Origin of the sequence: Polynucleobacter sp. TSB-Sco08W16, assembly GCF_018687455.1 — a bacterium.
GTDB lineage: Bacteria > Pseudomonadota > Gammaproteobacteria > Burkholderiales > Burkholderiaceae > Polynucleobacter.
This window is the reverse complement of record NZ_CP061291.1, coordinates 630,827-688,497: the sequence shown is the minus strand read 5'-3', so window position 1 is coordinate 688,497 and position 57,671 is coordinate 630,827. Positions and strand designations below refer to the sequence as shown.

The 57,671-nt window shown below is 46.6% G+C and carries 48 protein-coding genes (2 of these 48 running past the window's edge); 21 read left to right on the top strand and 27 right to left on the bottom strand.

Translation table 11 applies throughout. The features are described from left to right. The 3 genes in view from FD961_RS03540 to FD961_RS03530 are tightly spaced (at most 12 nt apart) and all read left to right on the top strand, a layout consistent with a single transcriptional unit that may run on beyond the window. Positions 1-2,579, top strand: the 3' portion of a protein-coding gene (locus tag FD961_RS03540; protein WP_215394136.1) for a DUF2126 domain-containing protein. 856 nt of this gene lie to the left of the window's left edge; 2,579 of the gene's 3,435 nt are visible here — the last part of the coding sequence; the start codon falls outside the window, past its left edge; it ends in the stop codon at positions 2,577-2,579. A gap of 11 nt (positions 2,580-2,590) precedes the next feature. Beyond that, positions 2,591-5,203 (top strand): circularly permuted type 2 ATP-grasp protein, encoded by a 2,613-nt coding sequence (locus FD961_RS03535; protein ID WP_215394135.1) that lies wholly within the window; start codon positions 2,591-2,593, stop codon positions 5,201-5,203. Between the two features lie 12 nt (positions 5,204-5,215). Further along, entirely contained in the window at positions 5,216-6,136 is a 921-nt protein-coding gene (locus tag FD961_RS03530; protein WP_215394134.1) for a transglutaminase family protein, read from the top strand. A gap of 9 nt (positions 6,137-6,145) precedes the next feature. Here the strand turns inward: FD961_RS03530 and FD961_RS03525 are convergent, their stop codons facing one another. Both FD961_RS03525 and FD961_RS03520 read right to left on the bottom strand, forming a co-directional pair. After that, positions 6,146-6,973, bottom strand: a complete 828-nt coding sequence (locus FD961_RS03525) for a sterol desaturase family protein (protein WP_215394133.1) — start codon at positions 6,971-6,973, stop codon at positions 6,146-6,148. Between the two features lie 29 nt (positions 6,974-7,002). Beyond that, on the bottom strand, positions 7,003-9,360 hold the full coding sequence (locus FD961_RS03520; RefSeq protein WP_215394132.1) for a Tex family protein: 2,358 nt from the start codon (positions 9,358-9,360) through the stop codon (positions 7,003-7,005). A gap of 66 nt (positions 9,361-9,426) precedes the next feature. On the opposite strand from FD961_RS03520, the gene FD961_RS03515 reads away from it, so the two are divergent. Beyond that, the gene (locus tag FD961_RS03515; protein WP_215394131.1) at positions 9,427-10,605 is read left to right on the top strand and encodes an MFS transporter; all 1,179 of its coding nucleotides are present in this window, start codon (positions 9,427-9,429) and stop codon (positions 10,603-10,605) included. Between the two features lie 50 nt (positions 10,606-10,655). Here the strand turns inward: FD961_RS03515 and typA are convergent, their stop codons facing one another. From typA to scpB, 8 genes are all read right to left on the bottom strand, one after another. Next, the gene (typA, locus tag FD961_RS03510; protein WP_215394130.1) at positions 10,656-12,473 is read right to left on the bottom strand and encodes a translational GTPase TypA; all 1,818 of its coding nucleotides are present in this window, start codon (positions 12,471-12,473) and stop codon (positions 10,656-10,658) included. Positions 12,474-12,533: 60 nt separating this feature from the next. Then, complete coding sequence (gene truB, locus FD961_RS03505) at positions 12,534-13,445, bottom strand: tRNA pseudouridine(55) synthase TruB (protein WP_215394129.1); 912 nt, start codon at positions 13,443-13,445, stop codon at positions 12,534-12,536. A 2-nt stretch (positions 13,446-13,447) separates the two neighbouring features. Next, complete coding sequence (rbfA, locus tag FD961_RS03500) at positions 13,448-13,825, bottom strand: 30S ribosome-binding factor RbfA (RefSeq protein ID WP_215394128.1); 378 nt, start codon at positions 13,823-13,825, stop codon at positions 13,448-13,450. A 10-nt stretch (positions 13,826-13,835) separates the two neighbouring features. Further along, positions 13,836-16,592 (bottom strand): translation initiation factor IF-2, encoded by a 2,757-nt coding sequence (gene infB, locus FD961_RS03495; RefSeq protein WP_215394127.1) that lies wholly within the window; start codon positions 16,590-16,592, stop codon positions 13,836-13,838. A 13-nt stretch (positions 16,593-16,605) separates the two neighbouring features. After that, positions 16,606-18,087, bottom strand: coding sequence for a transcription termination factor NusA (gene nusA / locus FD961_RS03490; protein ID WP_071465019.1), 1,482 nt, complete (start codon positions 18,085-18,087; stop codon positions 16,606-16,608). After that, positions 18,084-18,575 (bottom strand): ribosome maturation factor RimP, encoded by a 492-nt coding sequence (rimP, locus tag FD961_RS03485; RefSeq protein ID WP_215394336.1) that lies wholly within the window; start codon positions 18,573-18,575, stop codon positions 18,084-18,086. Before rimP ends, nusA begins: the two co-directional genes overlap by 4 nt. Positions 18,576-18,747: 172 nt before the next feature. Next, on the bottom strand, positions 18,748-20,511 hold the full coding sequence (locus tag FD961_RS03480) for a pseudouridine synthase (RefSeq protein ID WP_215394126.1): 1,764 nt from the start codon (positions 20,509-20,511) through the stop codon (positions 18,748-18,750). Between the two features lie 6 nt (positions 20,512-20,517). Beyond that, positions 20,518-21,249 carry an SMC-Scp complex subunit ScpB gene (scpB, locus tag FD961_RS03475; RefSeq protein WP_215394125.1) on the bottom strand — a complete coding sequence of 244 codons (732 nt, stop codon included), beginning with the start codon at positions 21,247-21,249 and terminating at the stop codon, positions 20,518-20,520. 191 nt (positions 21,250-21,440) lie between these two features. On the opposite strand from scpB, the gene FD961_RS03470 reads away from it, so the two are divergent. Next, the gene (locus FD961_RS03470; RefSeq protein ID WP_215394124.1) at positions 21,441-22,343 is read left to right on the top strand and encodes a patatin-like phospholipase family protein; all 903 of its coding nucleotides are present in this window, start codon (positions 21,441-21,443) and stop codon (positions 22,341-22,343) included. 23 nt (positions 22,344-22,366) lie between these two features. Here the strand turns inward: FD961_RS03470 and FD961_RS03465 are convergent, their stop codons facing one another. From FD961_RS03465 to FD961_RS03445, 5 genes are all read right to left on the bottom strand, one after another. Continuing rightward, positions 22,367-23,029: a C40 family peptidase gene (locus FD961_RS03465; protein ID WP_215394123.1), complete on the bottom strand. Its 663-nt coding sequence runs from the start codon at positions 23,027-23,029 to the stop codon at positions 22,367-22,369. A 137-nt stretch (positions 23,030-23,166) separates the two neighbouring features. Beyond that, the gene (locus FD961_RS03460; RefSeq protein ID WP_215394122.1) at positions 23,167-24,804 is read right to left on the bottom strand and encodes an ABC transporter ATP-binding protein; all 1,638 of its coding nucleotides are present in this window, start codon (positions 24,802-24,804) and stop codon (positions 23,167-23,169) included. Then, on the bottom strand, positions 24,801-25,826 hold the full coding sequence (locus FD961_RS03455; protein ID WP_215394121.1) for an ABC transporter permease: 1,026 nt from the start codon (positions 25,824-25,826) through the stop codon (positions 24,801-24,803). Before FD961_RS03455 ends, FD961_RS03460 begins: the two co-directional genes overlap by 4 nt. Continuing rightward, positions 25,823-26,887 (bottom strand): microcin C ABC transporter permease YejB, encoded by a 1,065-nt coding sequence (locus tag FD961_RS03450; RefSeq protein WP_201721753.1) that lies wholly within the window; start codon positions 26,885-26,887, stop codon positions 25,823-25,825. The genes FD961_RS03455 and FD961_RS03450 overlap by 4 nt, the downstream gene beginning before the upstream one ends. Before the next feature lie 11 nt (positions 26,888-26,898). Beyond that, positions 26,899-28,767, bottom strand: coding sequence for an extracellular solute-binding protein (locus tag FD961_RS03445; RefSeq protein ID WP_215394120.1), 1,869 nt, complete (start codon positions 28,765-28,767; stop codon positions 26,899-26,901). Positions 28,768-28,817: 50 nt separating this feature from the next. Between FD961_RS03445 and fabI the strand changes: the two genes are divergently transcribed. The 6 genes from fabI (at position 28,818) to FD961_RS03415 (ending at position 35,221) form a co-directional block, all read left to right on the top strand. Next, entirely contained in the window at positions 28,818-29,603 is a 786-nt protein-coding gene (gene fabI / locus FD961_RS03440) for an enoyl-ACP reductase FabI (protein WP_071465010.1), read from the top strand. Further along, the gene (gene chrA / locus FD961_RS03435) at positions 29,600-30,928 is read left to right on the top strand and encodes a chromate efflux transporter (RefSeq protein ID WP_215394119.1); all 1,329 of its coding nucleotides are present in this window, start codon (positions 29,600-29,602) and stop codon (positions 30,926-30,928) included. The genes fabI and chrA overlap by 4 nt, the downstream gene beginning before the upstream one ends. Positions 30,929-30,964: 36 nt before the next feature. Beyond that, positions 30,965-31,849, top strand: coding sequence for a MaoC family dehydratase N-terminal domain-containing protein (locus FD961_RS03430; protein WP_215394118.1), 885 nt, complete (start codon positions 30,965-30,967; stop codon positions 31,847-31,849). A 40-nt stretch (positions 31,850-31,889) separates the two neighbouring features. Further along, a complete protein-coding gene (locus FD961_RS03425; RefSeq protein ID WP_215394117.1) occupies positions 31,890-33,266 on the top strand; it encodes an MmgE/PrpD family protein in 1,377 nt (458 codons plus the stop codon). Positions 33,267-33,289: 23 nt separating this feature from the next. After that, positions 33,290-34,135: a CoA ester lyase gene (locus tag FD961_RS03420; protein ID WP_215394116.1), complete on the top strand. Its 846-nt coding sequence runs from the start codon at positions 33,290-33,292 to the stop codon at positions 34,133-34,135. A gap of 96 nt (positions 34,136-34,231) precedes the next feature. Next, entirely contained in the window at positions 34,232-35,221 is a 990-nt protein-coding gene (locus FD961_RS03415) for a tripartite tricarboxylate transporter substrate-binding protein (RefSeq protein WP_215394115.1), read from the top strand. A gap of 60 nt (positions 35,222-35,281) precedes the next feature. On the opposite strand, the gene FD961_RS03410 is transcribed toward FD961_RS03415, so the two are convergent. The 5 genes from FD961_RS03410 to FD961_RS03390 form a co-directional block, all read right to left on the bottom strand. Further along, complete coding sequence (locus FD961_RS03410) at positions 35,282-35,650, bottom strand: Rap1a/Tai family immunity protein (protein WP_215394114.1); 369 nt, start codon at positions 35,648-35,650, stop codon at positions 35,282-35,284. A 22-nt stretch (positions 35,651-35,672) separates the two neighbouring features. Beyond that, positions 35,673-36,839 carry a DUF3300 domain-containing protein gene (locus FD961_RS03405; protein ID WP_215394113.1) on the bottom strand — a complete coding sequence of 389 codons (1,167 nt, stop codon included), beginning with the start codon at positions 36,837-36,839 and terminating at the stop codon, positions 35,673-35,675. Positions 36,840-37,013: 174 nt separating this feature from the next. After that, on the bottom strand, positions 37,014-37,637 hold the full coding sequence (locus tag FD961_RS03400) for a hypothetical protein (RefSeq protein ID WP_251371319.1): 624 nt from the start codon (positions 37,635-37,637) through the stop codon (positions 37,014-37,016). Continuing rightward, positions 37,634-38,893: an exo-alpha-sialidase gene (locus FD961_RS03395; protein ID WP_215394112.1), complete on the bottom strand. Its 1,260-nt coding sequence runs from the start codon at positions 38,891-38,893 to the stop codon at positions 37,634-37,636. The genes FD961_RS03400 and FD961_RS03395 overlap by 4 nt, the downstream gene beginning before the upstream one ends. Further along, positions 38,890-40,611 (bottom strand): glycosyltransferase family 39 protein, encoded by a 1,722-nt coding sequence (locus FD961_RS03390; RefSeq protein WP_215394111.1) that lies wholly within the window; start codon positions 40,609-40,611, stop codon positions 38,890-38,892. The genes FD961_RS03395 and FD961_RS03390 overlap by 4 nt, the downstream gene beginning before the upstream one ends. Before the next feature lie 191 nt (positions 40,612-40,802). On the opposite strand from FD961_RS03390, the gene FD961_RS03385 reads away from it, so the two are divergent. The 3 genes from FD961_RS03385 (at position 40,803) to FD961_RS03375 (ending at position 42,994) form a co-directional block, all read left to right on the top strand. Continuing rightward, positions 40,803-41,141, top strand: a complete 339-nt coding sequence (locus tag FD961_RS03385; protein WP_215394110.1) for a c-type cytochrome — start codon at positions 40,803-40,805, stop codon at positions 41,139-41,141. Between the two features lie 13 nt (positions 41,142-41,154). After that, positions 41,155-42,429 (top strand): NAD(P)/FAD-dependent oxidoreductase, encoded by a 1,275-nt coding sequence (locus tag FD961_RS03380; protein ID WP_215394109.1) that lies wholly within the window; start codon positions 41,155-41,157, stop codon positions 42,427-42,429. Between the two features lie 106 nt (positions 42,430-42,535). Further along, positions 42,536-42,994 (top strand): phosphate-starvation-inducible protein PsiE, encoded by a 459-nt coding sequence (locus FD961_RS03375; protein ID WP_215394108.1) that lies wholly within the window; start codon positions 42,536-42,538, stop codon positions 42,992-42,994. A gap of 11 nt (positions 42,995-43,005) precedes the next feature. On the opposite strand, the gene FD961_RS03370 is transcribed toward FD961_RS03375, so the two are convergent. Beyond that, positions 43,006-44,445, bottom strand: a complete 1,440-nt coding sequence (locus FD961_RS03370) for a TAXI family TRAP transporter solute-binding subunit (protein WP_215394107.1) — start codon at positions 44,443-44,445, stop codon at positions 43,006-43,008. An 81-nt stretch (positions 44,446-44,526) separates the two neighbouring features. Here FD961_RS03370 and FD961_RS03365 point away from each other — a divergent pair, with 81 nt between their 5' ends. Beyond that, positions 44,527-45,228, top strand: coding sequence for a pirin family protein (locus tag FD961_RS03365; RefSeq protein ID WP_215394106.1), 702 nt, complete (start codon positions 44,527-44,529; stop codon positions 45,226-45,228). 25 nt (positions 45,229-45,253) lie between these two features. Here the strand turns inward: FD961_RS03365 and FD961_RS03360 are convergent, their stop codons facing one another. Genes FD961_RS03360 through FD961_RS03345 form a run of 4 tightly spaced genes read right to left on the bottom strand, consistent with a single transcriptional unit; the run spans position 45,254 to position 48,969 of the window. Further along, the gene (locus FD961_RS03360; protein WP_215394105.1) at positions 45,254-46,225 is read right to left on the bottom strand and encodes a tripartite tricarboxylate transporter substrate binding protein; all 972 of its coding nucleotides are present in this window, start codon (positions 46,223-46,225) and stop codon (positions 45,254-45,256) included. 19 nt (positions 46,226-46,244) lie between these two features. Then, positions 46,245-47,294, bottom strand: a complete 1,050-nt coding sequence (locus FD961_RS03355; protein WP_215394104.1) for an Ldh family oxidoreductase — start codon at positions 47,292-47,294, stop codon at positions 46,245-46,247. Between the two features lie 6 nt (positions 47,295-47,300). After that, complete coding sequence (locus FD961_RS03350; protein ID WP_215394103.1) at positions 47,301-48,023, bottom strand: GntR family transcriptional regulator; 723 nt, start codon at positions 48,021-48,023, stop codon at positions 47,301-47,303. A gap of 13 nt (positions 48,024-48,036) precedes the next feature. Further along, positions 48,037-48,969: an SMP-30/gluconolactonase/LRE family protein gene (locus FD961_RS03345; protein ID WP_251371317.1), complete on the bottom strand. Its 933-nt coding sequence runs from the start codon at positions 48,967-48,969 to the stop codon at positions 48,037-48,039. Between the two features lie 142 nt (positions 48,970-49,111). On the opposite strand from FD961_RS03345, the gene FD961_RS03340 reads away from it, so the two are divergent. Beyond that, positions 49,112-50,047, top strand: coding sequence for a 3-hydroxyacyl-CoA dehydrogenase family protein (locus FD961_RS03340; RefSeq protein WP_215394102.1), 936 nt, complete (start codon positions 49,112-49,114; stop codon positions 50,045-50,047). Here the strand turns inward: FD961_RS03340 and FD961_RS03335 are convergent. Further along, positions 50,034-51,179 carry a mandelate racemase/muconate lactonizing enzyme family protein gene (locus tag FD961_RS03335; protein WP_215394101.1) on the bottom strand — a complete coding sequence of 382 codons (1,146 nt, stop codon included), beginning with the start codon at positions 51,177-51,179 and terminating at the stop codon, positions 50,034-50,036. The genes FD961_RS03340 and FD961_RS03335 overlap by 14 nt on opposite strands. Positions 51,180-51,242: 63 nt before the next feature. Between FD961_RS03335 and FD961_RS03330 the strand changes: the two genes are divergently transcribed. Genes FD961_RS03330 through FD961_RS03315 form a run of 4 tightly spaced genes read left to right on the top strand, consistent with a single transcriptional unit; the run spans position 51,243 to position 55,142 of the window. After that, entirely contained in the window at positions 51,243-52,205 is a 963-nt protein-coding gene (locus FD961_RS03330) for a tripartite tricarboxylate transporter substrate binding protein (RefSeq protein ID WP_215394100.1), read from the top strand. A gap of 26 nt (positions 52,206-52,231) precedes the next feature. Continuing rightward, positions 52,232-53,779: a UxaA family hydrolase gene (locus tag FD961_RS03325; RefSeq protein ID WP_215394099.1), complete on the top strand. Its 1,548-nt coding sequence runs from the start codon at positions 52,232-52,234 to the stop codon at positions 53,777-53,779. A 48-nt stretch (positions 53,780-53,827) separates the two neighbouring features. Continuing rightward, entirely contained in the window at positions 53,828-54,817 is a 990-nt protein-coding gene (locus tag FD961_RS03320) for a DnaJ C-terminal domain-containing protein (RefSeq protein ID WP_215394098.1), read from the top strand. A gap of 4 nt (positions 54,818-54,821) precedes the next feature. After that, the gene (locus FD961_RS03315; RefSeq protein ID WP_215394097.1) at positions 54,822-55,142 is read left to right on the top strand and encodes a chaperone modulator CbpM; all 321 of its coding nucleotides are present in this window, start codon (positions 54,822-54,824) and stop codon (positions 55,140-55,142) included. 12 nt (positions 55,143-55,154) lie between these two features. On the opposite strand, the gene FD961_RS03310 is transcribed toward FD961_RS03315, so the two are convergent. Continuing rightward, positions 55,155-57,083: an ATP-binding cassette domain-containing protein gene (locus FD961_RS03310; RefSeq protein ID WP_215394096.1), complete on the bottom strand. Its 1,929-nt coding sequence runs from the start codon at positions 57,081-57,083 to the stop codon at positions 55,155-55,157. 67 nt (positions 57,084-57,150) lie between these two features. Between FD961_RS03310 and FD961_RS03305 the strand changes: the two genes are divergently transcribed. Next, positions 57,151-57,671: the 5' portion of an AAA family ATPase gene (locus FD961_RS03305; protein ID WP_215394095.1), read on the top strand. The gene runs 82 nt beyond the window's last position; 521 of the gene's 603 nt are visible here — the first part of the coding sequence; its start codon is at positions 57,151-57,153; its stop codon lies off the right edge, out of view.

The following is a 57,671-nucleotide window of genomic DNA, read 5'->3' as shown; positions in this document are numbered from 1 at the left end:
AAGTCACTCGCATTTACGAGTCTCCGCGAGTTACTAAACCATATACAGAAGATCAATGGCAAGCAATTGTCGATTTAGGTCACAAGGTTGATAAGAAATTAGAGGCTGGTGATGTACGCCTCACCATGGGTGGTGAACCTACATTTGTTTCGATCAATGGTCGTGATGAGCGCGAATGGAATGTCGATGCACTTGGACCCACTAAGCGAGGTTATGCAACCGAGCTAGTGGAGCGCCTACGTAAAGAATACGGCGATGGCGGCTTCTTGCACTTTGGCCAAGGCAAATGGTACCCAGGGGAACAATTACCTCGCTGGGCTCTTTCCATTTACTGGAGAGCGGACGGCCATCCCATTTGGAAGAATCCTAAACTCTTTGCCGATGAACGTGATCCCATCATGTATACCAGCAAAGATGCCGATAAATTTGTACGTACCCTTTCTAAAAATTTAGGACTAGCAGATCAGTTTATTGAACCTGCTTATGAAGATGTCTTTTATTACCTCTGGCGTGAATCAAAACTACCAGTCAATGTTGATCCATTTAAGTCCAACTTAGATGATGAGATGGAGCGCACTCGTCTCAAGCGTGTGTTTACTCAAAAACTCGATTCTGTGATTGGCTATGTTCTTCCAATCGAGGCAGATCAAGGTCAAAATTACTTTGATACCCAATGGAAAACAGGCCCCTGGCTTTATCGCGATGATCGTCTCTATTTATTGCCGGGCGACTCTCCAATGGGCTATCGCCTGCCATTAGATTCCCTACCCTGGACTAGTAAGGCTGACTACCCCTACATGATTGAGCAAGATCCCTTTGCTCCACGACCACCTATACAAACTGCTGCGCCAGTCATTCAGCAGCACCAAGGTTTAGGTCAGAATGTTTCTGGGTCCCCTGCTGCTCCTGGCCCCTCTTTGAAATCATCAGGAACTGGCAAAACAATTTGGAGTCAATCTCAGGAAGTGCGTCATCCACAACGCCAAGAATCTGCAGCCTGGATCACTCGCACCGCACTCTGTGTTGAAACACGCGACCCAATGCGCTCTAACGGTCCCGACGCAGAAAATAAGCATGGCGGTAAAAATGGCGCCCTCTATGTGTTTATGCCACCGCTTGCACGCTTAGAAGACTATCTCAATTTATTAGAAGCAGTAGAAGCTACTGCCGAAGAATTGCAATTCCAAATCGTCATCGAGGGTTACCCTCCTCCACGAGATCCTCGCCTCAAGCTCTTGCAGGTGACTCCTGATCCAGGTGTGATTGAGGTGAATATTCATCCGGCGCATAACTGGAATGAATTGGTTGAGCATACCGAATTCCTATACGAAGCTGCCTTTGAATCCCGTTTATCAGCCGAAAAATTTATGACGGATGGCCGACATACTGGCACTGGTGGTGGCAATCACTTTGTAATGGGTGGTGCAACTCCAATTGATAGCCCTTTCTTACGCAAACCAGAACTCTTAGCGAGTTTGATTTTGTATTGGCATAACCACCCTAGCTTAAGCTATCTATTTAGCGGAATGTTTATTGGTCCTACGAGCCAAGCGCCACGGGTTGATGAAGCGCGCAATGATCAACTCTATGAACTTGAGATAGCACTTAAAGAGATTCATGAGAATCGCAAGAAATATGGTTCAAGCATGCCACCATGGTTAGTTGACCGTACTCTGCGTAATATCTTGATTGATGTAACTGGCAATACACACCGCAGTGAGTTCTGTATCGACAAGATGTATTCCCCAGATAGCCAAACTGGTCGCTTAGGGCTACTAGAACTGCGTGCTTTTGAAATGCCCCCACATGCGCATATGAGTATTGTTCAGCAATTACTTATTCGGGCTCTGATTGCCCGCTTCTGGGACGAGCCTTATCTTGCTCCAGCAACTCGATGGGGTACTGAACTCCATGATCGCTGCCTCTTACCGACTTTCATCAAAATGGACTTTGATGATGTAATCGAAGAAATGCAAGGTCACGGCTACGATTTCAAGCCCGAATGGTTTGCGCCGCATCTTGAGTTCCGTTTCCCACTTATTGGTCAAGTTCAAACGATGGGCACTGAAATCACCTTGCGGAATGGTCTCGAGCCATGGCATGTGATGGGCGAAGAAAGTGCTGCTGGTGGAACTGCGCGCTATGTAGACTCCTCGATTGAACGCATTGAAGTGCGAGTTACTGGACTCAATCAAAGCCGTTACACGATCACCTGTAATGGAGAGCCCCTGCCCCTTCAACCCACTGGCATTGCTGGCGAGTATGTTGCTGGTGTGCGCTATAAAGCCTGGAATCCACCATCTAGCCTGCACCCAAGCATCGGGGTACATGCCCCCTTAGTATTTGATGTGATTGATACCTGGATGAAGCGCTCAGTAGGCGGCTGCCAGTACCACGTGGCTCACCCGGGCGGACGCAACTATGACACCTTCCCAGTAAACGCCTATGAAGCAGAAAGTCGTCGTCTTTCGCGCTTCTTCCGAATGGGCCACACACCAGGATTGGTAGAGGGCGTTGCTGCGAATATTGAGTTAGCAGCGAGTAAAGAGTTTCCATTTACGCTCGATATGCGTCGATGAGACAATAGCTTGTGGAATCCTCTCAAGCCAATTCTTTGAAATCTACTCCTAACCCCTCTCTGGTTGATGAGATTGCTCGCCTGGCACCGAAAGCTAAGGAGGGTCATTTTGATGAGTTGCGCGGCAACTCATCCACCCTCCTACCGCACTGGAAAACATTCTTTGAGCAGCTAGAGCCCTCAGGACTTTCGGATTTAGATCAACGCACACTCGAGCTAAACCGCCAAGTTCGCGATAACGGTATTACCTATAACGTCTATGCCGATGAATTCGGTCCACAGCGTCCATGGTCCGTTGATTTGTTTCCCCTCATCATCAGTCCAGAGTCTTGGCAAGAAATTCAGTCAGGTGTTCTACAAAGAGCACGATTGTTAGAGGGAATTATTAAAGATATTTATGGCTCGCAGACCTTACTCAAAGAAGGATACATTCCCCCTGCTTTGATTCATGGGCATCCAGGCTACTTACGAGCCATGCATGGCGCAAAGCTCCACAATCGCAAGCACCTACATATTATTGCGTTTGATTTGGCTAGAGCACCTGATGGTAAATGGTCTGTCTTGTCACAGCGCACACAAGCACCATCTGGCTTAGGATATTTATTAGAGAATCGCAATCTGATTGCCAGGCAGTTTCCCAGCGCCTATGAGCATATGCAAATTGCTCCACTAGCAAATGCCTATCGAGATCTGATTGACGCCCTCAAACTAGAAAGTCCTGCTGGCGCTAATGCACATATTGCACTCCTCACGCCCGGACCTTATAACGAAACCTATTTTGAGCATGCATACCTGGCTCGCTACTTAGGTTTGACGCTGGTAGAGGGTGGCGACCTTACTGTGCGAGATCAACGTCTTTATCTCAAAACAGTACGCGGCTTAGAGCCCGTTGATATTTTGCTAAAGCGCTTAGATGATGAATTCTTGGATCCACTTGAACTACGCGTAGATTCTACTTTAGGCGTCCCTGGATTATTGCAAGTGATTCGTGCTGGCAATGTCATCCTTGCTAATGCTCCAGGATCGGCTTTCTTGGAATCACCCGGATTGCTGGGATTCCTGCCAGCCATTAGCGAAAAACTATTAGGCGAACAAATTCAATTACCAGCTATGGATACTTGGTGGTGTGGTGAAAGAGCGGCATTAGAGGCGGCCATTCCCAATCTGAGTCACAGCACTATTAGACCTACCTATCCTAATGGTTCTGGACATCAAAATTATGAATCGGCTTTAGGTGGCGACCTCTCACAAGCGCAACTAGATGAATGGGTTGGTCGCATCACTCGCAAACCAGATGAACACACCGTTCAAACCTATATTCCTCTGGCACAAATGCCCACTTGGCTCAATGCATTTAACCTCAACGATGCTTCTTTGGTTGAGCCACACTCTTATATGTTGCGAGTTTTTGCCCTCAGCAATGGTCCAGATAGTTGGCAAGTATTACCAGGTGGCCTAGCACGTATCGATGGCTCAGATTCAGGTATCGCCTCGATGCAAAGAGGTGGCAGTAGCGCTGATGTTTGGGTCCAAAACAATCAACAGCAGGAGAGAACAGAGCCCCATCCTCAACATGCCATCCAGACAAAAGAATTAGTCATGCGCAAACGGATGGTTACCAGTCGTGCCGCTGAAAATTTGTACTGGTTTGGTCGCTATACCGAACGTAGTGAAAATATTTTACGACTTGCCAAACTCTATCTAGAAAATATCAATAGTGAATACACTCCTTCTAGATCCCTTTGGGCTTGGCTGGAGAAACTTTCCCACCAATATGGTCTGGTACCCGACGGCGTCCCAAGCAACCTGGATCAAGGGGATGTTCGTCATCGTATTTTTGAGAGAACGCTCATCAACTCACTCAATTCCACAGAAAATGTGACTAGCGTAGGCTATAACCTCAACGCAATGAAACGAACTGCATCAACAGTTCGAGAGCGACTTTCTCAAGAACAATGGAGCACTATCAATCACTGTATTGAGAACTTTGAAAAAGACTGCAATAAGGCAACCACCTTCCAAGACTTCTCATCCTCATTAGCCATTGACGCCTTAAAGCAAGCGAGCAGCGCTTTAGCGGCCATTACTGGCGCCCAAACAGACCGCATGACGCGTGATGATGGCTGGCAACTTCTCTCGATTGGCCGACATATTGAGCGCTTGTCTTTCTTGACTACCGTATTAGATACCGCAATTGAGATGGGTCTGCTATTTAATCCCAATACTGATAGCTCTGGCTATACGGCACTCCTCAATTTGTTTGACAGTACGATTACTTTCCATGCGCAGCATCAACAAAGCCGCGAAATTGCCCCACTTTTAAGTCTTTTGGTTCTGGATGATGAAAATCCTCGCTCTTTAGCTTGGGTGAGCAAAGCGTTGCGCGCCAGACTATCGAAATTAGCAGGCACTGAACGCAATAATCCAGACGAGCTCACTCGTAGCGTGACCAATTTACAAGATTACGATTTATTGAACCTCTCCTCGGCAGATGGCTTTGGAAATTTCTCTGATTTGAGAAGGTGTCTTCTTTCTGTTTCTAATTCCGCCTGGAATGTATCTGATGAAATTAGCGCGCGCTACTTTAATTTAATACATACCAATGAATATAGCGTTCAGCTATAAAAATTACCCATCATGCTGCTCGAAATTACTCACGACACCCATTACTCCTACGATCCCAACGTAGAAATAGCGCAGCATTTTGCCCATCTCAAGCCGGCATCCACTGGATCGCAGCAAGTCTTGAAGACGGAGATACAGGTCAATCCAAAGCCAGCTTGGTCAGAAGAAAATTTAGATAACTACGGCAATATTTGCACATTCTTTTCACTGCAAAATAGACATAGTGAACTTTCCATCGTTGCCAAATCTTTGATTGAAACTAATGGCAATGTATATATAGGCCCCAAACCAGAAGATACCCCTCCATGGGAAGCGGTTCGAGAGTATTTTCGCTATCACTCCAATACCAAATGGGATGCTGCTTCAGAGTTTTTATTCACCTCCCCATTTATCGCTCTACGCCCTGAGTTTACTGAGTTTGCCAGAGCAAACTTTACAAACAGCAGACCAATTCTAGAAGCAGCAATTGATTTAACACAGCGTATCTATGGTGAATTTCATTATGTCAGCAAGAGCACTGATATAGGAACTCCAGCGCTTGAGGCTTTAGCAAAGCGCGAAGGTGTATGCCAAGACTTTGCACATATCTTAATTGCCTCATTACGCAGTATTGGCCTGCCTGCCAAATACATCAGCGGCTATATTTTGACTAACCCACCTCCTGGACAAGCTAGGCTGATTGGTGGAGACGCATCCCATGCTTGGGTATCCGTCTATGTGCCAAGCATAGATGAAAATGGTCAGCTATCTTCAGGACTATGGTGTGATCTAGACCCAACCAATAACCGCTGGGGCTATGAAACGCCAGGTGAAGATTATGTCCATCTAGCGCAAGGCAGAGATTATGCCGATGTCTCCCCTATTCGTGGCGTTATCCATGGTGGCGCTGATCACACACTAGATGTTGCTGTAACAGTAATGCCTATTGAGTAGTCCTCAGACTTATTGCGGTGCCGAGAAGATGAGCCTGATTTTCTCACGCAGCGTTTTCTTCTGCGCAATCCCTTTAAGCAATTGCTTCCAGACATTAAAGACAACGTTGACAGGATTTTTGGAATAGTTTGGGTGCGTTAAGCCATAGACAATCTCGGTATTGGCATCTTCGGCAATATAGGTTCCAAATATTCTGTCAAAAATCATGAGGATCCCCCCATAGTTTTTGTCTAGGTAGGCAGGATTACTTGCATGATGAACTCGATGTGCTGATGGAGTATTAATAATGCCCTCCAGAAAACCTAATCTTGGAATCAATTTTGTATGCAACCAGAATTGATACATTAGGTTAATGGAGAGCATGGTGAATACCTCGATTGGCGAAAAGCCAATCAACACGAGGGGAAAGAAAAACACCCAAGTAAAGGAAAGAAGCGGCAACCAACCTAAACGGTAGGCTGCTGAGAGCGTCATTTCATTTGGCGAGTGGTGAGTGCTATGTGTTGCCCACATCAGAAATACTTCATGTGAGGCGCGGTGATACCAGTAGTAACAAAACTCCAGACCTAAAAATAAGGCGGGGTATCTCCACCATGCTTCAGGCACCGTATAGATGCGATATTGCCAAATGAAGCTGGCCATCACACCCTGAATCAATAATCGATTAATAATGCCGGTGATCTGATGCCCTATTCCAACTCCAAGCGAGGTAGCACTTTCAATCCAAGGGTAGGATTTACGATAACGCCACTTATAGAGCAGAGATTCTGCCAAGATGGCAAATGCAACCAAGGGTAGGAAATAAATGAGTTGCTTGTTATTAAGAAACTGTTCCATGCAAATATCTTAGCGCAGCAATCCAGAATTTATTTCTTTAATTTAGCCAAGGCCATGGCCATCGCATTATTCATTGGTGCAGCCTGCCGTCTATCCTCCTGGGGCTTTCTAGACTCATTAGATTTAGGCTTATTAGCAACCCTTTGTTCTGGGCTTGAATGGGGGCCTGCCTTAGGAGCCTCATCTGAAAGGCGCATAGTTAAAGCAATCCGCTTACGCTTCTCATCCACCTCAAGCACTTTCACTTTGACAACCTGACCTGCCTTGACTACAGAATGGGGATCTTTGACAAAGGTGTTAGATAGCGCAGAGATATGAACTAAACCATCTTGGTGAACGCCAATATCAACAAACGCCCCGAAGGCAGCAACGTTAGTCACTACGCCTTCCAAAATCATTTCAGCCTTCAGGTCGCTTATTTTTTCCACACCATCTTTAAAAGTGGCGGTAGTAAATTCAGGACGTGGATCGCGGCCTGGTTTTTCTAATTCCTTGAGAATATCGGTAACGGTTGGGACGCCAAACTGGCCATCAGCGTACTTTTCTGGTGAAAGAGATTTTAATAGATTGGCATCGCCAATAACTTCTTTGACGCCCTTCTGAATATCTTTCAGAATCTTTTCTACCAATGGATAAGATTCAGGATGTACTGCAGAAGCATCTAAAGGATCTTGTCCATTCATGATGCGCAGAAAGCCAGCAGCTTGTTCAAAGGTCTTATCGCCAAGGCGCGGCACGCTCTTGAGCTCCATTCTGGACTGAAATGCACCCTTGCTATCGCGATAAGCCACAATACCTTCGGCTACGGTTGAGCTTAATCCTGAAACTCTCGCAAGTAAGGGCGCTGAGGCAGTATTTACATCAACCCCTACTGCATTCACACAATCCTCCACTACTGCCACTAGAGATTTTGCTAACTGGGTCTGCATTACATCATGCTGATATTGACCAACACCAATTGATTTGGGATCGATCTTCACCAATTCTGCGAGAGGGTCCTGCAATCGGCGGGCAATCGATACCGCACCGCGTAAAGACACATCCATGCCTGGCAATTCTTTTGAGGCATATTCGGATGCAGAATAAACCGATGCCCCTGCTTCAGAGACCACAATCTTCGTGAGACCTAATTCTGGTTTTGCTTTAATCAGATCTTGTGCGAGTTTGTCGGTTTCACGAGATGCGGTGCCGTTTCCAATCGAAATTAAGCTTGCTTTATGCTTCTCAGCCAATTTAGCTAAAGTCAGCAGCGATCCTGTCCAATCATTTTTTGGTTGATGCGGATAAATCACATCGGTATCCACTACTTTGCCTGTGGCATCCACTACCGCCACCTTCACACCAGTACGCATACCTGGGTCTAGGCCAATGGTTACTCTTGGGCCAGCTGGCGCCGCCAGCAGAAGATCTTTTAAATTGCGCGCAAAGACATTAATCGCTTCAGTTTCTGAGCGTTCACGTAAAGCAGTCATCAGCTCTGACTCCAAATGCAAGGAACACTTCACACGCCAAGTCCAACGCACCGTATCGGCCAACCAAGTATCTGCTGCTCGCCCCTCATTTTTGATCTTAAAGTGATTAGCAATACGCATTTCACATGGATTGTGCGGAGCATCCCACTTGGGCTTTTCTGCTTCAGTATCTAAACGCAAATTCACCATCAGCATTTGCTCACGGCGGCCTCTGAACAAGGCTAGGGCACGATGTGATGGAATCGCCTTAATCGGTTCAGAGTAATCAAAATAATCTGCAAACTTCTCACCCTCCTGCTCTTTGCCAGCAATAACCTTGGACTCCACGACGCCATGGTCTTGCAAGTAGACTCTTAAGGACTGAACTAGGGCAGCATCTTCTGCAAAACGCTCCATCAAGATTTGACGTGCGCCTTCCAGAGCAGCTTTAGTGTCAACTACCCCCGGATTATCCGTGTCATCGATCTTGAACGGCTCTTTGATATATTTTGCTGCTTCGGTTTCGGGATCCAGATTTGGATTAGCCAGCAAGTCATTTGCTAACGGCTCTAGACCAGCTTCCAAAGCAATCTGCGCCTTCGTTCTGCGCTTAGGCTTATAGGGTAGATAGAGATCTTCCAGGCGAGTCTTATCTTCAGCCAGCATGATGGTCTTGAGTAATTCCGGGGTCATCTTGCCCTGCTCCTCAATCGAGGCAACAATCGTTTTACGACGATCCTCAAGCTCACGCAAGTAGCTTAAGCGTTCTTCGAGTAAACGCAATTGCACATCATCTAAACCACCAGTGGCTTCTTTACGATAACGGGCAATAAAGGGAACGGTAGCACCCTCATCTAGCAGTGCTACTGCTGCAGCTACTTGGTTCGGTTTGGCAGAAAGTTCTTGGGCAAGACGTTGTTCAATTGAAGGCAGCATAAAGACTTATAGAAAGATACATAACGGGTTCGGCAAACCCAAAAGATAGAGAATAAACTATCGAACATGAACACAATCAACCCTTCAAAGCCAAGCGAATCCATGCCGAAATGGATGATTTTTCTGTTTGCCTGTGCTTGTGGATTGATTGTTGCAAACCTCTATTATGCCCAGCCTCTCATTAGCCTAATTGCCCCTGAAATAGGTCTGGATGAGACAGCTGCCAGTCTAATTGTGACTCTTACTCAGCTAGGGTATTGCCTTGGCTTAATACTTCTGGTGCCGCTTGGAGACCTCCTTGAGAATCGCAAACTCATCGTATTGACGATCTGCGGCGGAATCCTCGCCTTATTTATTGCCATGCTAGCCAAGACCCCAGCAATGTTCCTCTTTTCTTCGCTCATTATTGGCATTGGCTCGGTCTCCGTGCAAATGCTCATTCCTATGGCTGCGCACATTACCCCTGAACAAAATCGGGGACGTACCGTTGGCAGCATTATGAGCGGCTTACTCATGGGCATTATGTTGGCTCGCCCTATCGCCAGTCTCATTGCCCACTCTTTTGGCTGGCGAGCAGTCTTTGGTGCTTCAGCAATCCTGCTGATAGCACTGTCAATGATTCTGTGGCTATTACTGCCTAAACGTAAACCACATGCTACGCACCACTATTTCTCACTGATTGCTTCACTGTGGACGCTTTTATGGAATACACCCATACTCAGGCGTCGCGCGCTGTATCAAGCATCCCTGTTTGCTTCCTTTACATTGTTTTGGACCATCACTCCAATCTTGCTTGCCGGACCACAATTCAAGCTCTCTCAACAAGGTATTGCCCTATTTGCCTTAGCCGGTGCTTTAGGGGTCATTGCGGCACCAATTGCCGGGAGATTGGCTGACCGCGGCCATACCAAAATCGCCACAGGCTTTTCTCTTGCTGCAGCTGCAATTGCTTTTCTGATTGCACAGCTCGGCGGCTCAGGATCGTTAATATGGCTCGTTATAGCTGGAATTGTTCTGGATCTTGGCGTACAGAGTAATGTTGTTCTAGGTCAGCGCACCATTTATCTTTTGGGCGCCGAGGTTCGTAGCAGACTCAATGCTCTTTATATGACTATCTTTTTTGCCGGTGGTGCAATTGGGTCGGCCATTGCCAGTACAGCCTATATCTATGGGGGTTGGACCCTTGTTGCCTGGATTGGGTTTGCGTTCCCTGCAGCCGGCTTCATTTTCTTTTTGACAGAATAAAAGAAGCCACCCGTAGGTGGCTTCTTAAATACTTCTCAAGCAAAAACAGATTACTCGCGTGAAGCTTTCTTACGCTCATGCTCCTTGAGGTAGCGCTTACGAATACGAATACTCTTCGGCGTTACTTCAACTAACTCATCATCATCAATAAACTCTACCGCGTACTCTAGGTTCATTGCGATAGGAGTTACCAAGCGAACTGCTTCGTCAGTACCGGATGCGCGCACGTTAGTTAATTGTTTACCTTTAATCGGATTAACAACCAAGTCGTTATCACGGCTATGAATACCGATCACCATACCTTCATACAAAGGATCTCCAGGGCTCACAAACATACGGCCACGGTCTTGCAACTTCCAAAGGGCGTAAGCAACTGCTTCACCATCATCTTGGCTAATCAATACGCCGTTATGACGCTCACCCAAAATGCCATCTTTAGCTGGTGCATAGGAATCAAAAGTGTGACTCATCAAGCCATTGCCACGGGTCATAGTCATGAAATCGCCTTGGAAGCCGATCAAACCACGGGCAGGAATGCGGTACTCAAGACGCGTGCGACCTTTACCGTCACTAACCATGTCAAGCAATTCACCTTTACGTTTACCCAAGTCTTCCATGACGGCGCCTTGAGTCGTGTCTTCTAGGTCCACCGTTAAGTTTTCATACGGCTCCATCTTCACACCATCTACTTCGTGGAACACTACGCGCGGACGGGATACAGCTAATTCGTAACCTTCACGACGCATGGTTTCAACCAAGATGGTGAGGTGCAATTCACCACGACCCGACACCTCGAATACAGTATCGTCATCAGTCTCTTTAACGCGGAGTGCCATATTGGATTTCAATTCGCGGTCTAAGCGCTCACGAATTTGACGGCTCGTAACGAACTTACCTTCACGACCAGCCAATGGGCTAGTGTTCACCATGAAGTTCATGGTCAATGTTGGCTCATCAATCTTGAGCATTGGCAACGCTTCTGGTACGTCAGGCGCACAGATCGTAGTACCAATTGCTAAGTCTTCAATACCGTTTACCAATACGATGTCACCCGCTTGAGCTTCTTCAACCAACTCACGCTCTAAACCACGGAATTTCAATACTTGGTTAATACGGCCTTTACGTTGTGCTCCATCTGGACCATCCATGAACACCACATCCATCAATGGCTTAACAGTTCCACGATTTACACGGCCAACGCCGATCTTACCAACGTAGGTACTGTATTCAATAGAGGTAATTTGCAACTGCAATGGACCCTCTGGATTGTCATCACGTACAGGAACATGCTTTAGTACAGTATCAAACAGTGGACGCATGTCGCCTTCGCGAACATCATCAGTCAAGCCAGCGTAACCGTTCAAGCCTGATGCATACACTACCGGGAAGTCCAACTGCTCTTCAGTAGCACCTAACTTGTCAAACAATTCAAAAGTTGCATTGATCACGTAATCAGTGCGAGCACCTGGGCGGTCAACTTTATTAATTACTACGATTGGCTTTAACCCTAGAGCCAAAGCTTTTTTAGTTACGAAACGGGTCTGTGGCATTGGGCCTTCAACCGCGTCTACCAAAAGCAATACGCCATCAACCATGGAGAGCACACGCTCTACTTCGCCGCCGAAGTCAGCGTGTCCTGGGGTATCAACGATATTGATGTGTGTGCCGTCATATTCAACCGCACAGTTCTTGGACAAAATAGTAATACCACGCTCTTTTTCAAGATCGTTAGAGTCCATGACACGTTCGGTCATTTTTTCATTGGAGCGGAATGTGCCAGATTGACGCAAGAGTTGGTCAACCAAAGTAGTTTTACCGTGGTCAACGTGGGCGATGATGGCGATGTTACGAAGTGCGCGTTTAGTCATGTGAAGCTTCTAAAGTTAATGATAAGTAAAAGGAGTAATGAGTGTTTCGTATAAAAAATATTAATGGGCTGAAGAAATTAAGCGTTTAGGATGTAAAACTCCTGATCGCCAATCAGCAGTGCCAATAAAGTTATGGGGTGCAGCAGTAGCACGATAAATCCGCACCAAAGCCTCAATCGAAGGTAAGTTCAATGGAACGCGTTGCCCCAACTCCAAACGTTTAGCTTGTTGCTCATCAACCGTCAGATGCGGCAGGGTCTGTAATAAGGCATCAATTGGCAAAATGTAGCTAGAGCTATCGAGCAGTGCATTTTTAATGGATTCAATAGTGAAAGACTGCTCTAAATTTAAATGCCCAACTTCAGTTCTACGCAGCCCAACTAAATGGGCTCCACAACCTAAGGCCTTACCAAGATCTTCAGCCAAGACGCGAATATACGTTCCCTTGCTACAAGATACTTCTAAAGTTGCCTCTGGCCACTGAATATTGGTCCAGCGAATTTTATGAATAGTGATATCACGTGCAGTGCGCTCTAACTCAACACCAGCACGGGCGTACTCATATAAAGGCTTGCCATCACGTTTGAGCGCCGAATACATTGGGGGCACTTGAGAAATGGGCCCTGTAAATGTAGGCAACAGAGCATCTAAGGCTATCCGCATAGCGGCTTCATTCTCAAAAGCAGGCAGAGGAAGCTCTTCGATTACAAGGCCCTCAGCATCGCCTGTATCAGTCCGTGCACCAAACTTCACTTGAGCAACATAAGTCTTGTCAGCCTCGAGTAAATCTTGTGAGTATTTAGTGGCTTCACCAAGGCAAATTGGCAATAAACCAGTAGCCATCGGATCTAAAGTGCCAGTGTGCCCTGCTTTATCAGCCTTAAATGCGCGCTTGACGGCAGTAACCGCACCCTGGGAACTCATTCCCGCAGGTTTATCAAGCAAAACTACGCCGTCGATACGCGTGGACATATTTATTTATTCTCGTCTTGTTGATCGCCGCGATCACTATCTACCGCTTGATCGATCAATCGAGACATCTCTATGCCATGCTCTACTGAGCTGTCATAGTGAAAGTGCAAAGTTGGCACAGTGTGAATATGCAAACGTTTAAATAATAAAGAATGCAAGTACCCGGCTTTTTCCTGAAGCGCCTTCAAGGCATGCTCAGGCTCTGCACCCAATACGGTGAAGAACACTTTGGCATGCGCTAGGTCGGGAGAGAGTTCGATACTTTGTAAGGTAATCAAACCCAAACTAGGGCTGCGCAATTCACGCGGAATCAGCTCGGCCAGGTCTCGCTGAATTTGATCAGCAAGACGCTGGTTACGATGTGGGCTGGTCTTATGCATGAATTACCTATTAGAGTGAACGAGCGACTTCAGTCACTTCAAACACCTCTAATTGGTCACCTTCTTTAATGTCGTTGTAGCCTTTTAATGACAGGCCACACTCAACGCCGGCGCGAACTTCTTTTGCGTCATCTTTAAAGCGCTTAAGAGAGTCGAGCTCACCAGTCCATACCACTACGTTGTCACGCAAGAGGCGAACACTAGAGGTACGCTTAACGACGCCATCAACTACTAAGCAACCCGCAATTGCGCCAACCTTAGATACTAGGAAGACTTGACGAATTTCAACCAAGCCGGTGACCTCTTCCTTCTTATCCGGAGTCAGCATACCGCTCAAGGCGAGCTTCACCTCATCAACTGCGTCATAAATGATGTTGTGATAACGAATATCAACACCGTTGTTCTCAGCTAGCTTACGCGCTGCAGCATCTGCACGAGAGTTAAAACCAAAGATCACGGCTTTAGAAGCAACTGCTAAGTTCACGTCAGTCTCGGTAATGCCACCCACAGCAGCGTGGACGATTTGCACCTTCACTTCTGGTGTTGATAGCTTCATTAAAGATTGTGCCAACGCTTCTTGAGAGCCTTGCACGTCAGCCTTAATGATTAATGGCAATAATTTAGCTTCAATCGCACCCTCTTCCATGTTTTCCATCATGGTTTCAAGTTTGAATGCCTGTTGCTTAGCTAACTTCACATCACGGAACTTGCCTTGACGGAAAAGTGCAATCTCACGAGCCTTACGCTCATCAGGAACCACTTGTACCGACTCACCAGCCGCAGGAACTTCAGATAAACCTTGAATTTCAACAGGAATAGATGGGCCAGCTTCGTTACAGGGTTTACCGTTTTCATCCAACATAGCGCGTACGCGACCGAAGGTTGAGCCGGCTAACAACATATCGCCTCGCTTGAGCGTTCCAGATTGAACCAAGATGGTTGCAACAGGACCCTTACCTTTGTCCAAACGGGCTTCAATAACTAAGCCTTGTGCAGGAGCATCTTTAGGAGCTTTGAGCTCCAAGATTTCTGCTTGCAAGAGTACGTTCTCTAAAAGCGCATCAATACCTTCACCTGTTTTTGCAGATACCGGAATAAATGGCACATCGCCACCGTACTCCTCTGGCACAACTTGCTCTGCAACCAATTCAGTTTTAACGCGATCAGCATTGGCTTCAGGTTTATCAATCTTATTGATTGCCACTACCAAAGGCACGCCACCAGCTACCGCATGGTGAATCGCCTCTTTAGTTTGCGGCATCACGCCGTCGTCAGCCGCAACTACCAAGATCACAATATCGGTTGCCTTAGCACCGCGAGCACGCATTGCAGTAAATGCTTCGTGACCCGGAGTATCCAAGAAAGTGATCATGCCACGTGGAGTTTCTACGTGGTAGGCACCAATATGCTGGGTAATACCGCCAGCTTCGCCAGTGGCTACTTTTGCTGCACGAATCTTATCGAGCAAAGAGGTTTTACCATGGTCAACGTGACCCATCACTGTCACTACTGGAGGACGTGGCAACAATTCAGCATCATGGCCATCAGTACCCAAGTCTAAATCTGGATCATCCAATTTTGCTGCATGTGCTTTATGACCCATTTCTTCGACAATGATCATGGCTGTATCTTGATCGAGCACTTGGTTAATGGTGACCATTTGACCCATGCCCATCAGGAGCTTAATCACTTCTGCACTCTTGACTGCCATTGCGTGAGCAAGCTCAGCAACCGTAATCGTTTCTGGTACTTGCACGTCACGCACTACTGGCTCAGTTGGAACTTGGAAGTTAGTGTCAACGTTCGCTTCAGCGATTTGACGCTGTTTTTTACGACCACCACCAGAACGCCAACCACCAACACCACCAGAGCTATCGCCACGCGTCTTCAGGCCACCCGGTTTCTTGGCGCCTTCTTCTTGCCAAGTAGAGGATGTCTCGGAGGACTTAATTGTTTTACCGCCAACCTTAGCAACGGCCTTCTTCTTGTCATCAGCACCTTCTGCTTTAGCAGGTTTGTGCAATGTACCTTTTTTCGCTTCTTCAGCAGCAATTTCGCTCGGTGCTTTAAGCACGCGGGCTGGGGCACTCATCATGTCGCGAATTGCCAAAGCTTCAGCTTCAGCAGCAGCACGACGCACACGAATATCCGCCAACTCTTTTTCTTTGCTTGCAGCCAATTCCTTGGAAGCTTTATCTGCCTGCGCCTTTTTCTCAGCAGCTTCAGCAGCAGCATCTGGTGCAGCGTCAACTGGCTTTACTTCCTTTTCAGGAGCAGGTGCAGCCGCTTCTTTTTGACGCGCCTCTTCAGCCGCCTTCATTTCCGCCTCTTGACGAGCCAATAACTCAGCTTGACGAGTTGCTTCAGCTGCCCGTTTCTCTAATTCTTCCTCAGAAAGAATTGGTTTAGCTGGCGCTGCAGGTGCAGTTTCTTTAGCTGGTGCTGGAGTTTCTTCAGGGGCTTTATCGCCCGCCTTTACTAACACACGCTTTTTACGAACTTCCACTTGCACTGTGCGAGTACGTCCAGCCGAGTCAGCCTGACGAATCTCAGAGCTCTCACGCTTGATCAATGTGATCTTCTTGCGTACGCCTGCATCAACATTACCGTGCGCTTTTTGCAAATGCTCAAGCAGGACAGTTTTGTCCTTTTCGGTAATGCTATCGTCCTCAGAACCTTTTTCGATACCGGCCGCCTTCAACTGCTCCAAGAGGTCTGGCGCGGTACGTTTTAATTCTTTAGCGAGTACTTTTACTGTTGTTGCCATGCACTACTTCCTCTCATGAAGTAAACCAATGTTCGCGCGCTTTCATGATGAGCGTTTTCGCAGTTTCTTCGTCAATTTGTGTCGCCTCAACTAGCTCATCAACAGCTAATTCAGCAAGGTCGTCACGGGTATGTACTTGATTGTCAGCAAGCTTGGCAATCAACTCTGTGGTCATTCCCTCGAGGGAACGCAAGTCTTGCGACACTTCGCCAATACGCTCTTCTTTTGCTAACTCCATCGTTAACAAAGAATCACGTGCGCGGGTACGCAACTCATTCACAGTATCTTCATCAAATGAATCAATCTCTAACATTTCAGACAATGGCACATAAGCCACTTCTTCTAATGTATTGAAACCTTCTTCAATCAAAATATCAGCCACTTCTTGGTCTACGTCTAATTTGTCCATAAACAATTGACGTACAGAAGAAGCTTCTTTTTCAGTTTTCTCAGCAGACTCTTCAGGAGTCATGATGTTGATTTGCCAACCAGTCAAATCGCTCGCCAAGCGAACGTTCTGTCCACTACGGCCAATCGCAATTGCCAAGTTCTCTTCATCAACCACCACATCCATCGCGTGACGCTCTTCGTCAACCACAATTGAAGATACTTGTGCTGGCGCCAAGGCACCAATCACAAACTGCGCTGGATCTTCAGACCACAACACAATATCTACTGCCTCGCCGGCCACTTCGTTACGAACTGCGGTAACGCGTGTGCCACGAACGCCAACGCAAGTACCGATTGGATCGATACGCTTGTCATAGGTGACCACTGCAATCTTTGCACGGATACCAGGATCACGAGCAGCGCCCTTGATCTCTAATAATCCCTGCTCCATTTCTGGAACTTCGTTCTCAAACAACTTGATCAAGAAATCTGGGCAAGTACGAGAGAGTTCAATTTGTGGGCCACGGGCTTCACGATCCACTTTAAGAATGTAAGCGCGGACGCGGTCACCGGAACGCAAGTTCTCTTTTGGAATCATTTGATCGCGACGCAGTAAAGCTTCAACGCGGCCAGATTCAATAATTAAGCCATTCTTATCGGCACGCTTCACGGTACCGGTCATGACTTTTTCGCCACGCTCAAGGTAATCGTTCAAAATCTGCTCACGCTCAGCATCACGGATGCGTTGCAAGATCACTTGCTTAGCAGCTTGTGCGCCGATACGACCAAATGCTAATGATTCAATTTGCTCTTCGATGTAGTCGCCAACTTCCATATCTGGAATTTGCTCTTTAGCCTCAAATTGCAAAATTTCTTTATCTGGCTCTTGGAGACCGGCTTCATCAGGAACAACCAACCAACGACGGAAGGTCTCGTATTCACCAGACTCACGGTCGATAGATACGCGAATATCCACATCTTCAGTTGCGTAACGCTTTTTAGTGGCTGATGCCAACGCCATTTCAAGTGCCTCAAACACAATCGCTTGATCAACGTTCTTTTCACGCGCTAGGGCGTCTGCCAACATGAGAACTTCTCGACTCATGACTTTCTTCCTTTGAAATCAATAACAGGGACCAACCGGGTCTTATCGACCTCGGCTAAAGAAAACTCCAATTGAGAGGGCTGACCATCAGCACCCTCGAACACCAAACCAAATTTCGCATCAGGTGAATCCAACTCACCACTCAGCAAACCTTGCAACACACCACGAAAATTCTTACGGCTGCCAACAGCAACACGCAACTTCAAATCTACTTCCATTCCAGCAAAGCGCTCAAAATCAGCCGCCGTCTTTACAGGGCGATCTAAGCCTGGAGAAGAAATCTCCAGACGTTCGTAAGGAATGTTTTCTACCGGTAAGGCGTAGCTCAATTGATGGCTCACCTTCTCGCAATCCAAAACATTAATCAAACGCTCGTAATCCGGGTTTTCAATTGTGACGCGCAGCAAACCCCCGGCTTCACGCTCAATATCTACTAGCGTGTAGCCTAAGTTTTCTAGCTCTGCAGCGATGATCTTTTGATCTTTCACAACACCCTTCAAACCAAAATGGCAAAAAAAAATGGGCTTCAAAGCCCATATTCTCGAAATTCAGAACAGGCCGACTTACGTTGATCGCAACATCAGTCGGTAACAACACTTGCAGCATGTTTGTGCTGCAAGACCAAAATTATAGCCGATTTTTAGAGAAAACCGATAGAAATCAGAAGCTTTCGCCAGGATTTCGGGGTTTTCTAGGACCTTTATTGAAAGGTTTGCGCCCTTTTGGTGCACCCCGTTTAGGTCCATTTCCAGGACTTTGAGGGTTTGCAGTCACAAATGCAGACTGCCCATGATGTACTTTTTTACCTTTATTGCGGTTTTGGCCTTGACCACCCTGACCGCCTTGTCCGCCCTGCCCGCCACCTTGACCTGGCCTGCCGCCTTGCGTACGACCTCGGAAAGGTCCGCGCCCTTCGCCAGATCCACCGCCGCCAGGCTTGCCACCCCTACCTTGGTGAGTAAGGCCATTATGGCCACTCGCCAGAGTTAAAGCGTCCCGTGAACCCCAATAAGAAACAGAGGTTTGCATTGGATCAGGCTGGAAATCGGCACCCTCTGGGTTGCGACCTTGTCTACCAGCGTTAGGATTGCGTCCTTTATCTTGCGGTTGCGGCATTTTTAAGCCTGCAGACTTCATCAAGTTATAAATACCGCCGGCTTCAATCTCCTCCCATTTACCCCGCCTTAAGCGTGGAGGTAACAGGAAAATGCCATAGCGAGTTCGGATTAAGCGAGATACCGTATGACCAACTGCTTCAAACATACGACGTACTTCGCGGTTACGACCTTCCGTTAATGCAACGTGATACCAACGGTTGGCACCATCACCGCCGCCCATCGCTAGGCGCAAGAATTTCGCTTGGCCATCATCGAGCGTGATACCGCTCTTTAATAGTGCTGTGTTGTCCTGACTCAGCTCACCCAAGATGCGTACTGCATATTCACGCTCGACACCATAACGTGGATGCATTAGGCGGTTAGCTAATTCACCTGAAGTAGTGAATAACAACAAACCTTCAGTATTAAAGTCTAGACGCCCGACTGCAATCCAGCGCCCTTGACGTGGCTTGGGCAAGCGATCAAAAACGGTTGGGCGGCCTTCTGGATCGGATTGACTCACGATCTCGCCAGCCGGCTTGTGATACATGATCACGCGTGGCGGCTTAGTTTGAATCTTACGATGTACTGGCTTGCCATTAATGCGCACTTGATCTGTTGGCCCGATACGCTGACCGATATGTGCAGGCAAGCTGTTTACCGATACGCGACCTTGAATAATCAAGTCTTCCATATCGCGACGGGATCCCATGCCAACGTCAGCCAATACCTTGTGCAACTTAACGGTATCTTCGTCATCAGCATCATCGTCTAGACCATCAAGGTCAGACCAAACCTCATCACGCAAACTGAGTGGCAAATCATCTACGTTTGCAAACTGCAAACTACTCATCTCTTCTTCGGTAGGCGCATCGGGATCTTCGTCCTCGCGCGAACGTTGTGCGCGACGCTCAGCACCAGTCTGATGGGAGATGTCACTTTCATTTAAACCATCTGGGTTCTTTGCTTCCAATACCTCTGGAGCATCCAGTGCGGCATCAAACTCACCTGAAACCACGGAGGCAAACAATGCCTCAACATCCGCAGGATTTGGAGCTAACTTTGCTGAGTGATTGCCACCGCCTTCGCGCGGGCCATTGCTTGAATCACCCTCACGACGTGGTTTGTCCTTGTTAAAGGGACGTTTCTTATTAAAAGGGTGTTTACCCGTTCCAGCACGTCGCGGATGACGGGGACCACGGTCCTCACGTGGAGTACGTTCGCCACCCTCCCCCTGAGAGCCTTCTGTATGTGAAGAGCCTGTATCCGTTTGAGAAGGCGTTGCTGGTGCTGCTGGGGATGAATCGTTTTCGTTAGAGCTTGTCATTAATTATTATTTTGTTTCGTCTGATTGCTCATCAGACTCAGGGGTTGCTTCTTCGGTTTGCTCGATTTCTTCAGCTTGTTCAACTTCTTCGCCGAGCTCTTCTGTGATGACTTCAGTTGTTTCAATCACAAGTATTTCTTCAGTCTCTTCAATGACTACCGTTTCGACAGTAGCACTAGGATCAAATTCCATAACAGCTTGACCTAACTGTGCAGCTGCAGCCATTGGTGCAGCATCTTCTAAGATTGGCAGGCTTTGTAGATTGGTGAGACTTAAGTCATCTAAAAATTGTTTTGTAGTAGCGTATAGACCAGGTCGACCAACCGTCTCTTTGTGACCAATCACCTCTACCCAACCACGATCTTCTAATTGCTTCATGACATTGCTACTTACAGCAACTCCACGAATCTCCTCAATCTCACCACGAGTAACAGGCTGACGATAAGCAATGATCGCCAAGGTTTCCATCACAGCGCGTGAATACTTTGGCGGCTTTTCAGGTGTGAGGCGATCAAGATACTCGCGCATAGATAGGCGGCTCTGAAAACGCCAACCAGTAGCAATATGCACCAACTCCATGCCCTTCTCATCCCAAGCTCGCTGTAACTCAACCAGTGCGTCATCAATATCAGCAGTGGTAACGTCTTCAACAAAGAGACGAGACAAGTCGGCAACGGTGAGTGGCTCCTGCGCACATAGGAGGGCTGTTTCAATAACGCGCTTGTTGTGATCGTCCATAAAAGTCGGGCTATCAGGAATGCTCCTGATGAGGCTTTAAAAAATGTATTTCAATAATGGGTTTTGGTGTTTTCTAGCGACTACGGGCAATCCATCTCATTATTTCTAGTTGGGGGATATGCCCGCGCTGCAACGAAGTCCATTTCGTTCACCCTGCGACCATTATAAGGTAGGCTCAATACAATAGCCACATGCTCAATAAATCCTCAAAACCCCCTGTTTCCATCGCGCGACGCCAATTATTAGGGATTGGCATGGGCTTAGGTGCCTTAGTGGGCGCAGGTAGCTTAAGCTCATGTAGCCTTATGGGACCCAAAAAGCCAGTGGTAGGCCTTGTCCTTGGTGCGGGAGCAGCGCGTGGATTTGCCCATATTGGAGTAATTAAAGCTTTAGAAGCTCAAGGCATTCGCCCAGATATCGTGGTTGGTAGCAGCGCTGGCAGTGTGATTGCAGCCCTACTTGCTTCTGGCGCCACAGGGAATGAACTCAATCGCCTTGCCCTGAATTTGGACGAGGCTACGATTGCAGACTGGGGTCTGCCATTTGCTGGACGCTTTGGTGGACTTATCAAAGGCGATGCCCTGCAAAATATGGTGAACCGTGAAGTTCAAAATAAATCGATTGAGCAGATGCGTATCCCCCTAGGTATTGTTGCTACCGAATTGCAATCTGGCAAAGGCGTCCTCTTTCGAAGTGGGAATACTGGTCAAGCTGTGCGCGCATCGTGTAGCGTACCTGGAATCTTCCAGCCGACCATGATTGGTGGCAAAGAATATGTTGATGGCGGCTTAGTCGCACCAGTACCTGTGAGTTATGCCAGACAAATGGGCGCAACCTTAGTCATAGCAGTCAATATTTCCTCAGAGCCCGTTCATCAAGATGCCAGCGGAACCTTTGGCGTGCTCCAGCAAACCATTTCGATCATGCAAAGAAGCATTAATCAATACGAACTCAAGAGTGCCGATATTGTGATTACCCCGCAACTCAAACAAATGAGTAGCAGTGAATTTAAATCCAGAAATGCAGCGATCTTGGCGGGCGAGGTCGCTGCGCAAGAACAAATGGGATTAATTAAGGAGAGGCTGAGAGGCTAAGCCCCTTAGGGCTTAAAGAGGGATTAGAGGCTACGTGACTTACGCTTAATCTCTTTTACTTCGTCTAATAACTCTTGGCGTTCGGAATCATTCAAGTTGTCGCTGCCATCTAAACGACGAGCACCATCGAATCGTTTATCCCAATACAAACTACTGAGATCATCCACTCGAACGCTAGTGCCTTTTGATGGTGAATGAATAAACTTGTTATCGCCCACATATATGCCTACATGTGAGAACGTTAATCGCATGGTGTTAAAGAACACTAGATCACCAGGTTGCAACTCATCGCGATTAATCGGCTTGCCAACACGACTCATCTGAGTGGATTTACGTGGCAATAAGAAACCCAATTTATCTTTAAATACATAGCCAACAAAACTACTGCCATCCAAACCAGACTGCGGCAATTCTGCATCCCAGCGATAACGCACACCAATTACTTGCATGGCGCGATTAATCAACTCTTCAGGCTTTCCAGAAACGGTATCTGCCAAGCGGTCAGAAACACGAGAGATGTATGCCCTACCAGCTTGGAACATACTTTCTTTTGGAACCACTACTTCAGCCGATGGGGCGATGGCATCAGACCCAGCAGCCGCATCTACAGCAAATGCGGATATTGAGACCGACAAACCCAAGCTTAGGCCCAGGATTTGAGAAAGTAGCGCTTTTTTCAATGACATTTCACCAGTTTAACAAAGAACCCCTTATTAACCAAGTCTTCACTATAGGCTTAAGTCTTTGTTTATAAACATTTTTTTGCCTCAATGCGGGGCAAATGCACCAAATCAGCCCATAACATCAGGGCCAACCGCCCCTATTAAGTCAATTCAGCGGCTGCGAATAATTCTTTGGTATAGATCTGTTTGGGGTGCTTGATGAGGGTTTCGGTATCACCAAACTCAACCACCCTACCTTCTTTCAGGACCATGACTTCGTGAGACATTGCCCGAATGACAGCCAAATCATGGCTAATCATGAGATAGGCCAGGTTGTATTTCTTCTGCAATTCCGACAGCAAGGCAAGCACTTGTTTCTGAATAGACACGTCAAGCGCTGAGGTTGGTTCATCGAGCACCAAAATTTGCGGACGCAAAATCAACGCGCGTGCGATGGCAATGCGCTGCCGTTGCCCACCAGAAAATTCATGGGGATATCGGGTTAAGGCTGAACGATCTAAGCCAACTTCTTTAAGCATATCGATAACGCGCGACTCACGCTCTGCTTCTGAAAGTTTTGGATGGTGAACATCTAAACCCTCAGAAATAATCTGCATGACATTCATGCGTGGCGAGAGTGAGCCAAATGGATCCTGAAAAATCACTTGCAAGCTTGAACGCATTGCGCGTCGCTCTACAGGCTTGAGTGTTTGCCAATCTTGACCGAGTACATCGACATGACCGGTCACCAGCGCTGCTGAGTCACCCAACAGGCCCAGGACAGCCATGCCCAAGGTGGTTTTACCCGAACCAGACTCACCAATGACGCCAATGGTTTGACCTTGTTTTAAATGGAAGCTGACTTTTCTTAGCACTTTATGTGGCGGTGCTTTTTTAAACCACGATACTGACTCTGAACTTGGGTATGCAACTGAGAGTTCTTCTGTTTTTAATAACACCGGCGCCAATGGCATTACTGGCGCAAGATTTCGGACCGGCTCGCTATTGACAAGTGCACGAGTGTACGGATCAGATGGATGCTCAAAGACTTGTTTAGTTGTGCCTGCTTCGATTAAGTTACCTTGATTTAAAACGGCAACACGTTGAGCAAAATGTTTTACTAAATTGAGGTCATGGGTGATTAACAAAATTCCCATACCACCATGCTCTTTCGATTCTTCCTGCAACTCTTTAAGCAGGTCTAAGATTTGTAAACGCAAACTGACGTCCAAAGCCGTAGTAGGTTCATCTGCAATCAGCAGGCGGGGTTTGCAAGCCAAAGCCATTGCAATCATTGCGCGTTGACGCTGACCACCTGAGAGCTGATGAGGGTATGAGTGAAAACGTCTCTCGGGCTCGGGAATCCCTGTCTTCTTGAGCAAATCAATCGCAGCATCAATGCAATCGGATTTAGAGATGAGCGGCTGGTAAATCTGTACTGCTTCAATAATTTGATTGCCAATTGTGAATAAAGGATTCAGAGCCGTCATCGGCTCCTGAAACACCATGGCGATTTCACGACCGCGGATCTCACGAATATCCTCAATGGGCAAGGCAAGGAGATCAACCGCTCCTTTGCCATCTTTTTTATTCCACAGAATTTTTCCTGAAACCTTAGCGCCCTCAGGCTCAAGCCTTAAAGGCGCGAGTGCAGTGAGCGTCTTACCTGAGCCCGACTCCCCTACCAAAGCTACCCGTTCACCAATGCCTATCTCTAGATCCAAATGGTTAACAGCAAATTTCTCGCGACGTCCCGAGCCAAATGAAATACATAAGTTCTCATAGCGCAACAAACTCATGAGCGACCCCCGCTCATGAATCCCGACTTCCGCGAATCAAATGCATCGCGTAGTGCCTCACCCATGAAGGTGAGCAAAAGCAAGGTTGCCACTAAAACCACAAAAGTGGAAAGCGAAATCCACCACGCCTCTAGATTGCCTTTACCCTGAGAGAGAAGCTCACCTAAGCTTGGCGTGCCAGGAGGAACACCTAAGCCCAAGAAATCTAAGCTGGTGAGAGACAAAATCGCTGCGCTCATACGGAATGGCAAAAAGGTAATCACAGGAGTCAAACTATTTGGCAAGATATGGCGCCACATAATTTGCAGATTGGTAAGACCAAGCGCTCGGGCTGCACGCACATATTCCAAGGCGCGGTTGCGAAAGAACTCTGCCCGGACGTAGTCTGACAAACCCATCCAACCAAAAGCTGCCAGCAAGATGATCAGCAATGAAACGCTGGGATTAAAGATCGAAGCAAAGATGATGAGTAGATATAGCTCTGGCATTGCAGACCAAATTTCAATCAGGCGCTGAGAAATCAAATCAAACTTGCCACCAAAGAATCCCATCAAGGAACCTGTGATGATTCCAACACTTACCCCCACAATCGTGAGTGCCAATCCAAATAGAATCGATAAGCGGAAACCATAAATGAGGCGAGAGAGCACATCGCGCCCTCGATCGTCAGTACCCAACCAGTTCTGCCATGAGGGCGGCGCGGGATTGGGAACTTGGGAGAAATAATTCAGCGTCTCGTAGCTGTAGGTAATGGGTGGGTAGATTGCCCAGTTGCCATCGCTCGTAATATTGTGACGAATATCCGGATCCAAGAAATCTGTTGGCGTAGCAAAGTCTCCACCAAACACTGTCTCCGCCTGATTACTCACAATCGGGAAATAGAAATGTCCGTCATAACGCACTACCAATGGCTTGTCATTGGCAATCAATTCAGCACAGAGCGATAAACCAAACAAAATCACGAATATCCACAGGCTGGCATACCCTCTGCGATTGCTTCTAAAGCACTGCCAACGGCTCATGATCCGCCTCCTGCGCCAAACTGAATGCGAGGATCAACATAGACATAACAAAGATCAGAGATGAGCTTAGTAAATAAGCCGATCAGAGTAAACAAATAGAGAGTGCCAAAGACCACTGGATAATCACGGCGCATGACTGATTCATAAGAAAGCAAACCTAGACCATCAAGTGAGAACAGTGTTTCGATCAAGAGTGAACCTGTAAAGAAGGCTCCAATAAAGGCGGCTGGAAAACCAGTTACAAGTGGCAGCATTGCATTGCGAAAGACATGCTTCCACAACACTTGCTTCTCGGTCAGGCCCTTAGCTCTGGCAGTTAATACATACTGCTTACGAATCTCTTCTAAAAAAGAATTTTTAGTGAGCATCGTTACTACGGCAAAACTTCCCAATACAGAGGCAGTGATTGGCAGCACTAAGTGCCACAAATAGTCCATGATCTTGCCGATCAAACTCAAATCACTCCAGTTATCGGAGGTGAGCCCTCGCAAGGGGAATATTTGCAGAAAACTACCGCCCCCAAAAATAACCAGCAAGAGAACGCCCAGAACAAATCCCGGGATGGCATAGCCCACCAAGATCATGGTGCTGGTCACGGCATCAAAGCGGGAACCATCACGCACCGCTTTAGCAATACCAAGAGGAATCGATACTAAATAAGTAATGAAGAAAGTCCATAGACCAATACTGATCGATACAGGTAACTTGGAAACGACTAAGCGCCAAACGCTTTCGTGCTGGTAGTAGCTCTCGCCCAAATCAAATCGAGCAAAACGACCCAGCATCATGAAGTAACGCTCAAGCGGTGGCTTATCGAAACCGTATAAGGCCTTTACTTCCTCCAAGCGCTGCGCATCGACGCCTTGTCGTCCGCGATAAGTTGAGCCCGACCCCGAAGACTCTGAACCCCCTACAGCAGCATTGCCCTTGCCCTTGAGCTCGAGCACCATTTGTTCAACAGGCCCGCCAGGCACAAACTGCACAACTGCAAAAGTCAAAGTCAGCACGCCCAAGAGCGTTGGGATCATCAGCAATAAACGCTTGAAGATGTAGGTGCGCATTTGTCCTTGCATTATTGAGACTCTTCTTTCCACCAGTTCTGCATAATCCACGGTTCTGCTTGATAGTACAAAGGAGGCTCTGGATATCGCATCTCTTTACGGAAGGCTACACGGTGCGTTGGGTTGTACCACTGCGGCACAACATAGTAACTATTCCACAACACTCGATCCAATGCTCTAGCAGCGGTACGCAATTGTTCACGATTTTGTGCTCTCGTAATCTCTCCTACCAAGGCATCCACTACAGGAGATTGAATACCGATTACGTTATCAGATCCTTTTTCTTTTGCTGCCTGACTGCCAAAGCGATCCCATAACTCACTGCCTGGATTCTGAGAATCTTGGAACCTCACTGTGGTCATATCAAAGTCATACTCATTCATGCGCTTTTGATGTAATGCAAAGTCACTAGTACGAACGTCTACTTGGATGCCCAATTTTTCAAGATTACGCATGTAAGCAGAAATGACTCTCAAAAAGAAGCCGCCATCTTCGACCATCTCAAACCGAAATGGCTCGCCCTTTTCATTGCGCAATGCGCCATCACGATATTGCCAACCTGCATGCATCAGTAGCTCACGCGCCTGGCGTAAATTTTGACGCAGACTGCCCGGCGACTTAGTTGAAGGTGCGGGTGGCATCGGACCAAACACGGCATCAGGCACCCATTGGGGATATTTCGCCTTGAGTGGTTTAAGTAACTTCAGTTCCCCTTCCGTTGGCTTGCTTGGGCCATCGAAGTTGGCACTTAAATCACTGTTGGTAAAGTAACTATTAATACGGCTATATTGATCGAAAAATATTTGGCGATTGAGCCATTCAAAATCCAATGCCAATCCCAATGCTTGACGTACGCGCGCATCCTGAAAGATCGGCTTACGGACATTCATGGCAAAGCCTTGCATGCCTGCGCCATTGTGATTAATAAAAGCCTTTTTTAATAGCGTACCGTTATCAAACTTCGATCCAACGTATCCCTTGGCCCAAATCTTGGCGCGGTACTCCACTAAAGCATCAAACTCTCCGGCTTTAAACGCCTCAAGACGAACGGCGTCGTCGCTGTAGAGTTTATAGAGCACCCGATCAAAGTTGTAAAAACCCACCCGAATATTGAGCGGCTTACTTAAATGATCTGCCCAATATTGAGGATTTTTCTTGTACACAATTGACTTACCAGCCTTGAATGACTCAATCAGATAGGGGCCACTCCCAAGGGGAGTTTCGAATGCCAATTTGTCAAAAGGAATTGTCGTGCCATCGGCTTTCTTGCCCCAGTTACGAGAAAAGATAGGCAACGTTCCAGCAAGAATAGGAAGCTCAGAATTATTGCTCTTAAAATCAAAGCGCACTACGCGATCAGAAAGAATCACTGCTGAAGTAATGTCAGCAAAAGTTGTTTTATAGCGAGGGTGCGCCTGCCCACTCATGAGCACATCAAAACTGTATTTAACGTCGGCAGCTAAAACCGGGCTGCCATCAGAAAACTTGGCTTCAGGCCGAATCCGAAAAGTCACTGACTTGTGATCTTTTGCCACTTCAATATCTTCAGCAAGTAAACCGTAAACACTGGAGGTTTCATCCGCACTTCCCTCGGCTAATGACTCAAACATGAGTTCGATGCCTGGAGCGGATACCCCGCGCAAAGTGAAGGGGTTGAACTTATCAAAGCTGTTCCGTTGACCTGGATTAGGCAAAGTCAGAGTGCCGCCCTTAGGTGCATTGGGGTTAACGTAGTCAAAATAGGCAAAGCCCTCTGGATATTTTGGCTTGCCATACTGAGCGATACCCTGTCCTGCCAACGCAAAGTTACCCCAAAGCCCTGCCAGAAGGGCTAGCAGCAAGAAACGGGTAATTTGACGAAAAGGGGTTTGGGCTGGCATATATGCAACAATTGTAGATAGCAAATCATATTTGAAGCAAAGGACACAACATGGGCTTTCTCTCCGGCAAAAAAATCCTCATTACCGGCCTCCTCTCCAACCGCTCAATCGCCTACGGCATCGCCAAGGCCTGCCACCGTGAGGGCGCTGAGCTTGCCTTTACTTATGTAGGCGAGCGCTTTAAGGACCGCATCGTCGATTTTTCAAAAGAATTCAATTCAGAACTCATTTTTGACTGTGATGTCGGTAGCGATGAGCAAATTTCTGCACTATTTAAGGATTTAGCCAAATCCTGGCCTCAGTTTGACGGTTTTGTTCATGCCATTGGCTTTGCTCCACGCGAAGCGATTGCAGGTGACTTTTTAGAAGGTCTCTCGCGTGAAGGCTTCAAAATTGCTCATGACATTTCTGCTTATAGCTTCCCCGCTATGGCAAAAGAGGCTTTACCAATGTTGCGTGATAAATCCTCCCTTTTAACCTTGACCTATCTTGGGTCCATGAAGAATGTTCCCAACTACAACACCATGGGTTTAGCCAAGGCTTCTCTAGAAGCTTCTGTACGTTACCTAGCTGGATCAGTAGGCCCTAAGGGTATTCGTGCGAATGGTATTTCTGCTGGCCCCATTAAAACGCTGGCCGCATCTGGCATCAAAGGTTTCAGCAAAATTTTGGAAGCCGTTGAACAAACTGCGCCAATGCGCCGCAACGTCACAATTGATGATGTTGGCAATACTGCTGCATTCTTAATGTCGGATTTAGCAAACGGTATCACTGCTGAAATTATTTATGTAGACAATGGCTTTAGCCAGGTCGTTGGCGGAATGGAAGAAGTTTGAGCGTAAGCCTTTCCGAAGCCCTCAAGTTTTGGGCAAAGCTAGGCTTTATTAGTTTTGGTGGTCCCGCTGGACAAATCGCTGTCCTGCATCAAGAGTTAGTCGAGAAGCGTCGCTGGATTTCTGAGCGGCGCTTTTTACATGCGCTCAACTACTGCATGCTTTTACCGGGACCAGAAGCGCAGCAGCTGGTTACTTATATTGGCTGGCTAATGCATCGCAGTTGGGGCGGCATTCTGGCTGGCACACTCTTTGTATTACCCTCACTCTTTATTTTGATTGCGCTCTCCTGGGTGTATCTCACCTTTGGACAGATGCCGTGGATTGCCGCTATTTTCTTTGGCATTAAGCCGGCTGTCACCGCCATTGTGTTGCACGCAGCAGTTCGCATTGGTAAGCGCACCATTCATAACCAAGCATTGAAGTGGATTGCCTTAGGCTCATTCTTAGCAATCTTTATTCTGAATTTATCTTTCCCCATCATTGTCATTATTGCTGCAGCAATTGGTTATTGGGGCAGCAAACATTACCCAGATTATTTCCAGCAATTCAGCAATCATGAAAGCAATGAAGACAGGCGTTATGGCGATGCCATCATTGATGATGACACCCCTACTCCAATCCACGCGCAATTCCAGCTACAGAAAACAGTGTTGCATAGCGCTATTGCTTTTGGCTGTTGGCTTCTACCTATTGCAATCTTGATTCTCATTTTCGGCTGGAAGACACTCTATCCAGAAATTGCCTGGTTCTTTACTAAGGCAGCCTTTCTCACCTTTGGTGGAGCTTACGCTGTACTGCCTTACGTATATCAAGGTGCAGTAGATCACTTCCATTGGTTAAGTGCCAATCAAATGATGGATGGTTTAGCACTTGGCGAAACTACTCCGGGCCCACTCATCATGGTGGTTGCTTTTGTGGGTTATTTAGCTGGCCATATTCAGCATCTCATCGGCAATAGCAATCCATTTTGGTTTGGTGCATTGGGTGCGGTTGTAGCCACTTGGTTTACCTTTTTGCCATCCTTCTTTTTTATCTTGGTGGGCGGCCCTTTAGTGGAATCCACTCATGGCAAGATTAGCTTCACGGCACCCCTGACTGCCATTACTGCTGCAGTAGTTGGCGTGATTGTCAATCTAGGTCTCTTTTTTGCGTATCACGTCTTTTTACCCCATGGATTGGGCGGCTCTATTTCCTGGATCTCGATCCTGATTTGCGCATTAGCTGCTTTGGCGCTATTTAAATTCCAAAAAGGGGTAATGACAGTTCTCGGTGGCTGTGCTTTGGCCGGTCTTCTGGTCTACTTTTCTAGCGCGTTGATTACGTAATTTAATAGGCTAAGTATTTTTCTCAAGATTGGCATAATGGAAGTTATGCGAATCGAACCTCAAACCATCACCCATCTTCAAGAGTGGCTCGGCAAAACAGAGTCACTTTCAGATACTGTTACGGCCGCCCCTGTGCGCGCCCTATCTGCCACATTAGATCGTCCAGATCCAGAACCTAGCGAAGGCAGCTTTCTTCCTGAGTTATGGCACTGGCTGTATTTCTTACCGCATGCACGTCAGTCTGAGATTGGCCCAGATGGTCATCCTAAGCGTGGTGGCTTCTTACCCCCAGTACCCCTACCTCGTCGCATGTGGGCCGGAAGTCGTGTGCAATGGTTGGCACCTCTCTCTGTTGGCGATGAGATCAAGCGCGTTTCCAAAATTGAATCGGTTACTCACAAAGCAGGTCGTACCGGTGATCTGATATTTGTTTTGGTTAAACATGAAATCTCTAACCAAAAAGGCTTGGCCATTATTGAAGAGCATGACATCGTGTATCGCGATGCGCCCGGCCCCGATGACAAGCCAGTGGCACCTACACCAGCACCAAATGATGCCAAGTGGAGCAAAATAATTACACCTGATGATGTTTTATTGTTCCGTTACTCTGCCCTCACGTTTAACGGTCATCGCATTCATTACGACCGCCAATATGTTACCGAAGTAGAAGGCTATCCAGGTCTGATTGTGCATGGCCCATTGATTGCAACCCTCTTGGTTGACCTAGTGCGTCAGAGCATTCCTGGCTGCAAACTCAAGAGCTTTGAATTCCGCGCAATTCGCCCGACATTTGATATCAATATTTTTAAAGTAAGCGCTAAGCCTGATTTAGATAAAGATCCATCCGGTAAAACAATCGCAATTTGGGCGCAAGATCATGAGGGTTGGCTCACAATGCAAGCCACAGCAGTTTTGGCCTAAAGTAAAAAGTCTATCAATCAGATTCGAGACAACACACTATATGACTACTGAACATTTTTCTCGCGAGCTTGCGAGTTTTGCAGCCGAGCTAAAAATCACCGACATTCCAGATGATGTGATTAACCGCGCCGAAGATCTTTTAGTCGACTGGTTTGGATCGGCTATTGCCGGCAAAGGTTCTCGCCCTGTTGAAACGATTACCCAGTTTGCGCAAAACATGGGTGGCTTTGATCTAGGTCATACAGGCCCTTCAGAAATTCTGATTTCACGCAAAACATCAAGTCCATTTTTAGCGGCCATGGCAAATGCGGCAGCCTCACATGTTGCCGAACAAGATGATGTTCATAACGGCTCGGTCTTTCATCCTGCCACAGTTGTATTTCCACCGGCTCTGGCCTGTGCGCAAGCAATTGCTGCCTCCGGAGAGGATTTGATCGTTGCAGCAGTAGCTGGCTATGAAGTAGGTATTCGTGTTGGTGAGTTTTTAGGTCGCTCGCATTACAAGGTATTTCACACTACCGGTACTGCGGGCACTATTGCAGCGGCTGCAGCCGTAGGGCGCTTACTCAAGCTCAATCCAGAGCAAATGTTGCATGCCTTTGGCTCTGCAGGCACTCAATCAGCAGGCCTTTGGGAATTCTTACGAGATGCTGCAGATTCCAAACAGTTGCATACAGCCCACGCAGCTTCGACTGGTCTCATGTCTGCTTACATTGCGCAAGCAGGCTTTACTGGTGCACAGCACATCCTAGAGGGTAAGCAAGGTTTAGCAGCCGGCATGTCAAGCGATGCTGATCCAAGCAAATTAATTGATCGCCTTGGGACTCGCTGGACTTTGGCAGAAACCAGCTTTAAATACCATGCGTCTTGCCGTCATACGCACCCTGCTGCCGATGCGCTTTTACAAGTCATGCTCACACATAAGCTACAGCCGAGTGATATTGCTAAAGTAGAAACCCTCGTTCACCAAGGTGCAATTGATGTCTTGGGTCCGGTGACCGATCCAGCAACCGTCCACCAATCGAAGTTCTCTATGGGCACCGTGCTTGCCTTAATTGCGCACTACCAATTTGCTGGCTTGCAAGAGTTTGATCAGCATTTCCATGACGATGCCATTTGCCTATTTAGAGATCGCGTCACCATGATGCTTGACCCAGAAGTTGACGGCGCCTACCCACAACGCTGGATAGGCAAAGTCAAAGTTCATTTACTGAATGGGCAGGTATTGGAGGGTCGTGTTGACGAACCCAAAGGCGATCCTGGCAACACCCTTTCTCGAGCAGAAATTACCGACAAAGCGTTGCGCTTAGCAGCGTTTAGCGGCGGCGCAAGCCCAGCTCAGATGCAAACAGCCATTGATCTCTTGTGGAATATTCGCAAACAAGCCAAGATTGGCTCTTTACTTCCCAGTCAATAATTTAGCAACCATAGATCCCTTACATGAATCCACTTGATACCCCACTAGGCTTTCGTAGTAACTTTTTATTCGTCCCAGGCACGCGTCCTGAGCGTTTCGTTAAAGCTCTCGATAGTGGTGCCGGTGCAGTTGTATTGGATTTAGAGGATGCGGTTCCAGAAGAGGATAAAGAAACTGCGCGTGCAGCAATTCGTACTGCATGGCCTATATTTTCTGATGAGCAAAAGAAACGTTTGGTCATCCGCACCAATTCACCTGGTACCAAGTTTTATTCCGCTGATTTAATACTGGCGCAAGCATTACAAGTAAGCTGCATACTGATTCCCAAGAGCGAATCCATTGATCAAATTAACGGTGCAGCGCTACTGTTACCCCATACCGCCATCATTCCCATGATTGAAACTGCGCTAGGTTTAGATCATTTGCGTGAGATTGCCAATGCCAATCAAGTTCTTCGACTTGCCTTGGGTAATTTAGATTTACAAGCTGACCTTGGCATGATCTGTGATCTACAAGAAACTGAGCTTCAAACTGCTCGATACCAAATCGTATTAGCCTCCCGTTTGGCTAACATTGCCCCTCCTATTGATGGGGTTACACCATCCACCGATGACCTCCCACGCATTAGAGAAGATGCCGAGCGTGCCAAACGCATGGGATTTGGTGCAAAACTCTGCATTCATCCAAAACAAGTGGCAATTGTTCAGACTGCTTTTATGCCAACAGCAGAAGAGCTTGCTTGGGCCCACAGAGTGGTCGAGGCTGACCATGCCTCAAAAGGGGGCGCAGTGAAGCTAGACGGGAAAATGATTGACCGCCCCGTAGTCTTGTTAGCCAGAAGAACACTTGCACTTGCTGGTAAACACTAATCTCTTATAAGCCTCAGAACTGTTAAAAAACTGGCAAAATAGCTTCATTAAACGTAAGTCATATACGTTCTTCATAACCAATATAAGAGACTGATCATGAAATTACGCTCATCACTACTGACAGGTTTCAGCGCGATTGTTACTGCCGCGTTGTTTGCTAGCAATGTTCTTGCAGCCGACCCATATCCAAATAAACCAGTAACTCTTGTTGTCCCATTTGCCGCTGGTGGGCCAACTGATGCAGTTGCGCGTCTCATTGCCGTACCAATGGGCAAGGAATTAGGTCAAACCGTCATCGTTGAAAACACCGTTGGCGCAGGCGGTACTATCGCCGCTACTCGCGTAGCGCGTTCTGCTCCGGATGGCTACATGATCTTTATTCACCACATGGGTATGGCTACTGCTCCAGCGCTTTATAAAAAACTGCCATTCGATCCAATGAAGGATTTTGAATACGTTGGCCAAGTAGTTGATGTGCCAATGGTGCTCTTGGGTCGCAAAAACTTCCCACCAAACAACTTTAAAGAACTCGAGGCTTACATTAAAGCCAACAAAGAGAAGGTAACTTTGGCAAATGCAGGTCCTGGAGCCGTCTCTCAGTTGTGCGGACTTCTGTTTATGTCTCGCGAAGGGGTTGAACTTACTACTGTTCCTTACAAAGGTACTGGCCCAGCTTTGACGGATTTGCTTGGCGGTCAAGTGGATTTGCTCTGCGATCAAACCACACAAACCATTCCTTACATCAAAGATGGTTTAGTAAAAACTTATGGTGTGACAACGCCAAAACGTCTGCCTGCGCTGCCGAATATCCCAACCCTCGATGAGCAAGGCTTAAAAGGCTTTGATGTCAAAGTGTGGCATGGTATGTACGTTTCTAAAGGTACACCTCCAGCAGTGATCAACAAGATTAATAAAGCGCTTAATGTGGCTTTGAATGATCCTGAAGTGAAGGCGCGTTTAGCAGAATCGAACATTGAAATTGTTCCACCTGCTAAAAGAACTCCTAATGGCCTCAAAGAACATCTTGAAGCAGAAATTAATAAATGGGGTCCTGTGATTCGTAAGGCTGGTGCTTACGCTGACTAAGAGTCGCCTCTGAAAACAAAAAAGCCAGCATCTCGCTGGCTTTTTTCTTGTGTAGAAGTCTTACTTACAAGGGTAATTATCCGTAAAGAAGTGCATTAAAGTTTTCGCTGCTTTATCTTTATTGAACTGAGGATTAGCCTTAGTCCACACCAGATACTTTTGCAGGACTTCATTGCGAGTCTCGTTTTTATCTGCAAAGCAGATGGTTGGCTTAGCATTTGAAGGGCGATTTGCTAAGTACCCCTGATAGACGCCCTCACCAAAGCCAAAACAAAAACTGCGCCCTTGTTCATCAGCGGGATTTTTGCAGAGCTCTACAAAAGCAGCAGTGCTAGCATCATCTGCAGGAAGATCTTTCTGCGCAAATGCACTCGGAGCAAAAGAAAGAATGGATGCAATTAGCATGAATGTTGCCGGTAATGTTTTCATAACTCTTTTCTCTTAATAAATGTTAACGCCTAAATCCGCTCATATGGCCACCACCGAAGCCGCCACTGAACCCACTCATGTGACCGCCGCCGCCAAAGCCACCGCCACCACCGCCAAAGCCGCCCATATGACCGCCGCCAAAGCCACGTGAGCGATCTTGATCACCATCAAAACGCGCTTGTTCGCGTAGGGCATTTTCTTGAGCAGCCTCACGATAGATATTTGGATTAGCCCTATCCATCTGAGCATCGTTGCGGGCCTCTTGATTTAGGCGGGCCGCTTGATTTCTCTCTTGGGGAGTGGCGTCTTTCTGGAACGCGTTGTTGGCACGTTGGCCATCGATGCGAGCCGCCTCTCTCTCCTCCGGGGTTGCTTTGTTTTGCCAATCATTGAGTAAGCGTTGTTGATTCACAATACTTGCTGGCCCAATAACAGGGCGAGAAGGTATGCGCCCAGATGGATTGATGTTCGTGGAATTAATCGTGCCATTATTCCAATTTGGATAAGTCCAAAAATCATCACCAATAGCAAAGCCAAAACCGAAATCCATAAGGCCCCAGGCTGGGTCATAAATAGGATATGGTGGGTATTCGGGGTATGGCCATGGCCCATAAACTACTGTAGGGTTATAGCTTGGGATGTAAACCACTTTGGCATTCGCCGGAGCAATCAAGATATTGCCGTTTGCATCCGTGGTTACGGTAATTTGCTTATTGGACTTCAGGGTTCCTGCTTTAACAGCGAGTTTTCTTAAAGCTTGAACCGCCTTCATAGTATCTGCGGCTTGTAACTTATAGGCATTTCCTAAGTTTTGAGTCCACTGTAATTTTTTACCCATCAGATTGAATGCTTTTGGAAACGACATTAACGATTTCACGCTATCGTTCCACGACTGCGCCTTAAGCGCATTCTGCAAAGCATCGCCCTTCAAGGAGGCATTACTCATTCGCCAGTTATGCGCCTCCGCCACTTCCAGTGGATAAGTCGAAGCCAGCAACATCAGCGAAAGCAAAGAGTCTGGATAAAGCGCTATAGGAGAAACCAATGATTCCAATTGCGCTGAAGAAATCGTTTGCGGTCCAGCGTTATAGCTTGGATCTTGAGTGTAGCCAGGACTGCCATAGCCCCCGCTTTGCATATATCCCTGAGGGTAATAATATCCATTGGGCTGATAAGGGCCTGGGTTCATGACACATCCATCAAGAAGAGATCCGCAAGCAATAACTAACCCTAGAAGTACGCTCTTTTTCTTCAGTGCTGAAATATTTTTATGACTTACCTGTCTCATGTCTGCCTCAGTATTCATCTCTGCAAATCGCTTACTAGGTTCACTCTACTTTACTACTTTGTTTTTGAGCAAGAATTAACCTGGTCTAAATAAATAACCAGAGCGGGCTTTTTCTTTTCGTTTAGCAAGAACAGCAGCAAACAATGAACAGAATACCCATAAAGCCAAGAACGGGTCTAAAAGGTAATCCCAAAGATTGGCAGACTCATGCCAATGGGCGCTCCAAGCGATGATGGCCAAACCTATAATCCAAACACCTTTGCTCCAATTAGTCAGCCCACAGATTAGAGCGAGTAGAAGCACAAACAACAAGAAGGTAATTGAGCCATAACCCCATGCGTATGGATCATGCATGCTAAGCCCTAATGCAAGAGGGTAAAAAGCAAGGGCAATTATCAGAATGACAAACTTCACTGCAATGGGCGTTGATTTATTGCTGTGTACCAAGGTACTCCATAACAATAATGTAGTGACAATGCTGAGGTCGCCAGTCACACCTCGCACGTAAGCTGCTAAAGGTAGCTCAAGAGACATGCCCAATGGCCAGAAAAAGAGATTAGCGAGTATCAGTAAAAGCAATACTTTTACGATAAATGGGAATACCTCTTGTGCAATTTTCTGGAGAATCCAAATCAGGATCAGAGAGCATGTAATCGACATCTCTACTAATGCAAAAGTTTGCATGAGGCTATTCATCATTGAGCCTCCTTAGAATCAGGCATGGATTGGGCGCTAGATTGCTGTGGCAACTGACTAAAAGCTCGAGTCAGCCATGCACTCGAGAAATAGACATGTCGAATCTTTTTGCGATCCCAGGTGTAGACCAGATGGGCATCATTACCATTGGCGCTCATTAAATAAGGATAGGAATATTCCTTGCGCTGCTCATTTGGTAACGCTTCATCATCTTCCAGCACATCTATCACCTGCCATTGCCCTACCTTGGGATCACTCATCAGTAAAACCAAACGATGACGCCCTACTTCGATATTATTTAAAGCTAGTAAATGCGCGCCACTCTGAAGTGTTAAACCAGCTACAGCAGAGTTGGGATTAGCCACTTCAAGATCACTCGCAGATTGCCAGGATTGCCCTGCATTTTGAGTATGACTTACGGGAATTTGCTTTGCCTGTCCTGCACTTCTTGTTTGACGGAAATAAGCAGTGGCATCTTCGGCTGCATTGACAAACACTAGCGGTTGAATGGCGCTTCGGCCAGAACTCATGCGGCGCTTATCGATCACTTGAGCAGCGTCCAATCTCAAGAATTCGCCAAAACGCCCAATCCACTCGTGATAAGCCGGTAAACCTAAGCGACCATCAGAAAACTGGACTGCGGGTGACTTCACGAGGGTGCTTAAATTAATCAATGGTGAAGTAATCAAGCGCTGAGGACGGCTCCACGTTGAGCCCTCATCATCGGAAAATATGGTTGAGATAGAGCTTCCCGCCCAACCACCAATCGAAACAGTGACAAAAAATAGTTGCAGTCGGCCATCCGACAATCTTGCGGGGACGGGATTGCCTAACTTAGCGATATAACGCGCCAAACCCTTTTCTGCAGCGACCCTATCCATCACTACTACAGGTGCGCTCCAAGCATTTGTCTTAGTATCAAATACCGCAGAATTAATCACCACATCAGCCGCACCCTCTCGGCTACCAGCAAACCAAAAGGCTCTGACGTTTCCATCCTTTAAGACAATTAAGGATGCAGCATGCACTGAGGCGACGCCAGTGTCAGGTACCCAATCAGCCCTTGGGGCAGTTATTGCGGACTGAGTTACCAACTTGAGCTTAGATGCTCCCGGCTTGGAGTCTGATTGAACTTCTTCAGATTCTAATTGAGCGACTTCTGGAATCGTAAATGGCGCCCACGCAGGACGACCTTCAATGTGAATGAAACCCAGCACAGCAGCTAGCAATAAAAAACAAAGGGCAATGACGCGGTTCATCTACAAGCGTCCTTCGCACTCAAAAGGTCTGGATTAGAAACGGGTGTGGTAATCAAATATTCAGTAACAAAAAGATGCTCGCCAATATGACCTAACAGCATTGCTTTAATTTCTTCGTCAGAATGGCGTGCTCTCATTTCCATTCTCTGACCAATGAACTGACATGACTCACAGATGACGGGAGTAACACCCAATGGAGCCTGAACCGCCACTAGAGGATAGGTTTTAGTAAGGCCATCCACATTTCCTGCATCTTTTGCAAGATAACCATGTAGCTGGGCCCCCGGAATGAGTAAGCGATACTCCTCGTCCTTAGCGCGGTAGTCACAAGGAATCCAGACATCCTTACCTTGTACTTGCGCAATGCTTGCCGCTGAGAAACGACCCAACTGCCCCTCCAGCGGGCTCAAGCTACTAGTTAGTGCGCAGTAAGTCAGAAAACAGCCCATGAGGGCAAATGCTTTGCATTGCTCTCGTTTGATGAAGCCGATGATGACGAGGACTACGCAAATTGCCATGAACACCCAATGAATTGGGCTATACATCCATGACCCAGCCTCACCCATAAAACCAGAGAGTTGTAAATTCAGACCAAGCCAAATTAAGAGACCCAAAACAAGGCCTTGCAATAACAAAGCGATCCGGAATCCCCACAATGGCAAACGATCCCAATGCAATGCAATTAAAGTAGCAAACGCCGGCATAACTGGCAAAAGATAACGGCCAGAACGCTGGCTTGGCAAAGAAAAGATGAGCAGGAATGCAGCGATCAACAACAAGAGCAGAACTTCCTCTGCAGACAGAAAACGACGCTCACGCCAACATTGCATGAGCGTTGAGATCAAAACAAAAGTAAATAGTCCCGCATTGGCAAGCGTAGTTAGCAAGAGCATCCAAATGCTATCGCCACCTCGGACTAAATCTAATAGGTAATTGGAGCTACGCGCTGTAAATTTGCCAGCATTCTCACCCAATACAAACTCCCTCCAAACCGCCTCCGGCTGGGGATCAAGCGCAAACCACAAAGCAAATACTGCTAAGGCCAATACCCCAATAAACACTAATTTATACAGATCACGAATCAGTGTTTGAGAAATGCGCCATTGACGCCAATGCCAGTAATACAAACCCAGGGCTAAGGTGGCAGGTGCAATATAGGCAAATGATTTAGCAAAGAGCGCCAAACCAAAACAGATACCAGCCAGTACTGGAAAAAAGAATTTAGATTCAAAGGCATTCTTTCCCCAATACAAGATGGCCAAAAATGGCAGGCTGATCCAAAAGACTTCCGGAGGATCCGTTAGAAAAGGACGTCCATAGCGGTACGTTGCAAAAAAGGATAGCCATACTAAGGCGGCTAAAAATCCTGTTTGCGTTTTTCCACTGAAACGACGCACGGCTAAAAATAAAAAGAAGGCGGTCAAGGCTGTATAGAGTACGCTCGGCCAACGTAGATACTCCAAGCTCCACTGACTTGCCCAATGGGTGCTCGCAATACCTTGCCAAAATATCAGAGGTGGCTTGGTATTTTTGATGCCTTCCATTTGGGACTGAAGGGGCAACCAGCTACCAGCATCAGCTGTCATGCGAACAATGTGCATGTAGGGATACTCGTCGCCATTTTTAGGCGCAAAACGACTATCTAAACCGTATAAATAGGCAAATATTGCCAAAACTAGGCTTAAGAAGGCGTATCGAAGGGTAAATGAGCCACGCATGCCTATAGTTTATAGGGCTTACTCCCTTTGGGAGCGAAATGTCACGTATCGCACTTTTTGTAATAGGCTGATGAAAAATCAATCTAAGTCCAGCAGTACTTTGATGCCGCTACTTGATTAAGATAGAGCAAGAATACGTTTATACAGCTATGGACTGATAGCTGATTCAATTAGGGTGGAGATTAGTAACAATGCGAATCAAGAATTTGAGGCTTGCTATATTGCAAGCTCTAGTGATTACTGGCTTATTGGGCATTTATGCAAAGAGTAGTTTTAGTCAAACTCCAGATGCCACTACTCTTTATAACCGAGGACTAGCGGCAACTTGCGCTAACTGTCACGGCACAGACGGTAAAGGTGTTCCCAATGGTGGGATGCCACTCATCAATGGATACACTAGCGAGCAAATGCTGGCTCAACTCCTGGCTTTTAAATCTGGTGCACGCGAAGGTACGATCATGCCGCAGTTAGCAAAAGGCTACTCTGATGAGCAACTCGAAATCATTGCCAAACAACTTGGCAAGAAATAATTAGGAATACATCATGGATCGTCGATACTTTATTGGTCAGAGTGCAGCAGCACTTGGATTGCTAGCAGGCTTCTCAGGGCAGGCACGGGCAAATTTACAAAAGGCAGAAATTCTTGTGATTGGTGGCGGCTATGGCGGCGCTACAGCTGCTAAGTATCTGCGACTGTTCTCCAACAATACGGCCAAAGTGACCTTGATTGAGCCCAATACCTCATTCATTTCTTGCCCACTCTCCAATCTTGTTGTTGGTGGGTCTCGCACTCTAGCTGAACTCACCAGTCCTTATGACGGTCTCAGCAAGCGACATGGCGTAAAAATTATTCAAGATAGTGTCACGAGTATTGATCCCGATAAAAAAGTAGTGAAGCTATCCTCCGGAAAAATACTGCCATATGACAAAGTAATCGTATCGCCAGGCGTAAGTCTACTCATGAATAGTATTGAGGGGCTATCACAAGCCAATAAGGCTGGAGTGACCCTGCAGGCATGGAAAGCGGGGCCCGAGACTGTGGCTTTACATAAGCAACTAGCCGCTATGCGTGATGGTGGCACTTATGCCATCAGCATTCCTGAAGCACCCTATCGCTGCCCTCCCGGACCTTACGAGCGGGCTTGCCAAGTAGCTAGCTATTTCAAACAAAATAAGCCGAAATCGAAAGTCCTCATCCTAGACGCCAATCAAGATGTGGTCTCTAAGGGTGCTTTATTTAAGAAGGTATGGGCTGAGCAATACCCTGGCATGGTGGAGTACCTACCCAAACACAACGTAACTGCGGTAGATGCAAAAACTAAAACAATTCATTTTGAAATTCAGGATGAGATCAAGGCAGATGTCTTAAATTTGCTTCCCACCATGAGTGCAGGTGAGATTGCGGTCAAAACTGGTCTAGCCAACTCGAATGGTCGCTGGGTGAATGTAAACTTTTTGAATTTTGAATCCACGGCACAAAAGGACATTCATGTCCTAGGGGATTCGATTCAGGTCGCATACGCGATGCCCAAATCAGGGCATATGGCCAATCAACATGCCAAGGTAGCTGCTGCTGCAATAGTTGCTGAACTTAGTGATTGGGAAGTAAACCCCTCGCCAGTTTTAACCAATACTTGCTATAGCTTTGTGAATGCCAAGGAAGTGATACACGTTGCCAGCGTTCACCAATACATTGCTGCTGAGAAAACATTTAAGCCCGTCCCTGGCTCTGGTGGCGTGTCTCCTGGGCCCACCACTCTTGAGGGGATTTATGCATGGGGCTGGGCTCACAATATCTGGGCGGATTCACTTGCTTGACGAAGGTCAACTCTTGCAAAAAAAGAGGTCTTTGCGCCTCTTTTTTTATTTACTTCTCCGAATTGAGAAATATACTGAGATCCATCAATAGAACGCTGGAGGCTTTATGAATATGACCCCTACCTCACCAAAAGATGCCACTAAGCTGGAAGATGCTATTGAAAAGTGGACAGTCCCCATTGGCAACTTATTTGTTTCTCTGTTTCATCGTATCGCCCTATTTGGAATTGGCGCTGCCACCGTATGGTCAGCAGCCGTTGCATTCTTAGGAATGGTCAGTAAAGGCTCAGCCTCAATTGAAGATTTATTGCTGCTATTTATCTACTTAGAGATTGGCGCCATGGTGGGTATTTATTTCAAGACCAATCATATGCCTGTGCGCTTCTTGATCTATGTTGCCATCACAGCAGTTACCCGCTTGATTATCGATCTTGTAAACACTAAGCATGAAGCAGATATGGCCATTTTGTTCATGGGCATCACTATTCTAATTTTGGCATTAGCCAATGCTGTAGTGCGTTACGCGTCCTTCAAGTTTCCCAGCAGAAATAGCGATAACGAATAAAAAACCTGCTTTTACAGGTCGGGGTCAACACCGTCAGTGTATTGATAGGGCTGAGGCTCTTCATTGGATTGATAAGGATGCATTCCCCGATTTAAACAGTTGCGTACGTAATCAATACTGGTACGTAAGGCATAGTAGTCACCCGCCAGGCGCTTAGAGACTTGAATGTTTAAAGCCTGATATTCCAGCAGATCGAGCTTCTTTAAATAATCATCGCGTTTCTCAGCAGAAAAGCCCATTAATAAATCTTGTTCGTATGTTTTCAGCGTTCCATAGAGACGGTTGATTTTGTTATACATCAAGCGCATACGATAGCTTGGCAGTACCCGTAATACAGGGTAAGCAAGCACACAGAATGGCAACAATACAAAGAGTAGACGGCTAATAAATTCAGCTGCCCAAAATGGAAAATACGCGGAGAGTAAGGGGTAATTATTTTTCTCGTAGTGAACCGCTACTGGACTCTCTGGAAAAAGAGAATCTTTGAAGGAGGGGAATTCACCTCTATGCGCAAAGAAAGAAGCCTTGCCATTGATTTCTCTAGCCGCCTCAAGAAATAAAAATTGGATTGCTGGATGCATACGATCGTCAATTAATAAATTCGTGGAAGTAGCCAATAACTTGATATCTTCACCAGGAAAGTTGCGCTCTAAGTCAAAGGCGCCCTCAGGCACATCCAAAATATGATAGTAAGGAATACGCTTGGCATAAGCAGCTGCACGCCTGAAGGTCACCAAATGAATCTTAGGATCCTTGAGCAACTCTTGAACGTTAGGTGCCTCAAAGGCATCTACGATAAAGGTTCCATCGATCTCACCCCGCTGCAAAGCTTTAACAGCCTGCTCTCCAGGTAAGTGAACAAATTGCAGAGCTGATTTATCCATTCCTGATGCAGTCAGAATATGGATCGCTTGTGCATGGGTTCCGCTACCTTTCACCCCAACAGAAATTTTACGATTTGAAAAATATTTTGCATGTCGATTAACGATTGCAAAATCACTCTGCGGTAATTCGGGTCCGTTATAGAAAAACCAAATCGGGTCATACCCAATTGAACCCAATGACTGAATGCCGCTAACATCTTTTGGATGCCCAACACCTGCCTGTACAAATGCAGCCTGAATTGGATCCTTACGGTCGCTTAAGCGGGCGATATTTTCTTCGGCCCCCATGGAGGGCACAAGCTCAAGTACAACCCCCTTCTTCGCAAAGAATTCTGCATATTTTTTACCGAGATCTTCATAGGATCCACCAGGCGATCCAGTAGCCATCAGCACATGTCTTGGGGGCGGCGGATCGGCATACCACCAGATTCCCATCAAAATCACGAGTAATAAAGCCAATAGCGGCCAAGCTTCCTTCAAAAATTGAACGAAGTCACCCCAGTTCTCCCGAGCGGTCTCAGAAATTCCTAAAAAGGTTTCTTGCGTATTCTGTTTAAAGCTTCCCATGCGCTACCAGTTGGCAAATATCGTAAAAGCTAATGATAATGTCCTTATTCATAACTTAACGAAATAATCGGCGCTAAATACATGCTATTTCTCAGAAAATCCCAAGATCGAGGCTACGCAGACCACGGCTGGCTCAAGAGCTTTCACTCCTTCTCCTTTGCTGGGTACCACGACCCTCGTTTTATGGGTTGGGGGAATCTACGAGTGATCAATGAGGATCGCGTCGCACCAGGGATGGGGTTTGGCAAACATAGCCATCGGAACATGGAGATCATTAGCTATGTTCTATCCGGAGAATTGGCGCATGAAGATAGCATGGGCAATGTCAAAGGCATTCCGCCAGGAGATGTGCAACGCATGAGTGCAGGCACTGGCGTAACCCACAGCGAGTTCAATCATGCAAAAGATCAAACAACCCATTTCTTGCAAATTTGGATTGAACCGAATGCCTTAGAAATCACGCCTGGCTATGAACAGAAAACAATTCCGCCAGCAAACAAACAAGGAAAGCTTTGTTTAGTGGCCTCGCCTGATGGTCAGGATGGATCAGTTAGCATGACTGCGGATGCGAAGATGTATGCAGGTCTGTTTGATGGCAATCAAGCGGCTTCACTAACATTAAATCCAAAGCGAAAAGCGTATGTTCATTTAATTCAAGGTTCGCTCAGCGTCAATGGCCAAGACTTAAATGCTGGAGATGCGCTATTAATTCAAGATGAATCTCAAATAGATATCGCCAATGGAAAAAGCGCTGAAGTCTTGGTATTTGACCTCAGCGCCTAAGCATTTACTTAATCGATTTTGAAAATTAATCCAGCTTAATCTTCGCCTTTTCTATAACCACCTTCCACCGAGCAATATCGGAGAAGTAGAGATCTGAGAACTGCTGGGTATTCATCGGTGCAATTTGAACGCCCGCCTTTTGAAAACGCTCTTTCATCTCTGGTGTTTCTAAGATTTTCAGAGTGGCAGCGTTCAGTTGCTTAACGATGGCAGGTGAAGTGCCCGCTGCAACAAAGATCCCTTGCCACAAGGCCATCTCATAACCTTTCACGCCAGCCTCCTGAATCGTCACTAGTTCAGGCGCGCCACTAAAGCGCCCCTTACTAGTAACCGCCAAGCCCCTGACCTTATCGCCTTTATACAAAGGAAGGCCGACCGGCATACCAGCAAAGTAAAAATCAATCTGTCCGCCCATTAAATCTGTAGCAGCTGGAGCCCCGCCCTTGTATGGAACGTGAATAGCTTGCAAGCCAGTTGTAGCCAAAAATAATTCACCCGCCATGTGATCTGAATTTCCAATTCCGGAAGATCCAAAGCTTAACTTCCCGGGATCCGCTTTTAGCATAGCAATCAGATCTGCTACAGACTTAGCAGGTGAATTGTTGTTCACAATCAATATGTGCGGTGTAGCAGCCACTCCTACTACAGGAAGCAAATCTTTTTGACCATTAAATGGCAACTTTGGATTAGCTGCCACATTAATTGCTAAGCCATTTTGTGCAAATAAGATGGTGTAACCATCGGGATTACTTTTAGCAACAGCCTCGGCAGCCAAGCTACCTGCAGCACCACCGCGATTCTCAACAATAATCGGTTGCTTCAGAGCAATACTGAGATCATTGGCAATCATTCTGCCAACAATATCCGTTGAGCTGCCTGGTGCATAGCCAATCATCATCTTGATGGGCTTATCTGGGTATGCAGCGAAGGCTGAACCCATTAATACTGGGACCACTACAACACTTATTGCTATGTTTTTTATTAATTTTTTAAACATATTGTCTCCTCCAGTAATTCTATAAATTCAATGGCGCTATGCCACACTCCTTAGCGCAAGTATTTAATGCCTCAAGCAGTTCGGGAGCTACAGGAATTCCTGAAGCCATTCTCTCCGCCATTTTCTTTGCTGCACCCTCACCTGGTACACGAATTTCTTTAACACCAGGAAGGGTTGATGAATTTTTCAAGTCATTTACCAAAGCAATGACGCGCTTTACAAACTCTTCTTTATCACCAAATGCACTTGGATCAACCGCAATGATGGTTTGACCTGTATTAGTAATCAGATCATGATGCGCATTAAAATCAATAGTTCCTTTACCAACCGCTGCATTATTGAGGGCACCAGCAAGTAAACCAATCATCACTGCTAAGCCGTAACCTTTGTAACCACCAATCGGCAATAAGGAGCCTTCCGCAGATCTCTTTGGATCGGTAATCGGTTTTCCCTGTCGATCGATCATCCAATCATCAGGAATGGACTCCCCCTTCTGAGCTGCTACCTTGACTTTTCCATATGCAGCTACCGTCGTGGCAATATCCAAGAGCACTATCGGATCATCGCCAGCAGGAACGGCAATCGCAATAGGATTGGTAGATAACAATAAATCGATTCCACCCCAAGGGGCCATGTGGTTTGCATTACCCACGGCCATATAGATGCCGATATAACCCTGCTCAGCCAACTTACGGACATACACTGATGCTGCACCGGAATGGTTGCCATAATGACTTCCAATCCAGCACACGCTATGTTGTTTTACTTTTTCGATCGCTAAATCAACCGCCCTATTCATGACCAAATGGCCTAGAGCGTTATCACCATTAATCAGCGCTGTTGCACCCTGCTCACGTTCAATATGAATATTAGGGTTGAGATTGACGCCGCCTGCACGAATCCTTTTTAAGTACGCTGGTAAGCGAAAGATGCCATGCCCGTCAGCGCCAACCAAGTCAGACTGCACCATTAAATTTGCAATGATGTTCGCATCGGCAGCTGGAACCCTTTCGGATTGAAGTGCGTTTGAAATAAACGCTTCAGCTTGGGCGATAGATAAATATTTCATAGTGAGTTAGACCTCTGAGCTCGCTTTAAATTCCATGCTGTATACATATTTATTTTCAGGATGATGCGTTACCGTAGTCTCAAAGAGCTTATCTTGGTCATCAAAATAGCGACGCACAATCACCAAGCAAGAATCGTGAGGTCCAAGATTTAACTTAGCAGCAATTTTTGCTGATGCAGGAGCCGCATACACATCTACTTCCGCCCTCTCAATTCTGGCGCCGTATTTTTTCTCGATTTGCTCGTAGACCATCACCTGAGTATGCTCCGGATCTTTTGTCAGCGAAGCAAACTGCGGCAAGATATAGATATCAGTCCAAGCAATTACATCCTCAGACTCTTGGCGCTTACGCATCCCCCCAATGTGATACCAGGAAGACCCTACTGGGGCACCAACCATTTGACTCAGAGGTTGATCTAACTCAATAAACTCCTCAACCATATTGATGCGATAAGTATCTCGCGAGTAACTCAAGATATCAATTGGCGAGTTGAAACTCTGCGTGAAACGCCTTAAGCGCTGCCTTGAAACTACTTGTGTTGGAGCGCCTTGGCGACGAAAGATCAAACCATTGGACTCCAGAATCTGCAGCGCGTGCCGCAAAGTGTGCCTACTGGAATGAAAACTTTTGCATAGATCTGCCTCTGCAGGCAAGACTGAACCAACAGGCCAATCGCCGTTATAAATGTGCTGCTCTAGCGCATTAGCTAGAGTCTTATATAACGGCAATCGGTCTGCCAACTTAGGACTGTCCAAACATCTTCTTACCAGCAACAGGAAGGCGTGCCTTCAAGATATCGCCAGATAAAGATTCGGTGATGTACAAATCTTTTCCATCAGCACCACCAAAGCACATATTAGCCAAATGATGATGATGTGGATTTTCAGAGTAGATCAAATGGGTTGGGAGCATATTGTTATCAAATCTCCAGATACCGATACCCAAATGGCAAACCAACAATCCATTTTCTGAGTCCATTTCAATACCATCTGGACCTGCTACACCGCCAGTTAACTGAATAGCTACACCAGTCTTAGACACAGAGCCATCAGCCATCAATGGCAATCTCCAAATTTGCTGTGATCTTGTAGCTGCAACAAAAACATGCTTTTCTTGAGTATTTAAGGTAATACCATTTGGACTGGGTACATTCAGTACCAAGCGATCTAATTGGCCATTGGCGCGCAAACGAAATACACGGCCAGTAGGGTCGGCAATACCAGTTTGTCCTTGGTCCGTGAAATACAAATCGCCATTAGAAGCAAAGTGCAAATCGTTAAGACCCTTGAAGTTCTCGCTATACATAGAACCCAAGATGGTTTCAATCTTTCCAGTCTTTGGATCCAAAGCAAGCAAGCCCGCTTTGTAGTCACAAATAAAGGCACGACCATCTTTATGAAACTTCATACCATTTGGCCAGCCATCATACTGAGTAATGAGCTCCCACTCACCCTTAGTATCAATACGGAAAATACGGCCAAAAGGAATATCAACGAACCATAAGTTTCCTTCGCGATCAAAGGATGGGCCTTCTAAAAAACACTCTACTTCAGCGCCCTGGCGGTTTGGATCAGACCAGCCGGTGCGAGATTTTTTTCTAAATTTCTCAGGCATGGTTGAGAAAACTTCAGTTTTGATTTTTTCAACTGGCTGGAAGGGGTTATGCATGGTCATAAATCAGTCTCCTGGGATAAGTTATACGGATAAGTAAGTTTTATTATTTAACTATTAAACCACAAATAATGATAACCTTACGTGGTTATTGATCTGAATCGATCATCTGTTATTTTTACTTAACCGTATAGGTTTATAAATCATGAAATCAGTTGCAGTTATTGGAACCGGAATCATGGGCGCTGGCATTGCTGCAGGCTTTATCGCCCAAAACATACCCGTAGTGATATTGGGTCGATCCAAAGAAAAGGCTGAAGCCTGCTTGGATAAAGCCATTGGTCTCGCAAAGAAAATTGGCGTGGTAGGAGACAATGCCACCAAAGAAGAAGCTGACATTAAGAAACAGCAATTCGTTGGCATATTAGAAGATTGGCAAGACTGGAATCAATGCTCATGGGTCATCGAGACCGTGGCAGAAAACTTAGAACTCAAAAAAGAAGTATTTCAGTATCTTGATCAAGTTGTACCGGCAGATATTCCCATTGGAAGCAACAGCTCTGGCTTCCCAATTAGCAAAATTGCAGAGGGACTGAAAACTGCCAATCGCATGATGGGCGCACACTACTTTATGCCTGCTGAAGTAGTTCCTCTAGTGGAGATTGTCATGGGTCAAAAGACTGAGCTCAAATATGCTGAGCAAGCTTGCGAGCTATATAGAGCCATTGATAAAAAACCAGTGCTAGTTAAAAAAGATATCCCCGGATTTTTAGCTAACCGCATTCAACATGCCTTGATGAGAGAGGCACTCTCACTAGTTCAAGAGGGCATTGCGACTCCTGCAGATATTGATGATGCCGTGAGATATAGCTTTGGTTTTCGCTATGCTGCAGTAGGCCCAATGACCCAAAAGGAAATTTCTGGTTGGGATGGCATGGCTAATGCTGCTAAAGAGATCTATCCATCGCTTTCGAATATCACTACCCTGCCGCCAAAAGTGCTGCAACTCATGGCTGACGGAAAAACAGGCATGAAAGCAGGCGAAGGCTTCAGAAAGTGGACCCCAGAAGAAATCAAAACGGTTTCAGATTCCTACTCTCGTAGATTAAAAGCAGCTTTCGACGTGCTTAATATTGAGTGATTGAATAACCTTGGGCTACAGCATCCTTCACGCGATCCAAGTTTGGTGTCACGCCAATGCCCGTTGGGTTCAATTGGGTGACATCAAGATGGCCATGCTTTGCGCTTAATGGTCTATCGCAGATATCAAACTGTAGATATTGATTTGACATGCTAAATCCCCAAGGAACATTGCCAATAGCAAAGCCAATCGAAGCTGTGGCAGCTCCCGATAGTGATGTCTCTGCAACCTTGCAAGCTAAATTGACACTCAAATCATGGCTTTGCAATATTTGCGCGCAATTCCAAGCCTCCAGTATGCCTCCAGTCTTAATGAGTTTTAAGCTAGCACCGTCTAGAGCATTCGCCTCCATGAACTCCTCAATCTCATTAGATCCGTGGATAGATTCATCTAACCCTATAGGAATGGGAGAGCACTGCTTCAACAAAACAAAATCCGTTAAAGCTGAATTGGCATTAATTAATTGTTCTGCAAATGACAATTTAGTGGCCTGTGAAGATCTGCAAAACTGTATGGCATTGTCTAAAGACATCGCCCCGTTTGCATCTACAGATACAACATCACCCTCAAGTAAATTAGTCAGCACTTGGACGCGATGCAAATCCTCTTCAAGCGATAAAGAGCCAATCTTGATCTTCCAATGCTTAAAGCCAGCCTCACGAAAGGATTTAGCATCAGCTATTTCCTTGTCTAGGGTACCGCCAAGCATACGCAACAAAGGAATTTCAGTGGTCGCAGAGTCTTTAATCTGGTTGTTAAGAGTGCGTAGATACTCCCATAAAGAAATTGATTCTTTCTGGGTATACAAATCGAGTAATGCCATCTGCAGGCAAGATTTTGCTGAGGGGTTGTCATACAGAATGCCATCACAAGCGCTGGAAAAATGCTTGGGATCATTCCACTCAATAGCGCGTGCCTTTTCAACTAAATATCTTAGGCTTCCAACCAGGCTATCCAAAGTTTCACCTGTCATGAGTGGCGCAGTAGAGGCCTCACCCCACCCTTGGCGACCTTGCTCATCAGTTAGGCAAAGTAACACTGTTTTGGCATCCGTAATGAACTCTTTTGCCATCTTGATTGGCTCAATAAGCGGGATTGAAAGAGGAAAGATGGTTGCCTGAGTAATTTTCATTTTTACAAAGTATTGAAATCGAAATTAAATAAGAATAATGATGCAGAATAAGGAGAACATTACATGAGAAAAATATTTTTGGCATTGTCGCTTGTCAGCACCTGCCTTGCTGTAAGCGCGCAAGCTCAAAACTATCCCACTCAGCCTATTAAGCTGATTGTCCCATTTGCCGCTGGAGGTCCTTCTGATGTATTGGCTAGAGGCTTCGCACCGAAACTAGGAGACACTCTTGGCCAACCCATTATTATTGACAATAAGCCTGGGGCTGGCGCTAACCTAGCTGCAGAATATGTTGCCAATGCTAAGCCTGATGGCTACACCCTCTTTCTCATGATGGTCGGCACCCAAGCAATCAATGAAACCTTATACAAAAAACTGAACTACAACCTCATTAAGGACTTTGCGCCAGTCAGCTTGGTTGCATCGTCATCACTCTTATTCGTTGCTACTCCTTCTGCGCCATTCAAGACTATTCCTGAGTTGATTGCTTACGCCAAAGCCAATCCTAATAAAGTCAGCTTTGCCTCATCAGGATCAGGTACACCACTTCACCTAGGTGGCGAACTCTTTAATACCCAGGCGGGAACAGATATTCTTCACGTTCCTTACAAAGGTGCTGCACCAGCATTAACCGATGTTCTTGGTGGCCAAATTGACACTGCCCTCGTTGGCACGCCCGCCGCTTTGCCTTATGTTCGCTCTGGAAAATTAATTCCTTTAGGCATCACTAGCCTCAAGCGCTCGCCCAATGCTCCAGAGATTCCTGCAATCTCAGAATATTTACCAAAATATGAAGTTGAGCTTGTCTATGCGATTGTTGCGCCAGCCAATACGCCAAAAGCGATTATTGATAAACTCAATTCACAACTCATTAATGTATTAAATAATCCGGAAATCAAAGGGCAAATCAACAGCAAAGGCTTTGAAGTAGCCACGAGCACCCCAGCTCAATTGGGCGATTACATCAAATCCGAAGTAGCTAAGTGGCGCTCCATTGTCAAAAAATCTGGTGCAACTGCCGAATAATCAAACTATCTATACGAAAGAAATCCATGATTGAAATCTCCGAAAAACGCTTAATAGGTCCGATCATTCGCTTGCATCCGAATGACAACATTGTTGTTGCACGAGTTGATGTTGGTATTGGCACGGAAGTGCCTAGTGAAAATTTCACCAGTCGTAGCCAAGTTCCGGCTGGATACAAAATTGCCACGAAGAAGATTCTCAAAGGGGAACCGATCCTAAAGTACAACGTAACCGTTGGTTTTGCCAATATCGATATTGAGCCAGGCACCATGGTTCATAGCCACAACACCGAGTTTCATGAATTTGATCGTGACTACGCTTATTCAAGTGAATTCAAACCTACCCAAATGTTGCCAGAGTCAGAGCGCGCCACATTCCAGGGCTATGTGAGACCCAACGGCAAAGTAGGCACACGAAACTTTATTGGCATTCTGTCCACCGTGAACTGCTCAGCGACAGTTGTAAACAAGATTGCTGATTGGTTTACACCTGAAAGATTAAAAGATTTTCCGAATGTGGATGGCGTGGTGGCATTTAGTCACGATATCGGTTGCGGCATGGAAATGAGTGGTGAGCCAATGCAATTACTTCGCCGTACTATGGCTGGTTATGCTCGCCACCCCAACCTAGCTGCAGCACTCATTGTTGGCTTGGGTTGCGAACGCAACCAACTTAAAGGTTTGATGGAACAAGAAGACCTTCAGGCAGGAACTAACTTGCATACCTTCATCATGCAAGAGTCTGGCGGCACTCGCAAAACAATTGAAGCAGGTATTGAAGCAGTAAAAGCTTTATTGCCAGAAGCAAATAAAGCAAAGCGTGAGACTGTATCTGCAAGTCACCTGACTGTTGGCCTCCAATGCGGTGGCTCTGATGGCTTCTCTTCGATTACTGCTAACCCAGCGTTAGGTGCGGCAATTGATATTTTGTCTCGTCATGGCGGCACCGGAATTTTGTCTGAAACCCCAGAAATCTATGGTGTTGAACATACTCTCACCCGTCGTGCAGCCAGCAAAGAGATTGGTGAAAAACTCATCAAACGCATTCGTTGGTGGAAAGACGAATACTCCGTAGGTCGAGATGTTCAGATTAACGGTCAAGTTAGCCCCGGGAATCAAATCGGCGGCCTTGCCAATATCTTTGAAAAATCTTTAGGCTCCTCTATGAAAGGGGGCACTGGTCCACTCATGGAAGTTTATAAATATGCAGAACCAGTGAACACTAAAGGTTTCGTATTTATGGATACCCCTGGCTTTGATCCAGTCTCTGCTACTGGTCAAATTGCAGGGGGAGCAAATTTAGTCGCCTTCACCACTGGCCGAGGATCCATGTTCGGCTCTAAGCCTGCACCCTGCATCAAGCTAGCCACTAATACCCCCATGTATCAACGTCTTACTGAAGATATGGATATTAACTGTGGAGAGATTTTGGATGGCACCGTCTCCGTTCAGGAGATGGGTCAACGTATTTTTGAACTATTCCTTAGAACTGCCTCAGGCGAACCGTCCAAGAGCGAGCTTTTGGGTCTTGGGGATTATGAATTTGTACCCTGGCAAATTGGTGTGATGAGCTAATACGCCTGTAGAATTAATCCACCACGTATTCAGGATTAATACAGGCTTATGAAATTTAGGGATTACTACGAAACCCTCGGTGTTGCCCGTACGGCCACCGAGGCAGAAATCAAAGCGGCTTACCGCAAGCTAGCTCGCAAATATCACCCAGACGTCAATAAAGAAGCTGGTGCCGAAGAGCAATTCAAAGAACTTGGTGAAGCCTACGCGGTTTTAAAAGACACCGAGAAGCGCGCAGCTTACGATCGCTTTGGTGCTAACTGGAAAAATGGCCAGGACTTCACTCCTCCTCCAAATTGGAATGAAGGTTTTGAATACGCAGATGATGGCTATGGTGGTGGCCACCCCGGTTACGGCGGAGGCTTTGAAGGCGATCAAAGCGAATTCTTTGAATCTCTTTTTGGTAGAGGCAAACATCGTCAAGGCGGTCGAGGCAATCAAGGTGGTCACACACGCCAGGGCATGAACTTCAAAGGCCAAGATCACCACGCCAAAATTTTGATTGATCTGGCGGATGCTTACAACGGCGCCAAACGCACAATTGCATTACATATGCCAACCCAGGATGCCAATGGACATGTCAGCACGCAAGAGCGGAAGTTAGATGTCAGCATCCCCAAAGGTATTAAGGCTGGCCAGAATCTCAGACTCGCTGGTCAAGGTGGTCCTGGCATTGGTGAAGGACCTGCGGGCGATCTCTATCTTGAAATTGATTTCCATCCCAACCCAATCTATCGCGTTGACGGCAAAGATGTCTACATTGATATTCCATTAGCGCCATGGGAAGCCGCTCTGGGTACAACAGTGAATGTACCTACGCCAGCGGGATCTACTCTAGAACTCAAGATTCCAGCGGGCACTATCGCGGGTCGCAAGATGCGCCTTAAAGGCAAAGGCATCCCAAGTGCGGAGTCTGGTGATCTTTACGTAGTGCCCACAATCGCCCTGCCGCCGGCTGATACAGATGCACATAAAGAGGCTTACCAAAATTTTGAGAAAGCTTTTGATTTCAACCCCAGAACCCATTTGAAGGGATGATGCAATGACACAAACCAACATCACTAATATCACCTGGATTGAAGGCAGCGTTGTGGAGAACGAAGTGCATATGAGTATTGTTGAGCTCTCACATGCATCACGCACACCAGAAGACATGATCATGTCTTGGGTAACCGAAGGTGTTTTAAGTCCCACTGGATCTTCACCTCAAGACTGGCGCTTTGGCGGGGACTCATTGAGAAGAGCCAAGACCGCTGCGCATCTAACGCACGATTTAGAACTCAATGTGCCTGGAGTTGCTCTAGCCTTAGATCTACTTGATGAAATCGCCGAGCTCCGCTCGCAGATTAAGCGCGGCGAGTAAACCAGCAGGCAACTAAGATTCGGAGCGGCTTAAGAGCTGCTCCCAGCGCTGCAGCTTTTGCTCTAATTGCTCAGTAATTTCACTTAAGCGCGCTTGCATACTAGCAGCCAGCTCTGGCTCATTCTTGTAAAGATCGGGATTACTCATCGCAATACCGATATCAGCTTGCTCTGTTTCTAAAACTTCAATCTCTAAGGGCAAAGTCTCAAGCTCTTGTCGCTCTTTGCCATTGAGTTTTTGTACCCCACTTTTTACTACTGGCTTTACTTCGACAACGGGCTCTGCTTTTGCCTCATCCTTAGTAGCAGACTTGGAAGCAGGCTTTTGATTGGAATTTGCAGAACGAATCTTGTCAGAGCGAGCCTTCTGAATCTTCCAGTCCTCGTAGCCGCCCTCATATTCACGCCAGAATCCATCGCCTTCATTGGCAATAATGCTGGTCACGACGTTATCTAAGAAGTAACGATCATGACTCACAAGGAATACAGTGCCCTTGTAGTCCTGTAGTAATTGCTCAAGCAAATCGAGAGTATCAATATCTAAGTCATTGGTGGGCTCATCTAGCACTAAGACGTTTGCTGGTCTTGCAAATAAGCGCGCCAATAGCAAACGGTTGCGCTCACCACCAGACAATGTACTTACAGGAGAATTTGTTCTTTCAGGGGCAAATAAGAAATCACTCAAATAACTCTTAACGTGTTTTTTATTACCGTTGATTTCAATCCACTCGCTGCCAGGGCTAATGTAATCCTCGAGTGATGCATTGAGATCAAGCCCTTCACGCATCTGATCGAAGTAAGCCACTTCAATGCGCGTGCCCATCGTAGCCGTTCCAGAATCTGGAGCGATCGTGCCAAGTATTAGCTTGAGCAAAGTTGTTTTGCCTGCGCCATTCGGCCCCAGCAGTCCAACCTTGTCACCACGCAAAATTGTTGCCGTGAAATCCTTCACGATTGGTCTGCCATAAGACTTGCTGACGTTATCAAGCTCAGCAACAATTTTGCCGCTACGATCTCCGGCGGATACGGCAAGCTTCACTTGACCCATGGCATCTCTGCGCTCAGCACGACTAGTACGAAGTTTTTCCAAGCGGGCTATACGAGCTACGCTGCGAGTGCGTCGCGCCTCAACCCCCTTCCGGATCCATACCTCTTCTTGAGCCAATAATTTATCTGCTCTAGCATTGGCAAGAGATTCAGCATTGAGTTCTTGATCCTTAAGCACTTCATATTGCGTGAAGTTACCTGGGTAGCTACGCAAAATACCGCGATCGAGCTCCACAATTTGAGTACAAACGTTATCGAGGAAGGCGCGATCATGAGTGATCAAAATTACAGAGCCTTGGTATTCCTTCAGAAGCTCCTCTAACCAGGCAATCGAATCTAAATCCAAGTGGTTGGTTGGCTCATCCAATAACAGCACATCTGGCATCTCGACTAAAGCACGAGCTAAGGCCACTCGTTTTTTAGTTCCGCCGGAAAGATTGCTAATTTTGATATCCGCATCTAGATGCAAGCGATCCAAGGTTTCATGAACCCGCTGCTCCCAGTTCCAACCACTCAGAGCTTCAAGCTTTGATTGAACCTCATCCAAGCGATGGTGTGCGGCATCATCCCACTCACCCACACTTAGGGCCTCGTACTCTTCACGGAGAGCCTTGGCCTCTGCTACGCCCTTAGAAACAGCGTCAAAGACGGTTTCCTCAGCCTCGAAGATGGGCTCTTGAGGAACATAAGAAATTCTCAGGCCTTGTTGATATTGCAACAGGCCATCATCCATTTTTTCAATGCCAGCCAGAATCTTCAATAAGGAAGATTTGCCGGTGCCATTACGGCCAATTAGGCCAACACGTTCGCCAGATTCTAGTGAAAAAGCAGTGTTTGCGAGGAGGTCAACGTGGCCAAAAGCCAGTTTTGCATCAGTGAGTACGATTAAAGCCATGGCGACATTATCGTCACTTCGGCAAAACAGGAGATATTTCTGGTGATTTCTGCGAGACTAGCGATAAATGGTCTGCAAACTTACGCCCACAGCACCCCGCCTGATCCTCTTTGCAGGGCATGCTGGGACTGGTAAATCCACTTTAGCCAAGAAGGCGCTACCCCTCATTATTGAGAGGACTGGAGAGGATTTCTTCTTCCTAGATAAAGATACCGTATACGGAGCGTATAGCGCCCATGTAATGGAGTTGACCACCCAGAACCCCAATGATCGAGATAGTCCCTACTACCTCAAGAATCTGCGTGATTGGGAATATCGGGGGCTAATTGATACTGCAAGAGAAAACTTATTGCTTGGTGTGAACGTCATTTTGGTAGGTCCTTTCTCAAAAGAAATTCAGAGTGGCAGAATGTTTGATCCAGAGGCGCTGGGTATCCCACCACAAACCAACATCTCTATTGCGTGGATTGATCTAGCTGAAGGTGAAGCCAGATTACGCATGCAAAAGCGCAATGACCCCAGAGATGAATGGAAGCTGAAACACTGGGATGAATATGCCAAGCGCAGAATTGATCCACCAAATCATCC

Coding starts and splice junctions, on each gene's coding strand:
- FD961_RS03420 (WP_215394116.1), top strand. CDS start 33,290: ATGAATCCACTTGATACCCCACTAGGCTTTCGTAGTAACTTTTTATTC.
- FD961_RS03355 (WP_215394104.1), bottom strand. CDS start 47,294: ATGAAATATTTATCTATCGCCCAAGCTGAAGCGTTTATTTCAAACGCA.
- FD961_RS03330 (WP_215394100.1), top strand. CDS start 51,243: ATGAGAAAAATATTTTTGGCATTGTCGCTTGTCAGCACCTGCCTTGCT.
- nusA (WP_071465019.1), bottom strand. CDS start 18,087: ATGAGTCGAGAAGTTCTCATGTTGGCAGACGCCCTAGCGCGTGAAAAG.
- FD961_RS03340 (WP_215394102.1), top strand. CDS start 49,112: ATGAAATCAGTTGCAGTTATTGGAACCGGAATCATGGGCGCTGGCATT.
- FD961_RS03465 (WP_215394123.1), bottom strand. CDS start 23,029: ATGTCATTGAAAAAAGCGCTACTTTCTCAAATCCTGGGCCTAAGCTTG.
- FD961_RS03400 (WP_251371319.1), bottom strand. CDS start 37,637: ATGATGAATAGCCTCATGCAAACTTTTGCATTAGTAGAGATGTCGATT.
- FD961_RS03365 (WP_215394106.1), top strand. CDS start 44,527: ATGCTATTTCTCAGAAAATCCCAAGATCGAGGCTACGCAGACCACGGC.
- typA (WP_215394130.1), bottom strand. CDS start 12,473: ATGACTAAACGCGCACTTCGTAACATCGCCATCATCGCCCACGTTGAC.
- FD961_RS03450 (WP_201721753.1), bottom strand. CDS start 26,887: ATGCGCACCTACATCTTCAAGCGTTTATTGCTGATGATCCCAACGCTC.
- FD961_RS03460 (WP_215394122.1), bottom strand. CDS start 24,804: ATGAGTTTGTTGCGCTATGAGAACTTATGTATTTCATTTGGCTCGGGA.
- FD961_RS03480 (WP_215394126.1), bottom strand. CDS start 20,511: ATGACAAGCTCTAACGAAAACGATTCATCCCCAGCAGCACCAGCAACG.
- FD961_RS03315 (WP_215394097.1), top strand. CDS start 54,822: ATGACACAAACCAACATCACTAATATCACCTGGATTGAAGGCAGCGTT.
- FD961_RS03380 (WP_215394109.1), top strand. CDS start 41,155: ATGGATCGTCGATACTTTATTGGTCAGAGTGCAGCAGCACTTGGATTG.
- infB (WP_215394127.1), bottom strand. CDS start 16,592: ATGGCAACAACAGTAAAAGTACTCGCTAAAGAATTAAAACGTACCGCG.
- FD961_RS03410 (WP_215394114.1), bottom strand. CDS start 35,650: ATGAAAACATTACCGGCAACATTCATGCTAATTGCATCCATTCTTTCT.
- FD961_RS03370 (WP_215394107.1), bottom strand. CDS start 44,445: ATGGGAAGCTTTAAACAGAATACGCAAGAAACCTTTTTAGGAATTTCT.
- FD961_RS03345 (WP_251371317.1), bottom strand. CDS start 48,969: ATGACCATGCATAACCCCTTCCAGCCAGTTGAAAAAATCAAAACTGAA.
- FD961_RS03530 (WP_215394134.1), top strand. CDS start 5,216: ATGCTGCTCGAAATTACTCACGACACCCATTACTCCTACGATCCCAAC.
- fabI (WP_071465010.1), top strand. CDS start 28,818: ATGGGCTTTCTCTCCGGCAAAAAAATCCTCATTACCGGCCTCCTCTCC.
- FD961_RS03430 (WP_215394118.1), top strand. CDS start 30,965: ATGGAAGTTATGCGAATCGAACCTCAAACCATCACCCATCTTCAAGAG.
- FD961_RS03395 (WP_215394112.1), bottom strand. CDS start 38,893: ATGAACCGCGTCATTGCCCTTTGTTTTTTATTGCTAGCTGCTGTGCTG.
- FD961_RS03455 (WP_215394121.1), bottom strand. CDS start 25,826: ATGAGCCGTTGGCAGTGCTTTAGAAGCAATCGCAGAGGGTATGCCAGC.
- FD961_RS03360 (WP_215394105.1), bottom strand. CDS start 46,225: ATGTTTAAAAAATTAATAAAAAACATAGCAATAAGTGTTGTAGTGGTC.
- FD961_RS03425 (WP_215394117.1), top strand. CDS start 31,890: ATGACTACTGAACATTTTTCTCGCGAGCTTGCGAGTTTTGCAGCCGAG.
- scpB (WP_215394125.1), bottom strand. CDS start 21,249: ATGGACGATCACAACAAGCGCGTTATTGAAACAGCCCTCCTATGTGCG.
- FD961_RS03335 (WP_215394101.1), bottom strand. CDS start 51,179: ATGAAAATTACTCAGGCAACCATCTTTCCTCTTTCAATCCCGCTTATT.
- FD961_RS03390 (WP_215394111.1), bottom strand. CDS start 40,611: ATGCGTGGCTCATTTACCCTTCGATACGCCTTCTTAAGCCTAGTTTTG.
- rbfA (WP_215394128.1), bottom strand. CDS start 13,825: ATGCATAAGACCAGCCCACATCGTAACCAGCGTCTTGCTGATCAAATT.
- truB (WP_215394129.1), bottom strand. CDS start 13,445: ATGTCCACGCGTATCGACGGCGTAGTTTTGCTTGATAAACCTGCGGGA.
- FD961_RS03445 (WP_215394120.1), bottom strand. CDS start 28,767: ATGCCAGCCCAAACCCCTTTTCGTCAAATTACCCGTTTCTTGCTGCTA.
- FD961_RS03470 (WP_215394124.1), top strand. CDS start 21,441: ATGCTCAATAAATCCTCAAAACCCCCTGTTTCCATCGCGCGACGCCAA.
- FD961_RS03515 (WP_215394131.1), top strand. CDS start 9,427: ATGAACACAATCAACCCTTCAAAGCCAAGCGAATCCATGCCGAAATGG.
- FD961_RS03520 (WP_215394132.1), bottom strand. CDS start 9,360: ATGCTGCCTTCAATTGAACAACGTCTTGCCCAAGAACTTTCTGCCAAA.
- FD961_RS03325 (WP_215394099.1), top strand. CDS start 52,232: ATGATTGAAATCTCCGAAAAACGCTTAATAGGTCCGATCATTCGCTTG.
- FD961_RS03375 (WP_215394108.1), top strand. CDS start 42,536: ATGAATATGACCCCTACCTCACCAAAAGATGCCACTAAGCTGGAAGAT.
- FD961_RS03525 (WP_215394133.1), bottom strand. CDS start 6,973: ATGGAACAGTTTCTTAATAACAAGCAACTCATTTATTTCCTACCCTTG.
- FD961_RS03310 (WP_215394096.1), bottom strand. CDS start 57,083: ATGGCTTTAATCGTACTCACTGATGCAAAACTGGCTTTTGGCCACGTT.
- FD961_RS03320 (WP_215394098.1), top strand. CDS start 53,828: ATGAAATTTAGGGATTACTACGAAACCCTCGGTGTTGCCCGTACGGCC.
- FD961_RS03415 (WP_215394115.1), top strand. CDS start 34,232: ATGAAATTACGCTCATCACTACTGACAGGTTTCAGCGCGATTGTTACT.
- FD961_RS03385 (WP_215394110.1), top strand. CDS start 40,803: ATGCGAATCAAGAATTTGAGGCTTGCTATATTGCAAGCTCTAGTGATT.
- FD961_RS03405 (WP_215394113.1), bottom strand. CDS start 36,839: ATGAACCCAGGCCCTTATCAGCCCAATGGATATTATTACCCTCAGGGA.